55 protein-coding genes (1 of these 55 only partly in view) are annotated in these 55,411 nt (G+C 67.6%); 30 read left to right on the top strand and 25 right to left on the bottom strand.

The genetic code is table 11. From position 1 onward, the window contains the following. Positions 1–1,600, bottom strand: partial view of a PacR family protein gene (gene pacR, locus AC5P6X_RS17460; RefSeq protein WP_495215546.1) — the 5' portion only. 722 nt of this gene lie to the left of the window's left edge; only the first 1,600 of its 2,322 coding nucleotides appear in the window; it begins with the start codon at positions 1,598–1,600; the stop codon falls past the left edge of the window. Between the two features lie 331 nt (positions 1,601–1,931). Between pacR and AC5P6X_RS17455 the strand changes: the two genes are divergently transcribed. Genes AC5P6X_RS17455 through AC5P6X_RS17440 form a run of 4 tightly spaced genes read left to right on the top strand, consistent with a single transcriptional unit; the run spans position 1,932 to position 4,792 of the window. Then, positions 1,932–2,519 (top strand): nitroreductase family protein, encoded by a 588-nt coding sequence (locus tag AC5P6X_RS17455; RefSeq protein WP_495215545.1) that lies wholly within the window; start codon positions 1,932–1,934, stop codon positions 2,517–2,519. Next, complete coding sequence (locus tag AC5P6X_RS17450; protein WP_005408166.1) at positions 2,516–3,451, top strand: 5'-3' exonuclease; 936 nt, start codon at positions 2,516–2,518, stop codon at positions 3,449–3,451. The genes AC5P6X_RS17455 and AC5P6X_RS17450 overlap by 4 nt, the downstream gene beginning before the upstream one ends. Next, the gene (locus tag AC5P6X_RS17445; RefSeq protein WP_005408165.1) at positions 3,448–4,002 is read left to right on the top strand and encodes an NUDIX hydrolase; all 555 of its coding nucleotides are present in this window, start codon (positions 3,448–3,450) and stop codon (positions 4,000–4,002) included. The genes AC5P6X_RS17450 and AC5P6X_RS17445 overlap by 4 nt, the downstream gene beginning before the upstream one ends. Beyond that, positions 3,995–4,792 (top strand): N-formylglutamate amidohydrolase, encoded by a 798-nt coding sequence (locus tag AC5P6X_RS17440; protein ID WP_049450152.1) that lies wholly within the window; start codon positions 3,995–3,997, stop codon positions 4,790–4,792. Before AC5P6X_RS17445 ends, AC5P6X_RS17440 begins: the two co-directional genes overlap by 8 nt. A 138-nt stretch (positions 4,793–4,930) precedes the next feature. Here AC5P6X_RS17440 and AC5P6X_RS17435 read toward each other — a convergent pair whose 3' ends face one another. Continuing rightward, positions 4,931–6,349, bottom strand: coding sequence for an MFS transporter (locus AC5P6X_RS17435; protein WP_049450150.1), 1,419 nt, complete (start codon positions 6,347–6,349; stop codon positions 4,931–4,933). A gap of 90 nt (positions 6,350–6,439) precedes the next feature. On the opposite strand from AC5P6X_RS17435, the gene AC5P6X_RS17430 reads away from it, so the two are divergent. Then, positions 6,440–7,339, top strand: a complete 900-nt coding sequence (locus AC5P6X_RS17430; RefSeq protein WP_234411827.1) for a LysR family transcriptional regulator — start codon at positions 6,440–6,442, stop codon at positions 7,337–7,339. Between the two features lie 173 nt (positions 7,340–7,512). Here AC5P6X_RS17430 and pip read toward each other — a convergent pair whose 3' ends face one another. Then, positions 7,513–8,454: a prolyl aminopeptidase gene (gene pip, locus AC5P6X_RS17425; RefSeq protein ID WP_005408161.1), complete on the bottom strand. Its 942-nt coding sequence runs from the start codon at positions 8,452–8,454 to the stop codon at positions 7,513–7,515. A gap of 48 nt (positions 8,455–8,502) precedes the next feature. Further along, a complete protein-coding gene (prmC, locus tag AC5P6X_RS17420) occupies positions 8,503–9,360 on the bottom strand; it encodes a peptide chain release factor N(5)-glutamine methyltransferase (protein ID WP_088436852.1) in 858 nt (285 codons plus the stop codon). A gap of 297 nt (positions 9,361–9,657) precedes the next feature. Here prmC and ahpC point away from each other — a divergent pair, with 297 nt between their 5' ends. The 5 genes from ahpC to AC5P6X_RS17395 all read left to right on the top strand — a co-directional run bounded on the left by ahpC (position 9,658) and on the right by AC5P6X_RS17395 (position 14,620). Continuing rightward, positions 9,658–10,221 carry an alkyl hydroperoxide reductase subunit C gene (gene ahpC / locus AC5P6X_RS17415; RefSeq protein ID WP_005408159.1) on the top strand — a complete coding sequence of 188 codons (564 nt, stop codon included), beginning with the start codon at positions 9,658–9,660 and terminating at the stop codon, positions 10,219–10,221. Positions 10,222–10,444: 223 nt separating this feature from the next. Further along, a complete protein-coding gene (gene ahpF / locus AC5P6X_RS17410; RefSeq protein ID WP_005412311.1) occupies positions 10,445–12,037 on the top strand; it encodes an alkyl hydroperoxide reductase subunit F in 1,593 nt (530 codons plus the stop codon). Between the two features lie 85 nt (positions 12,038–12,122). Next, positions 12,123–13,085 carry a LysR substrate-binding domain-containing protein gene (locus tag AC5P6X_RS17405; RefSeq protein WP_049450147.1) on the top strand — a complete coding sequence of 321 codons (963 nt, stop codon included), beginning with the start codon at positions 12,123–12,125 and terminating at the stop codon, positions 13,083–13,085. A gap of 123 nt (positions 13,086–13,208) precedes the next feature. Next, a complete protein-coding gene (rnk, locus tag AC5P6X_RS17400) occupies positions 13,209–13,613 on the top strand; it encodes a nucleoside diphosphate kinase regulator (protein ID WP_005408156.1) in 405 nt (134 codons plus the stop codon). Positions 13,614–13,663: 50 nt separating this feature from the next. Further along, positions 13,664–14,620: a transaldolase gene (locus AC5P6X_RS17395; protein ID WP_049450146.1), complete on the top strand. Its 957-nt coding sequence runs from the start codon at positions 13,664–13,666 to the stop codon at positions 14,618–14,620. A 680-nt stretch (positions 14,621–15,300) separates the two neighbouring features. Here AC5P6X_RS17395 and msrA read toward each other — a convergent pair. Both msrA and AC5P6X_RS17385 read right to left on the bottom strand, forming a co-directional pair. After that, positions 15,301–15,966, bottom strand: a complete 666-nt coding sequence (gene msrA / locus AC5P6X_RS17390) for a peptide-methionine (S)-S-oxide reductase MsrA (RefSeq protein WP_032965999.1) — start codon at positions 15,964–15,966, stop codon at positions 15,301–15,303. Positions 15,967–15,996: 30 nt separating this feature from the next. Beyond that, positions 15,997–16,260 (bottom strand): putative signal transducing protein, encoded by a 264-nt coding sequence (locus AC5P6X_RS17385; RefSeq protein WP_049450145.1) that lies wholly within the window; start codon positions 16,258–16,260, stop codon positions 15,997–15,999. Between the two features lie 259 nt (positions 16,261–16,519). Here AC5P6X_RS17385 and AC5P6X_RS17380 point away from each other — a divergent pair, with 259 nt between their 5' ends. The 7 genes from AC5P6X_RS17380 (at position 16,520) to AC5P6X_RS17350 (ending at position 22,447) form a co-directional block, all read left to right on the top strand. Further along, positions 16,520–18,268: a glutamine--tRNA ligase/YqeY domain fusion protein gene (locus AC5P6X_RS17380; RefSeq protein ID WP_049450144.1), complete on the top strand. Its 1,749-nt coding sequence runs from the start codon at positions 16,520–16,522 to the stop codon at positions 18,266–18,268. Between the two features lie 43 nt (positions 18,269–18,311). Further along, complete coding sequence (locus tag AC5P6X_RS17375; RefSeq protein ID WP_329757240.1) at positions 18,312–18,959, top strand: hypothetical protein; 648 nt, start codon at positions 18,312–18,314, stop codon at positions 18,957–18,959. A gap of 62 nt (positions 18,960–19,021) precedes the next feature. Beyond that, entirely contained in the window at positions 19,022–19,486 is a 465-nt protein-coding gene (locus AC5P6X_RS17370; RefSeq protein WP_088436778.1) for a hypothetical protein, read from the top strand. Between the two features lie 82 nt (positions 19,487–19,568). Continuing rightward, on the top strand, positions 19,569–20,291 hold the full coding sequence (locus tag AC5P6X_RS17365) for a DUF6348 family protein (protein WP_049395809.1): 723 nt from the start codon (positions 19,569–19,571) through the stop codon (positions 20,289–20,291). Positions 20,292–20,388: 97 nt separating this feature from the next. Continuing rightward, positions 20,389–20,949, top strand: coding sequence for a nucleoside deaminase (locus AC5P6X_RS17360; protein WP_004154307.1), 561 nt, complete (start codon positions 20,389–20,391; stop codon positions 20,947–20,949). Further along, positions 20,933–22,000 (top strand): 23S rRNA (cytidine(2498)-2'-O)-methyltransferase RlmM, encoded by a 1,068-nt coding sequence (gene rlmM, locus AC5P6X_RS17355; RefSeq protein ID WP_049450140.1) that lies wholly within the window; start codon positions 20,933–20,935, stop codon positions 21,998–22,000. The genes AC5P6X_RS17360 and rlmM overlap by 17 nt, the downstream gene beginning before the upstream one ends. 51 nt (positions 22,001–22,051) lie before the next feature. Next, complete coding sequence (locus tag AC5P6X_RS17350; RefSeq protein WP_005408148.1) at positions 22,052–22,447, top strand: EF-hand domain-containing protein; 396 nt, start codon at positions 22,052–22,054, stop codon at positions 22,445–22,447. A gap of 235 nt (positions 22,448–22,682) precedes the next feature. On the opposite strand, the gene AC5P6X_RS17345 is transcribed toward AC5P6X_RS17350, so the two are convergent. Both AC5P6X_RS17345 and ubiH read right to left on the bottom strand, forming a co-directional pair. Continuing rightward, entirely contained in the window at positions 22,683–23,864 is a 1,182-nt protein-coding gene (locus AC5P6X_RS17345) for a UbiH/UbiF family hydroxylase (RefSeq protein WP_005412304.1), read from the bottom strand. Continuing rightward, on the bottom strand, positions 23,861–25,069 hold the full coding sequence (ubiH, locus tag AC5P6X_RS17340; RefSeq protein WP_049450138.1) for a 2-octaprenyl-6-methoxyphenyl hydroxylase: 1,209 nt from the start codon (positions 25,067–25,069) through the stop codon (positions 23,861–23,863). The genes AC5P6X_RS17345 and ubiH overlap by 4 nt, the downstream gene beginning before the upstream one ends. A gap of 106 nt (positions 25,070–25,175) precedes the next feature. On the opposite strand from ubiH, the gene AC5P6X_RS17335 reads away from it, so the two are divergent. The 10 genes from AC5P6X_RS17335 (at position 25,176) to AC5P6X_RS17290 (ending at position 35,083) form a co-directional block, all read left to right on the top strand. Then, positions 25,176–25,760 carry a hypothetical protein gene (locus tag AC5P6X_RS17335; RefSeq protein ID WP_005408145.1) on the top strand — a complete coding sequence of 195 codons (585 nt, stop codon included), beginning with the start codon at positions 25,176–25,178 and terminating at the stop codon, positions 25,758–25,760. Positions 25,761–25,768: 8 nt separating this feature from the next. After that, positions 25,769–26,323: a cob(I)yrinic acid a,c-diamide adenosyltransferase gene (locus AC5P6X_RS17330; RefSeq protein ID WP_088436773.1), complete on the top strand. Its 555-nt coding sequence runs from the start codon at positions 25,769–25,771 to the stop codon at positions 26,321–26,323. A 9-nt stretch (positions 26,324–26,332) separates the two neighbouring features. Beyond that, entirely contained in the window at positions 26,333–27,271 is a 939-nt protein-coding gene (locus AC5P6X_RS17325; RefSeq protein ID WP_005412302.1) for a histone deacetylase family protein, read from the top strand. An 89-nt stretch (positions 27,272–27,360) separates the two neighbouring features. Then, entirely contained in the window at positions 27,361–29,862 is a 2,502-nt protein-coding gene (gene lptD, locus AC5P6X_RS17320) for an LPS-assembly protein LptD (RefSeq protein ID WP_088436781.1), read from the top strand. Then, positions 29,859–31,202 (top strand): peptidylprolyl isomerase, encoded by a 1,344-nt coding sequence (locus tag AC5P6X_RS17315; RefSeq protein ID WP_005408141.1) that lies wholly within the window; start codon positions 29,859–29,861, stop codon positions 31,200–31,202. Before lptD ends, AC5P6X_RS17315 begins: the two co-directional genes overlap by 4 nt. Positions 31,203–31,205: 3 nt before the next feature. Beyond that, complete coding sequence (pdxA, locus tag AC5P6X_RS17310) at positions 31,206–32,186, top strand: 4-hydroxythreonine-4-phosphate dehydrogenase PdxA (RefSeq protein WP_049450134.1); 981 nt, start codon at positions 31,206–31,208, stop codon at positions 32,184–32,186. Further along, positions 32,183–32,986 carry a 16S rRNA (adenine(1518)-N(6)/adenine(1519)-N(6))-dimethyltransferase RsmA gene (gene rsmA / locus AC5P6X_RS17305; RefSeq protein ID WP_049450132.1) on the top strand — a complete coding sequence of 268 codons (804 nt, stop codon included), beginning with the start codon at positions 32,183–32,185 and terminating at the stop codon, positions 32,984–32,986. The genes pdxA and rsmA overlap by 4 nt, the downstream gene beginning before the upstream one ends. A gap of 13 nt (positions 32,987–32,999) precedes the next feature. Beyond that, positions 33,000–33,383, top strand: a complete 384-nt coding sequence (gene apaG, locus AC5P6X_RS17300) for a Co2+/Mg2+ efflux facilitator ApaG/CorD (protein WP_005412297.1) — start codon at positions 33,000–33,002, stop codon at positions 33,381–33,383. A gap of 15 nt (positions 33,384–33,398) precedes the next feature. After that, on the top strand, positions 33,399–34,424 hold the full coding sequence (locus AC5P6X_RS17295) for a symmetrical bis(5'-nucleosyl)-tetraphosphatase (protein ID WP_329757239.1): 1,026 nt from the start codon (positions 33,399–33,401) through the stop codon (positions 34,422–34,424). Further along, complete coding sequence (locus AC5P6X_RS17290) at positions 34,421–35,083, top strand: DUF1287 domain-containing protein (RefSeq protein ID WP_033834748.1); 663 nt, start codon at positions 34,421–34,423, stop codon at positions 35,081–35,083. The genes AC5P6X_RS17295 and AC5P6X_RS17290 overlap by 4 nt, the downstream gene beginning before the upstream one ends. Positions 35,084–35,208: 125 nt before the next feature. Here AC5P6X_RS17290 and AC5P6X_RS17285 read toward each other — a convergent pair whose 3' ends face one another. The 9 genes from AC5P6X_RS17285 to AC5P6X_RS17245 all read right to left on the bottom strand — a co-directional run bounded on the left by AC5P6X_RS17285 (position 35,209) and on the right by AC5P6X_RS17245 (position 42,552). Further along, positions 35,209–35,700 (bottom strand): dihydrofolate reductase, encoded by a 492-nt coding sequence (locus AC5P6X_RS17285; protein WP_024958640.1) that lies wholly within the window; start codon positions 35,698–35,700, stop codon positions 35,209–35,211. Between the two features lie 5 nt (positions 35,701–35,705). Further along, positions 35,706–36,500: a thymidylate synthase gene (locus AC5P6X_RS17280; RefSeq protein ID WP_495215541.1), complete on the bottom strand. Its 795-nt coding sequence runs from the start codon at positions 36,498–36,500 to the stop codon at positions 35,706–35,708. Then, entirely contained in the window at positions 36,497–37,384 is an 888-nt protein-coding gene (gene lgt / locus AC5P6X_RS17275; protein ID WP_012479192.1) for a prolipoprotein diacylglyceryl transferase, read from the bottom strand. Before lgt ends, AC5P6X_RS17280 begins: the two co-directional genes overlap by 4 nt. A gap of 51 nt (positions 37,385–37,435) precedes the next feature. Further along, positions 37,436–37,930: a TPM domain-containing protein gene (locus AC5P6X_RS17270; RefSeq protein WP_033834745.1), complete on the bottom strand. Its 495-nt coding sequence runs from the start codon at positions 37,928–37,930 to the stop codon at positions 37,436–37,438. Further along, positions 37,930–38,817 (bottom strand): TPM domain-containing protein, encoded by an 888-nt coding sequence (locus AC5P6X_RS17265; RefSeq protein WP_149500727.1) that lies wholly within the window; start codon positions 38,815–38,817, stop codon positions 37,930–37,932. The genes AC5P6X_RS17270 and AC5P6X_RS17265 overlap by 1 nt, the downstream gene beginning before the upstream one ends. 3 nt (positions 38,818–38,820) lie before the next feature. Then, positions 38,821–39,441 (bottom strand): LemA family protein, encoded by a 621-nt coding sequence (locus AC5P6X_RS17260; RefSeq protein ID WP_012479189.1) that lies wholly within the window; start codon positions 39,439–39,441, stop codon positions 38,821–38,823. A 547-nt stretch (positions 39,442–39,988) separates the two neighbouring features. After that, positions 39,989–41,149, bottom strand: coding sequence for an MFS transporter (locus tag AC5P6X_RS17255; protein WP_012479186.1), 1,161 nt, complete (start codon positions 41,147–41,149; stop codon positions 39,989–39,991). 224 nt (positions 41,150–41,373) lie between these two features. Then, positions 41,374–42,123, bottom strand: coding sequence for a TerC family protein (locus AC5P6X_RS17250; RefSeq protein WP_005408127.1), 750 nt, complete (start codon positions 42,121–42,123; stop codon positions 41,374–41,376). 33 nt (positions 42,124–42,156) lie between these two features. Continuing rightward, complete coding sequence (locus AC5P6X_RS17245; RefSeq protein ID WP_005408126.1) at positions 42,157–42,552, bottom strand: diacylglycerol kinase; 396 nt, start codon at positions 42,550–42,552, stop codon at positions 42,157–42,159. A 212-nt stretch (positions 42,553–42,764) separates the two neighbouring features. Between AC5P6X_RS17245 and AC5P6X_RS17240 the strand changes: the two genes are divergently transcribed. Further along, positions 42,765–43,466, top strand: a complete 702-nt coding sequence (locus AC5P6X_RS17240; RefSeq protein WP_049450179.1) for an SGNH/GDSL hydrolase family protein — start codon at positions 42,765–42,767, stop codon at positions 43,464–43,466. 231 nt (positions 43,467–43,697) lie between these two features. On the opposite strand, the gene AC5P6X_RS17235 is transcribed toward AC5P6X_RS17240, so the two are convergent. The 3 genes from AC5P6X_RS17235 to AC5P6X_RS17225 form a co-directional block, all read right to left on the bottom strand. Further along, positions 43,698–44,969: a sensor histidine kinase gene (locus tag AC5P6X_RS17235; protein ID WP_005412286.1), complete on the bottom strand. Its 1,272-nt coding sequence runs from the start codon at positions 44,967–44,969 to the stop codon at positions 43,698–43,700. Between the two features lie 156 nt (positions 44,970–45,125). Beyond that, positions 45,126–45,839, bottom strand: coding sequence for a response regulator transcription factor (locus AC5P6X_RS17230; RefSeq protein ID WP_002811889.1), 714 nt, complete (start codon positions 45,837–45,839; stop codon positions 45,126–45,128). Positions 45,840–45,926: 87 nt separating this feature from the next. Next, positions 45,927–46,571 carry an arylesterase gene (locus AC5P6X_RS17225; protein WP_049451433.1) on the bottom strand — a complete coding sequence of 215 codons (645 nt, stop codon included), beginning with the start codon at positions 46,569–46,571 and terminating at the stop codon, positions 45,927–45,929. 75 nt (positions 46,572–46,646) lie between these two features. Between AC5P6X_RS17225 and AC5P6X_RS17220 the strand changes: the two genes are divergently transcribed. Together AC5P6X_RS17220 and AC5P6X_RS17215 are read left to right on the top strand one after the other, a co-directional pair. Continuing rightward, entirely contained in the window at positions 46,647–47,294 is a 648-nt protein-coding gene (locus AC5P6X_RS17220; protein WP_005408121.1) for an ABC transporter ATP-binding protein, read from the top strand. Further along, the gene (locus AC5P6X_RS17215) at positions 47,291–49,807 is read left to right on the top strand and encodes an ABC transporter permease (RefSeq protein WP_262091255.1); all 2,517 of its coding nucleotides are present in this window, start codon (positions 47,291–47,293) and stop codon (positions 49,805–49,807) included. The genes AC5P6X_RS17220 and AC5P6X_RS17215 overlap by 4 nt, the downstream gene beginning before the upstream one ends. Before the next feature lie 107 nt (positions 49,808–49,914). Here the strand turns inward: AC5P6X_RS17215 and AC5P6X_RS17210 are convergent, their stop codons facing one another. From AC5P6X_RS17210 to AC5P6X_RS17190, 5 genes are all read right to left on the bottom strand, one after another. Then, a complete protein-coding gene (locus tag AC5P6X_RS17210; RefSeq protein WP_049451431.1) occupies positions 49,915–50,841 on the bottom strand; it encodes a DUF6607 family protein in 927 nt (308 codons plus the stop codon). 73 nt (positions 50,842–50,914) lie between these two features. Beyond that, the gene (locus tag AC5P6X_RS17205; RefSeq protein ID WP_005408118.1) at positions 50,915–51,514 is read right to left on the bottom strand and encodes a ChuX/HutX family heme-like substrate-binding protein; all 600 of its coding nucleotides are present in this window, start codon (positions 51,512–51,514) and stop codon (positions 50,915–50,917) included. A 4-nt stretch (positions 51,515–51,518) separates the two neighbouring features. Then, positions 51,519–53,762: a TonB-dependent hemoglobin/transferrin/lactoferrin family receptor gene (locus tag AC5P6X_RS17200; RefSeq protein ID WP_349675283.1), complete on the bottom strand. Its 2,244-nt coding sequence runs from the start codon at positions 53,760–53,762 to the stop codon at positions 51,519–51,521. A gap of 153 nt (positions 53,763–53,915) precedes the next feature. Continuing rightward, positions 53,916–54,110, bottom strand: coding sequence for a hemin uptake protein HemP (gene hemP / locus AC5P6X_RS17195; RefSeq protein ID WP_005412278.1), 195 nt, complete (start codon positions 54,108–54,110; stop codon positions 53,916–53,918). Between the two features lie 328 nt (positions 54,111–54,438). Next, entirely contained in the window at positions 54,439–55,410 is a 972-nt protein-coding gene (locus tag AC5P6X_RS17190) for an aldo/keto reductase (RefSeq protein ID WP_024957304.1), read from the bottom strand. Between the last annotated feature and the right edge of the window lies 1 nt (position 55,411).

Genomic DNA, 55,411 nt, shown 5'->3' with positions numbered 1-55,411 from the left:
CGGCACCGGCACGGGTACGGGCCATTTCCAGCTTTTCCTGGCCACGCTGCGTTTCGGCGGCGCGACGCTCGGCGATTTCCACGCGGCGACGATGCTGCACGAGGAACTCGCGGAATTCTTCTTCCAGGGTCAGGAAGATCGCCAGGTTCTCGTTGAACTCGGCGACCAGGCGCTCGATGATCTCCTCGACCTTGGCCATCAGCATGCGCTCGGCCTGGCTTTCGCCGGTGTTGCCTTCGCAGGCCTCGGCCAGCGAGTTGAGCAGCTTGCGCGCCGGATGGGTCTTCTGCACGAACATGCGACGGTCGAGCATGGCGACCTTGACGAACGGCACCACCAGGCGGCCGATCAACTCGCGCGAGCGGCCTTCCAGTTCGCGCTCGTCCAGCATCACGTCGAACAGCATGCCCACCAGGTCGATTGCATCCTCGTCCTGCGGGTCCAGCCGGGTCTGGCCCGGGTCGACACCGAGACGGGTGGCGCTGGACAGCACTTCGCTCTTCAACCGCTGCGCGAGTGATTCGCCGTCCTCGCCGATCGCTGCACGCAGGGTCGCACTGGGCGTGGCCTGCAGCAGCGACAGCACCGACATCATCTCGCGCTGGCTGAGCGGACGCTGCTGGCCGATCGCCACCTGTGCGGCCGACGTCGCGTCCTCGCGCACGTGGCGGGTCTGCTGCAGCAGTTCGTGCAGCGCCTCCAGCAGCATGCCCTGCTGGCCCGCATGGGTCTCGCCGGTGCCGCTGCCTTCGGCGCCCAGGTGCTGCTGCATGTGGCCACGCCGCTCGGACCAGCGTGCGGCAAAGCGCTGCGCCCAGGCCGGCGCGGCCTGCTCGTCATCACCGAATTCGCCGTCCAGGCCCGAGCCCGGGCGCTGCTCCACCAGGTCATCCAGGCCCGAGGCCATGCGCGGGTCGGGCGCGGCCGACGGCGGACGCCGCGGCGCCCCCATCTGCGACATCACCCCGGCCGCGGCCAGTTGCTCGTCCAGCTTCTCGTAGATGCGACCCACCGGCGCACGCAGGTCACGCTCGCACAGCTTGATCAGCACCAGGTGCACTTCCGGGGCCAGTTCACAGCCGGCAAAGGCTTCGTGGATGGCCACGCCCAGGTGTTCGGGGCTGATGGGATTATGGTCGGCATCCAGTTCGGCGCCGCCGACCAGACGGCCCAGGCGACGGTCGAGCCGCGCCAGCACCGGCTTGAAGTCACGCAGCAGCACCGTGGCGAAATTGCGCACCGCCAGCCGCGACTCCAGCACGTGCTCGGCCAGCAGGCTCAGGCCATCCTCGGCTGGGCCGGACAGCGTCGATTCGGCCGACATGTGCTCACCACTGGCCAGCGCATCCCAGGCCCGCTGCAGGTGGCCAGAGAAGGCACCGGCAATGTCCTCGCGGCGGCGGCGCAGTTCGCGCATCGCATCCAGGAACAGCAGCTGCGACGAACCGGCATTGCCGGCCCGGTCGAACAGGGCATCGTCGAAGCGCGCCAGTGCCGCGCCAAAGGCCTGGCACAGCGCGGGCAGGACCATGTCCCGGGCACGCTGGAGCTGGGCCGGGTCACGACCCGGCGATCCCATCGGTGTGGGCGCGCTCATCATTCGGGAAGGCTCCCCACCTTCTCTGGTACGACAGACAACGTGGACATCGCGACGACCGGCACACCCCATGTACCGGTACGTCGATGGTAGGCCGGCCAGCCCGTCACGGACAGTGAAACAGTCCTCACTTCAAACCTCATGACCGGCGGCCCGGCAAGGTAGATATCGTAAGCCGTGCAAGGCCTGCGAGGCGAGGGGAAGCGGCCGCCCGTTTCCCGCCAGTGGCATGACGTTCATCACAGTTTGGTATTCAAAGGCCAGACGCGACACAGACGGTGTCTTTGACCACCCCGACTATAATCAAACCTTCGTGATGACCGGTTCAGACTCCATGCCCGACCCCGCCGCCCTGCTCGCCCTGGATGCCCGCCGCTCAGTGCCTTCGCGGCAACTGGCCGAGCCCGGCCCGGACCCGGCCACCCTGCAGCGGATGCTGGCTTCGGCAGTGCGCGTGCCCGATCACGGCAAGCGCGTACCGTTCCGCTTCCTGAAGATCGCCGGCGATGCACGTCACACTCTGGGCGACTTCCTGGCCGAGCGCAGCCGCCAACGCGACCCGCATGCGGGCGAGGCCGTGTTCGAGAAGGATCGCCAGCGTTTCAGCCATGCGCCGCTGGTGATCGTGGTGGTGGCCAGCCCGCGCCCGGACCCGAAGGTCCCCGAGCAGGAGCAGCTGATGACCGCCGGCTGCGTCTGCTTCGCCCTGCTGCAGGCCGCACAGGCGCTGGGCTTCGGCGCGCAGTGGCTGACCGCCTGGATGGCCTTCGACCCCGCCGTGCACGCCTACCTGGGCCTGGCCGAGGGCGAAGGCATCGCCGGTTTCATCCATATCGGCACGCCGAAGGCCGCCGTGCCCGAGCGCGAGCGCGAGCGTCCGGACCCTGCCACCCTGCTGCGCGACTGGACGCCTCCGGCATGACCCTGCCGGTACCACCGCCGTCGCTGTACCTGGTCGACGCCAGCATCTATGTGTTCCGCGCGTGGCACTCCCTGCCCGACCAGTTCCAGGACGCGCAGGGCTGGCCGACCAATGCCGTGCACGGCTTCGCCCGCTTCCTGCTGGACCTGCTCGAGCGCGAACGCCCGCGTCACATCGCCATCGCCTTCGACGAAGCGCTGGACAGTGGCTTCCGCCACCGCCTGTACCCCGCCTACAAGGCCAACCGCGACCCGGCGCCGGAGGCGCTCAAGCGCCAGTTCGTGCACTGCAAGGCGCTGTGCGCAGCGTTGGGCCTCGCCGTTCTGGCCCACCATGAATACGAGGCTGACGACCTGATCGGAAGCGCCCTGCATGTGCATCGTGGCAGCCACCGCGGCGTGATCATCTCCGCCGACAAGGACCTGTCGCAGCTGCTGCTGGATCACGACGAGCAGTGGGACTACGCACGCAACCAGCGCTGGAACGTGGCCGGAGTGAAGGCGCGGCACGGCGTGCACGCGCACCAGATCGCCGACTACCTGGCGCTGTGCGGCGATGCGGTGGACAACATTCCCGGCATCAGTGGCGTCGGCAGCAAGTCCGCCGCCGTGCTGCTGGCCCATTTCGGCAGCATGGATGCACTGTACGAACGCCTGGACGAAGTGCCGTTCCTGCGCCTGCGCGGCGCCGCCCAGATGGCGGTGCGCCTGCGCGAGCAGCGCGAGCACGCCCAGCTCTGGCGCCAGCTGACCACCATCGCGCTGGACGCGCCACTGGAAGGCAGCCAGCCCGGCCTGCTGCGCCAGGCGGCCGACCCGGAGCTGCTCGGCGGCCTGTGCCAGACCCTGCGCTTCGGCCCGATGACCCGTCGCCGGCTGTTCGATGCCGCCGGCGTGCCCGATATTCTTCCCACCCACAGCGAGCCCGCATGAGCCAGCGCAACACCGAAGCCCCGCGTGTCGTCTATGAAGGCAAGTACCAGCGCATGCTGGTGCGCGGCACCTGGGAATACAGCGAACGTACCCATGCCGGTGGCCTGGCCGCGATCATCATCGCCGTCACCCCGGAGGACAAGGTGCTGTTCGTGGAACAGTTCCGCGTGCCGCTGCAGGCACCCACCATCGAGATGCCGGCCGGCCTGGTCGGGGACATCCACGCCGGCGAATCGATCGAAGTCTCGGCCGTGCGCGAACTGGAAGAAGAAACCGGCTGGACCGCCGATCACGCCGAAGTGCTGCTGATCGGCCCGACCTCTTCCGGCGCCAGCAGCGAGAAGATCGCCTTCGTGCGCGCTACCGGCCTGCGCCGCGTTGGCGAGGGCGGTGGTGACGACAGCGAAGACATCATCGTGCACGAGATTCCGCGCAGTGAGGCAGCGGCCTGGCTGGTGCAGAAGATGGGCGAAGGCTACGAGCTGGACGCCAAGCTCTGGGCCGGGCTGTGGATGATCGAGCACCATCTGGACGGACGCCCGCGTGGCTGACGCCGACCTGCACGCGCTGCCGGCGCTGCTCGGCGCCGACGACCCGGCGATCCATACGATCCACCGGCCTCAGGGTGCCTCGCCGTACCTGCTGCTGGCCGATCATGCCGGCCAGCAGGTGCCGCGTGCCCTCGCAGGCCTGGGCTTGCCGCAGGCCGAACTGGACCGCCATATCGGCTGGGACATCGGCATTGCCGGCACCACCCGCGCACTGGCCGAACGGCTGGATGCCTGGGCCATCGAACAGACCTATTCGCGGCTGCTGATCGACTGCAACCGCCCGCTGGCCTCGCCGACGCTGATTCCGGAGGTGAGCGACCACACCGTGGTGCCGGGCAATGCCGGGTTGTCGGCGGCACAGCGGCAGCAGCGTATCGATGCGATCCACGCGCCCTACCACGCGCGCATCGACGCGGAACTGGATGCGCGCCGAGATGCCGGCCGCCCCACCCTGCTGGTGATGATGCACAGCTTCACTCCGGCGATGAACGGCGCGCAGCGACCGTGGCATGCCGGCGTGCTGTACCACCAGGACACGCGCTTCGCCCATGCCTTGCTGCAGGCACTGCGCGAGGAAGGCGACCTGGTGGTGGGTGACAATGAACCGTATTCGGTGAGCAGCACCAGCGACTACGCAGTGCCGGTGCATGGCGAAGGCCGCGGGCTGGTGCACGTGGAACTGGAAATCCGCCAGGACCTGATTGCCGATGTGGCTGGGCAGCAGGCGTGGGCGGAGCGGCTGGCGCGGATCTTCAGCGCATTGCAGCCGCAGTTGCTGGCGTTCGGTTGAACGCGCGTGGATCCATTCCGGATCGGTAGTGCCGGCCGCTGGCCGGCAACCTCAGGGTAGTTGGATCATTGCATTGCCGGCCAGCGGCCGGCACTACCGCAGGCGTGGCACATCCACCACCCACGCCAGCGCCTTCAATCATGCATCGCTGACCGGGCAGACGGTGGCGGCCGATTCGACCGGCGCCGGGCGCAGGCCCAGCGCGATCACCACGCCGAGCGCGGCGAACAACGCGGCGCCGTACTGTGCATTGACCATGCCCTGCAGGGCGTCGGCACTGGTTGCGGCCTGCGTGCCGCGCGCGGCGTTGGCCACCATCACCAGCACCGCCAGTCCCAACGCGCCGCCGATCTGCTGGGCGGTGGCCGCCATGCCGGACGCGACGCCTTGCTGCGGACCCGGCACGCCCTGCCCGGCCACGATCCACATCGCTGTCCAGCTCATGCCCTGGCCGATGCTGAGCACCACGATGCCCGGCAGCAGCGGCCAGTAGCTGGCACCGTGCGGCATCGCCAGCGCCACCGCGGCAATGCCGATGGCACCGGCGGCGAAGCCCCAGGCCAGTACCTGCCTTGGCGAACGGCGCCGCAGCATGCGTTCGGCAATACGGATGCCGAAGGTGCACACCAACGTCGGCAGCAGGAAGGCCATGCCGGCCTGCAGCGGGCTCCAGCCATAGCCATCCTGGAAGTAGAGCGCCAGGAAGTAGTACTGCACGCCATAGCTGCTCATGAAGGCGAAGGTCAGGCCGAGTGCCGCGCGCAGGCCCGACAGACGCAACAGCGAAAACTGCATCAGCGGGTCACGGCTGCGTTTTTCGATCTGTACGAACACCGTCAACAGCACGGCTGAAAGCAGCAGGCAGATCAGCGTGGCCGGTGCCGTCCAGCCCCACTCCGGCCCTTGAACCAGGGTAGTGACCAGCAGGCTGCCGCCGGCGGTGACGGTCAGGCAACCGGCCAGATCGAAGGAGCGGCCGCGCACCCTTGGACCATCGGACGGCAACCACGCACCGGCTGCGACCGCGCACGCCGTGGCCAGCGGCACGATCACCGCCAGCACCGCCGGCCAGCCGAACGTCTGGGTCAGCACGCCACCGAGCAGCGTGCCCAGCGCCAGGCCGACCGCACTGGCCATGCTCCAGATCGCCAGCGCGCGGTTGCGCACCGGGCCTTCGGCGTACAGCGTGTTGATCAGTGCCAGCGTGGCGGGGAACAGCAGGGCCGCACCGACGCCCTGCGCGGCGCGCGCGATGATCAACAAGGTGGCATTCGGCGCCAACGCACCGAGTAGCGACGCCAGTGCGAACAGCAGCATGCCCAGCCGGTAGAAACGGCGACGGCCAATCAGGTCGGCGGTGCGGCCACCCAGCAGCAGGCTGCCACCGAACGCCACGGTGTAGGCACTGACCACCCACTGCAGCTGCTGCGCGTTGATCTGCAGCGCGCGGCCCATGTCATGGAGGGCGACGAAGATGATGGTGGCGTCCAGGGCGATGATCAGCTGCGCGGTGGCCAGCAGGGTCAACGCCCAGCGCGGGTATTTGAGGGGAGGCATCGGCGGTCTGGATCGATGGGGGAGCGCAGTCTCATTGATGCGGGCTAATCAATAAACCCCTGCCCGACCATATCTGTCATGATTTTCGGCATGAATGGATCCTCGTTGGACCTCAATGCCGTGCGCATGCTGGTGCAGGTGGCCGAGGCACGCAGCTTCACCGTCGCTGCCGGGCAGCTGGGCCTGAGCCAGTCCGGCCTGTCGCGCGCGATCGGGCGGCTGGAAGCCACGCTGGGGGTAAAGCTGCTGCAGCGGAACACCCGCAACGTGGCGTTGACCCCGGATGGCCGCCAGTTCGTGGAACAGGTGGCACCGCTGCTGGCCGGCCTGGACGATGCCGAGCGGCAACTGGCCGACCGCCCGTGCACGCCCTCGGGTACGTTGAAGATCAGTGCGCCGTCGATGTTCGGGCGCAAGGTGCTGGTGCCGATGCTGGCGCCATTACTGGGACAGCATCCGCAACTGCAGGTGGAAGCCGTGCTCAGCGACCGCCTGGTCGATCTGGTCGAGGAAGGCTTCGATGCCGCGCTGCGCACCGGCGTCATCGCCGACCAGCGCATCGTCGCGCGGCCATTGCGGCCGCTGCGCTGGGTGACGGTGGCCAGCCCCGCGTATCTGGCCCGCTGTGGCGCACCGGACGATGTGGCCGCGCTGCAGGATCACGCCTGCCTGGCGGTGCGCAACCTGCGCAGTGGCCGGCTGGTGGACTGGCAGTTCCTGCAGGACGGGCAACTGCGCGAGTTCACGCCGCCGACGCGGATGGTGTTCGACAGCGGCGATCCGCTGGTGGAAGCGGCCATCGCCGGCATCGGCATCGTGCAGGTGATGGATTTCGCGGTGGCCGATGCGTTGGCCGACGGCCGCCTGCAGCGCGTGCTGCAGCCGTTCGAGGGACGCAGCCGCGCGCTGTCACTGATCTACCCGCCGTCGCGCCAGCATTCGCCGAAGCTGCAGGTGCTGGCCGACGCGTTGCTGGCCGGGGATTGGTAGCGCCGGCCGCTGGCCGGCGCCTGCAGGAATCCACCCGTTTCAGGTTTGCCGGCCAGCGGCCGGCACTACCAGGCTGTGGTAGATCCACGCCATGCGTGGACGAGGGTTGGTAGCGCCACGCATGGCGCGGCGCTACCGGTGCGGCGTTGCCGGCCAGCGGCCGGCACTACCGATCAGGCGAAGCTGTCGGTGGCGCGCACCAGCGCGTCCACGTTCTCGGCCTCGAACGCCGAATGGCCCGAGGCCGGCGTGATTTCCAGCTTCGCCTTCGGCCAGACCTTGGTCAGGTCCCAGGCGTTGGCCAGCGGGCAGACCACGTCGTAGCGGCCGTGCACGATCACGCCGGGAATATCGGCGATGCGGTGCGCGTCGCGCAGCAGCTGGTCTTCCACCTCGAAGAAGCCGCCGTTGACGAAGTAGTGGTTCTCGATGCGGGCAAACGCCAGCGCGAAGTGCGGGTCTTCGTGGCTGTTGATGAAGTCATCATCGACATGCAGGAAGCTGGTCGCGCCTTCCCACACCGCCCACGCCTTGGCCGCTTCCAGGCGGGTGGCTTCGTCGTCGCTGGTCAGGCGGCGGTGGAAGGCCGAGATCAGGTCATGGCGCTCCACCGACGGGATCGGCTTGAGGTAGTGCTCCCACGCATCCGGGAACAGGCGGTTGGCGCCTTCCTGGTAGAACCACTCCAGTTCCCAGCGGCGCAGCATGAAGATGCCGCGCAGGACCAGTTCGGTCACGCGCTGCGGATGGGTTTCGGCATAGGCCAGCGCCAGGGTCGAACCCCAGCTGCCACCGAACACCTGCCAGCGATCGACCTTGAGGTGTTCGCGCAGCTTCTCGATATCGGCAACAAGGTCCCAGGTGGTGTTGTCCACCAGGTCGGCGTGCGGGGTGGAACGGCCGGCACCGCGCTGGTCGAACAGGATGATGCGGTACTTGGACGGGTCGTGGAACTGGCGCATCTTGTCGCTGCAGCCACCGCCCGGGCCACCGTGCAGCATCACCACCGGCTTGCCGTCCGGGTTGCCGCACTGTTCGAAGTACAGCGTGTGGCGGTCGTCGACCTTCAGGGTGCCGACGTCGTAGGGGGTGATGGCGGGGTACAGCGTACGCATGCTTGCAGCTCCAGGGTGATGCCCTGCCGGGGCAGGAGAACCTCCATTCTAGGCCGGACGCCGGCCCAGGGTGATGCGGTCGCGCTGCTCCAGATCCTGCACGGTCTGCACCTCGGCAAAACCCGCCGCGTCGAATAGCGCGCGGATCGCCTCGCCCTGGTCCCAACCGTGCTCGATCAGCAGCCAGCCGCCGGGCAGCAGGTGGGCCTGGCCACCGTCGACGATGCGGCGGATGTCGTCCAGGCCATCCGGACCCGAGGCCAGTGCGGTGGCCGGCTCGAAGCGCAGGTCACCCCGCTCCAGATGCGGATCGTCGCTGGCGATGTACGGCGGGTTGCTGGCAATCAGATCAAAACGCGCGCCCTGCAGCGGTGCATACCAGTCGTGCCCGCCTTCAGCGAAGCGGACGTTGCGCAGATCATGGCGGACGGCATTGCGCGCGGCCACGGCCAGCGCGCCCGGGCTGGCGTCGGTGGCCAGCACCTGCACCTGCGGCCGTTCGCTGGCCAGTGCCAGTGCAATCGCACCACTGCCGGTGCCCAGGTCGGCCAGCTGCAGCGACTGGTCTGGCGGCAGGCGCTCCAGCGCCAGCTCGACCAGCAGCTCGGTTTCCGGACGCGGGATCAGCGTGGCCGGGTCGACCTCCAGGTCCAGCGTCCAGAATCCGCGACGGCCGGTCAGGTAGGCCACCGGCTCACCGGCCACGCGGCGGGCCAGCAACGCCTCGAAGGCGGCCTGGTCATTGGCGGCCAACGGATCGGTGGCGTGCGCGAACAACCAACTGCGCGGGCGGTCCAGTACGTGCAGCAGCAGCAGTTCAGCCTCGTGGCGGGCCTCGATGCCGCCGAGACGGGCACTGGCCTCAGCCACGGTCTGGCGCAGGGAGGGTTCGGTTTGGAAAGACATGCCGCAATTGTAGAGCCGCAGTCGAGCGTGGCTCGACACTGCAAAAAGCTGCAATCCGTTCAGGTTCTGCCGGAGGGAATAAGGAGGGGCTATCGGCCCCTTTCCGCGCCTCCGGGAGATTTCCCTTGTCACACAGCCAGTTGCAGGATGGGAGCGGCAAGGTTCAGTGCCTGCTCATGACCAAATGATAGACTCCATCTATCGAATAGATGCAATCAATGGATTGTTCTTATCGCCAGCGAGTCGGTAACCTAGCTCCTGTCGATTCACCCACTCCCCTTCACCAGAGGAAAAACGATGTCCCTGATCAACACCCAGATCCAGCCGTTCGAAGCCAACGCTTACCACAATGGCGAGTTCATCAAGGTTTCCGACGCCAGCCTGAAGGGCCAGTGGTCCGTCCTGATCTTCATGCCGGCCGCCTTCACCTTCAACTGCCCGACCGAGATCGAAGACGCGGCTGACCATTACGCCGAGTTCAAGAAGGCTGGCGCCGAGGTCTACATCGTCACCACCGATACCCACTTCTCGCACAAGGTGTGGCACGAAACCTCGCCGGCCGTCGGCAAGGCCCAGTTCCCGCTGGTCGGCGACCCGACCCACCAGCTGACCAACGCCTTCGGCGTGCACATTCCGGAAGAAGGCCTGGCCCTGCGTGGCACCTTCATCATCAACCCGGAAGGCGTGATCAAGACCCTGGAGATCCACTCCAACGAGATCGCCCGTGACGTTTCCGAGACCCTGCGCAAGCTGAAGGCTGCCCAGTTCACCGCCGCCAACCCGAACCAGGTCTGCCCGGCCAAGTGGAAGGAAGGCGAGAAGACCCTGACCCCGTCGCTGGACCTGGTCGGCAAGATCTAACGCAGTACCGGCCTTCCGTGGCCCCACGCCACGGCGCGCCCTTCATCCCCATGCCGGTGCCCTACCGGCGTGGGGGTGAACCCAAGACAGCCAACGCTCGCCCGCCTTGGCCAGCCAGCCCCTTCCACGGTCGCTGTCTTGGGTTCACCCCTACCCCCAGCTGGTCCGCTACCTTGTACAGCGGTGCCACGCCCCCTGTTTGCCTGAAGCCAGGAGAAGACCGATGTTGGACGCCAACCTGCAGTCGCAGCTGAAGACCTATCTGGAGCGCGTGACCCGCCCGATCCAGATCACCGCGCACGCCGACGACGGCGCCAAGTCGCAGGAGATGCTGGAACTGCTGCAGACCCTGGAAAGCCTGTCGGACAAGATCTCGCTGCAGGTGCTGCGCGATGGCCAGGGCCGCGTGCCGTCCTTCGACCTGGGCACCCCGGGCCAGGACATCCATCTGACCTTCGCCGGCCTGCCGATGGGCCATGAGTTCACCTCGCTGGTGCTGGCGCTGCTGCAGGTGGGCGGTCATCCGTCCAAGGCCACGGCCGAGCTGATCGAGCAGGTGCAGAACCTGGAAGGCGAGTACAGGTTCGAAACCTACTTCTCGCTGTCCTGCCAGAACTGCCCGGACGTGGTGCAGGCGCTGAACCTGGCGGCGGTGCTCAACCCGCGCATCCAGCACGTGGCCATCGACGGTGCCCTGTTCCAGGACGAAGTCGAGAAGCGCGAGATCATGTCGGTGCCGACCGTGTACCTCAACGGCGAAGTGTTCGACCAGGGCCGCATGACCCTCGAGCAGATCGTGGCCAAGCTGGACACCAACGCCAGCAAGCGCGATGCCGAGAAGATCGCCGCCAAGGACGCCTTCGACGTGCTGGTGGTGGGCGGTGGCCCGGCCGGTGCTGCAGCGGCGATCTACGCCGCACGCAAGGGCATCCGCACCGGCATCGCCGCCGAGCGTTTCGGTGGCCAGGTGCTGGACACCATGGCGATCGAGAACTTCATTTCGGTGAAGGAGACCGAAGGCCCGAAGCTGGCCACGGCACTGGAACAGCACGTGCGCGAGTACGAGGTGGACATCATGAACCTGCAGCGCGCCAGCGCGCTGGTGCCGGCCGGTGAAGACGGCCTGGTGCAGGTGCAGCTGGAGAATGGCGCAGTGCTGAAGTCGCGTTCGGTGATCCTGTCCACCGGCGCACGCTGGCGGCAGATGAACGTGCCGGGCGAAGACCAGTACCGCAACAAGGGCGTGGCCTATTGCCCGCACTGCGATGGCCCGCTGTTCAAGGGCAAGCGCGTGGCGGTGATCGGCGGCGGCAACTCCGGCGTGGAAGCGGCCATCGATCTGGCCGGCATCGTGTCGCATGTAACCCTGCTGGAGTTCGATTCCAGCCTGCGCGCCGATGAAGTGCTGCAGAAGAAGCTGCGCAGCCTGGCCAATGTCACCGTGCTGACCAGCGCACAGACCACCGAAGTGCTGGGCGACGGCAGCCGTGTCACCGGCCTGGTCTACAAGGACCGTATCGGCGGCGACGCCCACCGCGTCGAGCTGGAAGGCATCTTCGTGCAGATCGGCCTGCTGCCCAACACCGAGTGGCTGAAGGATGTGGTGGCGTTGTCGCCGCGTGGCGAGGTCGTCATCGACGACCGCGGCCAGACCAACCTGCCGGGTGTGTTCGCTGCTGGCGATTGCACGACGGTACCCTACAAGCAGATCATCATCGCCATGGGCGCCGGTTCGACCGCCGCACTGAGCGCGTTCGACCACCTGATCCGCTCGTCGGTGAGCAACAGCAGCGGTGCCGTTGCTGAAGCGGCCTGATCCACCGTTCCCAGATCACCGGGAACATTGTCTGCCTGTCGGGTAACCACGCCGTCAGCCGGTCCGTTACCCCTGGGGTGTAAGGATGAACCTACGTGATCTGAAGTACCTGGTAGCCCTGGCCGACCACAAGCATTTCGGCCGGGCTGCCGCCTCCTGCTTCGTCAGCCAGCCCACGCTGTCCACCCAGATCCGCAAGCTGGAAGAGGAACTGGGCCTGCCGCTGGTGGAACGCGCGCCGCGCAAGGTGATGCTGACCCCGGCCGGCCAGGAAGCGGCGGCACGGGCACGGGTGATCGTGTCCGAAGTGGAACAACTGAAGGAAGCGGCGCGACGCAGCCGTGACCCGGAAGCCGGGACGGTGCGCCTGGGCATCTTCCCGACCCTCGGCCCGTACCTGCTGCCGCATGTGATTCCGCGCATCCGTGAGCGCTTCCCGGAGCTGGAACTGCTGCTGGTCGAGGAAAAGAGCGACGTGCTGCTGGACCGCCTGCGCGAAGGCAAGCTGGACGCCGCGCTGCTGGCGCTACCGGTAATCGACGACCAGCTGCATGCCGAGTTCCTGTTCGAGGAACCGTTCCTGCTGGCGGTGTCCGGGCGCCACCCGCTGGCCCGGCGCGAACACCTGGATGTGCAGGAACTGGCCACGCAGAAGCTGCTGCTGCTGGAAGATGGCCACTGCCTGCGCGACCAGGCGCTGGAAGTGTGCCGCCTGTTCGGCGCCAACGAGAAGTCCGAGTTCCGCGCCACCAGCCTGGAGACGCTGCGGCAGATGGTTGCCGCCGATGTCGGCATCACCCTGCTGCCCAGCCTGTCGGTGCAGCCGCCGGTGCCGCGCTCGAACAACATCCGCCTGCTCGACTTCACCGGCGAGGGCCGTCCCAGCCGTCGCATCGCCATGATCTGGCGCCGCAGCTCGGCCATGAACGACTTCCTGATGGAACTGGCCGACCAGTTCAAGCGCCTGCCGCAGGCGCTGTTCACCCTTGATGCGGTGAATGCCACCGGCGACGCGACCGCCCTGCCCGGCCCCGCCCTGAACGGCTGAACCCCCGCAGCACCGGCCTGGAATCGGCAGGAGTCGATTCCGGCCGCATTTGTCCCCACAATACAGACAGGCGGCGCCAGCAGGTGCCGCCTTTTGCATGGCTTTCAACCAAGGAGCTTCACCATGAGTACCGCCAGCGGCCTGCCGCCGTCGATCACCGTTTCCACCTTCGACATGGACCGCCTGGACGCCATGCTCGAATCCCCTGCGCTGAGCCAGACGCCTGCCGCGCTCGCGCTTGCTGAAGAACTCAACCGGGCCACCGTGCTGGCACCGGACCAGATTCCCGAAGGCATCGTCATGATGCATTCGCGCGTGGAGTGCGAAGATGAAGTGTCGGGCGAGAAGCACGTCCTGACCCTGGTCTTCCCCCGCGAAGCCAACGTCGATGAAGGCAAGGTTTCCGTGCTGGCCCCGGTCGGCAGTGCCCTGCTCGGCCTTTCGATCGGCCAGAGCATCGACTGGAATGCGCCCGGCGGCCGCAAGCTGCGCCTGCGCGTGACCGCGGTCCACAACGACCGCCCCTGATTACCGCTGCGCACTGCGCGCGATTCGATCCCCCTGCACCAGGAGCCGTAATGAGTACCCCGTCCAAACTGTCCCAGCTGCGCGAACTGTCCGTGGTCGTTGCCGATACCGGTGACTACGAGGCGATCAAGCGCCTGCAGCCGGTGGACTGCACCACCAATCCGACCCTGGTGAAGAAGGCGCTGGACCTGCCGGTCTACGCCGAGCTGATCGAACGCGAACTGGCTTGGGGCCGCCAGCAGAGTGGCGACCGCGAAGCCGTGGTGCACGCCGTGGCCGACCGCCTGACCATCGGCGTCGGCGCGCTGCTGAGCACGCTGGTGCCGGGCCGCGTGTCCACCGAAGTGGACGCCGACCAGGCCCACGACACCGCCGCCACCGTGGCCAAGGCCCGCCAGTTCATCCAGATGTACGCCGATGCCGGCGTGCCGCGCGAGAAGATCCTGATCAAGATCGCCGCGACCTGGGAAGGCGTGGAAGCCGCGCGCATCCTGCAGGCCGAGGGCATCGACTGCAACCTGACCCTGATCTTCAACCCGACCCAGGCGCTGGCCTGCAGCGAAGCCGGCGCGTTCCTGATCTCGCCGTTCGTCGGTCGTATCCTCGATTGGTACGTGGCCAACGGCCAGACCCCGGCCACCATCGACGAAGACCCGGGCGTGAAGTTCGTGCGTGGCGTGTACGCCGAGTTCAAGCGCCGCGGTTCGCCGACGGTGGTGATGGGTGCCTCGTTCCGTTCGACCGCACAGATCGAAGCGCTGGCCGGCTGCGACCGCCTGACGATTTCGCCGGACCTGCTGGAGAAGCTGGACGCTGACCACGGCGAGTTGCCGCGCAAGCTGGTGGCCGCTGCAGCGGACGGCGCGGCGGTGACCCCGATCGATGCGGCGAAGTTCGCGGCGGACCTGGCGGCCGATCCGATGGCCACCGAGAAGCTGGCGACCGGCATCGAGGCGTTTGCCAAGGATCTGGAAGCACTGCGCGAGCGGATCCGCGCGGCACTGTGAGGATTACTGCCAACGGCTGAGCCCCTCGTGGCGGGTCGGTTGGTCGCGAAGGGCATGAAGCAACAGCCGTGCTGGGTCGGGCGGGTTGGGTTCGCGGGGGACGCCGTGAACCCGTCCATGGGGGCTTGGCCGCGGCATCCATGCCGCGGACACCCCCGCGAACCCAACCCGCCCGCCCTCTGACAATTTCCTGCGGCCGCCCGCCACGGGAGAAAGAAAGAAGAGCAACAGCGGGTCGCGCGCTTCGCTTGCTCGGAGCCGAGCATGGCTATGCCGGTCGTCCTGACCGGCACCCTCCGGGCCGTCGCGCAAGCGACGTTGGCAGCGGCTCCTGCCGCTGCCTTCAGCTCTACAGAAAGCACTGCAGGATCAAACAAAAAGGACGCGGCGAACGCCGCGTCCTTTTTGTTTTTCTTCAGTTCGTCAGTAACCAATGCTCTCGCCCACCGTCACCGGGAAACTGTCGAAGGTGGGACGGGTGCAGATGGCGGGACCGTCCACGGCATGGATGCCGTGGCCGAGCCCCCAAGGACGGGTTTACGGCGTGTCCCGCCATCTGCACCCGTCCCGCCAAACTCACAGCAAACCAGAGCCGCTTGGCTTTGGCTTTGGCTTTGGCTTTGGCCTTGGCTTTGGCTTTCAGCCGTTGACGTTGCCCGCCGCAGGCGGACCACCGCGCGTCAGCGCGGCGCCTCCACATCCAATCCGATCGGGCAGCTCACGCCGGTGCCGCCGATGCCGCAGTAGCCGTTCGGATTCTTCGCCAGGTACTGCTGGTGATAGTCCTCGGCGTAGTAGTACGCCGGTGCCGGGTACACGATTTCGGTGGTGATCGGGCCGTAGCCGGCCGCATCCAGCTGCGCCTGGTAGGCCTCGCGGCTGGCCAGCGCGGCCTTGTACTGGGCTTCGTCAGTGGTGTGGATCGCCGAGCGGTACTGGGTGCCGGTGTCGTTGCCCTGGCGCATGCCCTGGGTCGGGTCGTGGCTCTCCCAGAACAGCTGCAGCAGGCGCTCCAGGCTCACCACCGCCGGGTCGAACACCACCTGCACCACTTCGGTGTGGCCGGTCAGGCCCGAACAGACCTCTTCATAGGTCGGGTTCGGAGTGATGCCCCCGGCATAGCCCACCGAGGTGCTGTACACGCCCGGTTCGGTCCAGAACTTGCGCTCGGCGCCCCAGAAGCAGCCCAGCGCGAAACGGATCTGCTGCAGGCCGGCAAAACGGTCCTTCAGCGGATGGCTGTTCACGAAGTGCTGGTTGCTGTGCAGCGGCAGCGGCTGGTCACGCCCCGGCAGCGCCTCTTCCGGGCGCGGCAGGCGCTGCTTGAAGGCGCCGATGCCGAGGATGCCCTGGCCAATTCCCAACATGATGCGCTCCTACGCCGGACGTCCGGCTATGTCGTCTGCATCTGAAATGGGGGCGTCCGGCGCGTGGCCCAAGTCCAGCGCCGCCACGATGTCCTCGGCCTGCGGGCGTGCCGCTTCGGGGATTCCCACCCGCAGCACACCGAACAGCGGCAGCTCGCCCATGCCGCCCAGCAGCTGCTCGCCAAACACGAAGGCCGGGATGCCGGCATCTTCCAGCGCGTGCTTGACCAGGTGGGCGTCGAACAGGTTGTCGGCCTTGTACACGATGTGCATGCGGCGGCTCCGTGGGACAGGGTTCCAGCATACGCCCGGGGGCTGAATGGTGGTGCTGACGGCGCATGACCGTTCTGCCGGCCAGCGGCCGGCACTACCCATCCACCTTCCGGTAGCGCCGGCAGCGGGCCGGCGGAATGTGGATCGCCGTGCAGTTGGGTAGTGCCGGCCGCGGGCCGGCATCCCCACACCCCACCGGGCAGCCCTGCCCCGTACGCGCTAGACTGTTGGTCTTTCTGCCCTTTTTCGCCCCAGACTCATGTCCGAGCACACCCCCGCCAGCCCCGAGACCCCCGCCGACAGCCACGAGAAGCGCGATTTCATCCGCCAGATCGTGCGCGAGGACCTGGCCAGCGGAAAGCACCAGGCGATCAAGACCCGCTTCCCGCCGGAGCCGAACGGCTACCTGCACATCGGCCATGCCAAGTCGATCTGCCTGAACTTCGGCATCGCCGGCGAATTCAGCGGCGTCTGCAACCTGCGCTTCGACGACACCAACCCGGCCAAGGAAGACCCGGAATACGTGGCCGCGATCCAGGACGACGTGCGCTGGCTGGGCTTCGAGTGGAACGAGCTGCGCCATGCTTCGGACTACTTCCAGGCCTATTACCTGGCCGCCGAGAAGCTGATCGAACAGGGCAAGGCCTATGTCTGCGACCTGTCGGCCGAGGAAGTGCGCGCCTACCGCGGCACCCTCACCGAGCCGGGCCGCCCGTCGCCGTGGCGCGACCGCAGCGTCGAGGAAAACCTCGATCTGTTCCGCCGCATGCGCGCCGGTGAATTCCCGGATGGCGCGCGCACCCTGCGCGCGAAGATCGACATGGCCAGCGGCAACATCAACCTGCGCGATCCGGCGCTGTACCGCATCAAGCACGTCGAGCACCAGAACACCGGCAACGCGTGGCCGATCTACCCGATGTACGACTTCGCCCACGCGCTGGGTGATTCGATCGAGGGCATCACCCACTCGCTGTGCACGCTGGAGTTCGAAGACCACCGCCCGCTGTACGACTGGTGCGTGGACAACGTCGATTTCGCCCATGACGATGCGCTGACCCAGCCGCTGGTCGATGCCGGCCTGCCGCGCGAAGCCGCCAAGCCGCGCCAGATCGAGTTCTCGCGCCTGAACATCAACTACACGGTGATGAGCAAGCGCAAGCTGATGGCGCTGGTCACCGAGCAGCTGGTGGACGGCTGGGAAGACCCGCGCATGCCGACCCTGCAGGGCCTGCGTCGCCGTGGCTACACCCCGGCCGCGATGCGCCTGTTCGCCGAGCGCGTGGGCATCAGCAAGCAGAATTCGCTGATCGACTTCAGCGTGCTGGAAGGCGCGCTGCGCGAAGACCTGGACAGCGCCGCGCCGCGCCGCATGGCGGTGGTCGATCCGGTCAAGCTGGTGCTGACCAACCTGCCGGAAGGCCATGAAGAACAGCTGACCTTCAGCAACCACCCGAAAGACGAGAGCTTCGGCAGCCGCGAAGTGCCGTTCGCACGGGAAGTGTGGATCGACCGCGAGGACTTCGCCGAAGTGCCGCCGAAGGGCTGGAAGCGCCTGGTGCCGGGTGGCGAAGTGCGCCTGCGCGGCGCCGGCATCATCCGCTGCGACGAAGTGATCAAGGATGCCGGCGGCACCATCACCGAGCTGCGCGGCTGGCTGGATCCGGAATCGCGTCCGGGCATGGAAGGCGCCAACCGCAAGGTCAAGGGCACCATCCACTGGGTCAGCGCCGTGCATGGCGTGCCGGCCGAGATCCGCCTGTACGACCGCCTGTTCTCGGTGCCGAACCCGGATGATGAATCGGAAGGCAAGACCTACCGCGATTACCTCAATCCGGAATCGCGCCGCACCGTCACCGGCTATGTCGAGCCGGCCGCGGCCAGCGCCGCGCCGGAGCAGTCGTTCCAGTTCGAACGTACCGGCTACTTCGTCGCCGACCGCCGCGACCACACCGAAGCCAAGCCGGTGTTCAACCGCAGCGTGACCCTGCGCGATACCTGGTCGGCCTGAGGACCTGCGCGGGCGCCAGCACGGCGCCCGCACGCCATCGACAATGATCACCGCCCTCTCCGTCCTGTTCTGGTTCATCTCGCAGCATCCGCTGCTGACGTTCTTTGCAGCGATGGTGCTGGCCGGGCTGGTCTCGTGGTGGCGGCGCTTTCCGGGCTACGCCATCGTGGTGTTCCCGCTGGCGATGCTCAACATGTTCCTCGGCCACTTCCTCAACGCCACCTTCCTCAACGTGGCGGGCGAGCGTGGTGAAGCGGTGATCGTCAAGGCCGAGCGAACCAGCTCCACGCTCAACGAACAGTACATCTGGCGCTACGAAGGGGTGCTGCGTACCGCCGAGGGCCGCGACGTGGACGTGGTGTTCCACACCAACACCGCTTCGCTGTGGCCGCTGGAAAACGCCATCCGTATCCCGGCGCGCGACCAGCCGTTCGTGGTCAAGTACACGCCGGGCTTCCCACGCAACTTCGTCATCCTCACCAATGAATCCCCGCACGGCGTCGCCCAGGCCCGGGCCAGCGCGCGCGAGCGGGTGGAGGTGGCGGCACGCAAGCTGCATTTCAGCCCGGGCAATGCCGATTTCCGCGCGGACTATCGCCGCGAGCTGGAAAGCTGGCTGCGCGACCACGGCAACGATCCGCAGCAGCAATCCGACGCGCAGCGATATCGCGCCGAACTCGACGCGCTGTGAAGCTGGGGTTGCTTCTTACGGTACGAGAATCCGATTGACAGATCGGTTGAGAGGAATCACGCATGAAGATTGATCGCGATTTCATGATTTTCTGCGCCGCGTTCTCAGGGATCGCTGAAGGAAAGAAGTGTGTCGGCATACAAGGAAGCGAGTCGGAGCCCTTCATGCTGAAGGTGTACAGCGAGTATCTCTCGACTTCACATCCAAAACCCGACATCAAGTGGATCGACTCTGTCCCTGGCGCAATCCAAGCATGGATGATCGAAACGATCGACAGGTACTTCCTCTCGATGGACAAAGCACCTCGTTGGGTACGTGAACCCAGCTGGCGCTTCATTGATGACGACCCCATGGTCTTTGTCAGCCAGATAGATCTTGAAGACAACGCGACAATGAGGAACAACGCTTCGGCAGGTGAGGTTCTTTATCTGTTCAGCGGCAGACAAGCGTGCGACGGGGGCTGGGAGCTGAAGGTGAAGCTTGTCAAGCAAGACAAAGCGACTCCCGGAACAAGCTACCTTGGTTAGTTCGGGCTGGACCGGCACCTCATGCATTTTTGAGACACCAGGCCATGCCCATTGACGGCATTCCTCTTACCGACCTGCCTTTATGACCGACAGTGCTTCTCCACTCCTCCCGCTGCTGCAGCAGGTCCTTCAGGACGCGGGCGTCGCCAGCCACGTCGACGGCAACGCGCTGCTGCTGGACAGCGGCCTGCGCCTGACCCCGCATGCAATGGCCGCACACGCGCGCGACAACGGTGGTTGGCAGACCTCCACCGTCATTGAAAGCCAGCATCCGCAGTTGTTCGCCGATGGTCTGTTCGAGTACCAGCACGCAAATGGTGCCGATGAGCAGGCATCGCTGTTTTCCGGCTTCCAGGCCTGGGCCCGGGTGGACCTGGTGACCCTGCAGACCGCGATCGGCGCCCAAGACGCACAGGGCCTGCCGATGATGGGCCTGACCTATCCGGCCGGTGACAATGGCGAGGAACACGAGCGCACTGTAGTGCTGGGGCCGTTGGCGCACTACCGTGCACAGGAAGTGGATGCCTCCACCTGCAGCGAAGACGATCATGGCTCCTGCCCCTGCTGCCTGTTCACCCGCAGCATGGAGGCCTTCGACGAGCTGCTGAAAGCCCGCCAATTCCTCGCCATCCGCCTGTTCGCCTCGCGCGATGCCGACGGCCTGTGCGAGGCCGATTGCCGGGTCAACGGCCACGACTTCGCCGCCGCCCTGCCCCTGCTGCGCGCCTACGCGGCCAGCTGGCCGCAGGCCGGGCTGGAGTTCCGCAAGCAGTACGTGGTGATCCGCACCGGCTCGCCAGGCTGACCCACGCCCACACCCGATACAGGCCCGTGCGGCTACACTGCGCGCCGGTTCCCCAAGCAACCGCACTTTTTCCCATCCCACACGAGGCACCCCCGCGATGCTGTACGCGCAAGTCCACCTGACCCTTCCCGCCTGGATCCACGACCAGATCGACCTGGATCGTCGATATCCGGGCGATGAGGCCAAGGTCGCGCTGGCGATCGAGCTGTCGCGGCTGAACGTCGAGCACGCCAGTGGCGGCCCGTTCGGTGCGGTGGTGTTCGGCCCGGACGACAAGGTCATCGCCGCTGGCGTGAACCGGGTGATGCCGCACGCGACCTCGCTGGCGCACGCCGAGAACATGGCCTACATGCTGGCCCAGCAGCGCCTGCAGACCCCGCGCCTGAACGCGGTGCTGTCGCCGGTCACCCTGGCCACCAGTTCGCAGCCGTGCTGCCAGTGCTATGGCGCTACCGTGTGGGCGGGCATCGACCGCTTGCTGATCGGTGCCAACTCGGCCGACGTCGAGGAACTGACCCCGTTCGATGAAGGCCCGCTGCCGGCCGACTGGGTCGGCGAGCTCAACAAGCGTGGCATCGAAGTGGTGCAGGGCCTGAACCGCGACGCCGCGCGCAGCGTGCTGCGCGCCTATGGGGAAAGCGATGGCGCCCGTTACTGAAACTGGCATCGGCCTGCTGTGCCTGTGCCGGCAGGGCTTCGAGCCCGAGCTGGCCGGCGAGCTGCAGTTCCGCGCCGGCGAAGCCGGTTTCGCAGGTTATGCGCGTACCCAGCGCAATGACGGCTACGTGCTTTTCATGTGCGACGAAGCCGCCGCGCTGGCGCCGCGCCTGCGCTGGCGCGAGCTGATCTTCGCGCGGCAGAAGCTGGTGGTGCTGGCCGAGCTGCCGCAGCTGGACCCGGCCGACCGCATTACCCCGATGCTCGACGTGCTGGCCGATGCGCCGCGCTTCGGCGACCTGTGGGTGGAACACCCGGACTCGGACGCCGGCAAGCCGCTGTCCGGGTTGGCCCGTGCCTTCGGCAATGCGCTGCGCCCGGCGCTGCGCAAGGCCGGCAAGCTCACTGACAAGCCGAACAACCGCCTGCCGCGCCTGCACGTGGTGTTCGTCGACGGCACCCACGCCTTCGTCTGCGTGGCCGACCCGGCCGACAGCGCGCCGTGGGCACTGGGCATCCCGCGCCTGAAGCTGCTGCCCGAAGCACCCTCGCGTTCGGCGCTGAAGCTGGACGAAGCACTGCTGACCCTGCTGACGCCGGAAGAACGCGAAGCACTGGCCAAGCCCGGCATGCGTGCGGCCGACCTGGGTGCCGCCCCCGGCGGCTGGACCTGGGTGCTGACCCGCCAGCACATGCACGTGTTGAGCATCGACAACGGCCCGCTGCGCCAGCACGTGCTGGACACCGGCCTGGTCGAGCACCTGCGCGCCGATGGCTTCCACTGGCATCCGGAACAGCCGCTGGACTGGATGGTCTGCGACATGGTCGAGCAGCCGCGCCGCGTAGCCGAACGCATGGCCACCTGGTTCCGCGAAGGCTGGTGCCGGCACGCGATCTTCAACCTGAAGCTGCCGATGAAGAAGCGCTGGGACGAAACCCGCCTGTGCCTGGACCTGTTCCAGGGCCAGGCCGGCAAGCCGCTGGTGGTGCGTGCCAAGCAGCTCTATCACGACCGTGAGGAGATCACCGTACTGGCGTCGCCACTGCGCTGAGGCCATCACGTCCGCCGGGCATACCCCGGCGCTGCAGAGGGAGGAGCATCCATGCGACATCGAACGATTCCGCTGCTGATCACCCTGCTGGCCGCCGCACCAGCGGTGGCCCAGCAATTGCCGCACACCCCGGCACAAAGCCAGCCGCTGGGCCCCACCGGCGGCGCGATCCGCCAGCAACCGCTGGATGCGGGCCGGGTCAGCGGCAGCGTCGAGATTCCGCAGCCGGCCGGCGAGGCGCAGGTGACCGTGCGTTCACTGGAACCAAGCAGCGTGGTTGGCCAGTACCGCATCCACTTCGCTGCGCTGGATGTGAACGGCGATGGTTTCATCAGCCGCGAGGAAGCGCAGGCGAATCCGGCGCTGGCCGATGAGTTCAATGCGTTGGACGTGAAGCGTCGCGGCAAGCTGGATCGTGCCGACCTGGCCGGCTGGCTGGTGGATTGAATCCACCCGCGATCTTCATCCACGCATGGCGTGGATCTATTGGAGCAACGGCGGTAGCAGCGCCCGCTTTCGGTAGGTGCCAACCTTGGTTGGCACAACATCGGAACGCCGTCGCCCCATCTGGGCCGACGTGACCTGGCAGACGTGCCAACCAAGGTTGGCACGTACCAGAGCGGGATCCCGTGGTTGCTACCGCGCCAGCGGTGCCCGCAGCATCGTGCGGTTCGCGCTCCGGCTACACCCCGGCGGCGCGCTTCCAGAATGCCTGCACCAGCGGCGGCCATTTGCCGACGCAGCCCAGCGCGCGGCCGCGGGCCAGGGTCAGGTGCATTTCGTCGTTGGAAAACAGGCGGTTGATCGCATCGAAGCTGTAGGCGGCGATGTGGTTGTCGCTGCGCCGTTCGCGTGCCCAGCGCTGCAGGCGCTGCGGCGACAGCCGCGGCTGGCCGCGGCGCTCGGCCGACGGCGCCAGCCACTGCTGCAGGGCAGCGACATCGCGCAACCCCAGGTTCACGCCCTGCCCGGCCAGCGGGTGCACCACATGCGCGGCATCGCCCAGCGCCAGCACGCGGCCGGCGACGTAGTGACGGGCCAGCTGGCGGCGCAGCGGGAATGCTGCGCGCGGTGATGCCAGCCGCAGCTCACCCAGCCGCGCCGCGAAGGCGCGGGTCAGTTCGCGGTTGAAGCTGTCTTCGTCCAGCGCCAGCACGCGCGCGGCCTCGTCCTCGGGCAGGGTCCAGACGATCGAGCTGCGGCGCTCGGCCACCGGCAGCAGCGCCAGCGGCCCGCTCGGCAGGAAACGCTGCCAGGCGGTGGCCTGGTTGGGAAGATCGCTGTCCACGTAGGCCACCACGCCACGCTGGTGGTAGTCATGCTTTTCAACCTCGATCCCGGCCAGTTGGCGCAGGGTCGATTCGGCGCCGTCGGCGGCTACCGCCAACGCCGCTTCCAGGCGACGACCGTCATCCAGGCGCAGGCGCACGCCGTCGTCGTCCTGCTCCAGCGCTTCCACCCGCGCCGGGCAGTGCAGCTGCACGCCCGCCGCCGGCAACGCCGCCCACAGGCGATCCTGCAGCAGGCCGTTCTCGACGATGTAGCCCAGTTCACGACGGCCGAAGCGATCGGCATCGAACAGCAGATCTTCGCCACCGGCCGCATCCCACACCTGCATGCGCCGGTAGGGCCAGGCGCGGGCCTGCACGATCGCCGGCCACACGCCCAGGCGGTTCAACAGTTGTACGTTGTCAGCAGCGAAGGCGAACACGCGCAGGTCAGGCTGTGCGGCCTGCCACGGCGCGGGCTCACGACCTTCCACCAGCGCAACCGACAGGCCGGCATCGGCCAGCGCCAGCGCGCACGCGGCACCGACCACGCCACCACCGACGATGGCCACATCAAGGCGCATGCGCCGGCTCATGCGGCTTCTCCGCGGCACAGGCGCGGCACTTCGCCGCGGAAGCCCATCGCGCCACCGACCAGCATCGACTGCACCGATGCGCGTTGCGCGGCCACCAGGCCGAGGCTGCGCAGCGGCCGCATCAGCGGCGCCGGGTTGCTGGTCAGGCGCGCCAGGCCGCCGGAGAACGCCACCGTCTGCCGGCGATCTTCCTCGCGGCGCGCGACATAGGCCTGCAGCAGTGCATCACTGCCGGCATCTTCATGCGCATCCTCCAGCAGCTCGGCCAGGGTCAGCGCATCGCGCAGGCCCAGGTTGAAGCCCTGTGCACCCAGCGGATGAATGGTCTGCGCGGCATTGCCCAGCAGCACCGTGCGCTCACCGGCCAGGGCGCGCGCCAGCACCTGGATGAGCGGGTAGGCGCTGCGCGGGCCGGACTCGAGCAGGCGGCCGGCACGCCAGCCGATCGCGTTCTGCAGGCGTTGCAGCCAGGCGGCATCGTCCAGCGCCATCACCGCATCGGCCTGGTCGCGCGCAACACCATGCACGGTGCCGAAGTGACGATCGCCGCGCGGCAGCAGGGCCGTCGGGCCGGTATCGGTGAAACGCTCCCACGCGGTGCCATCCGGCGCGCGCTGGCTGCGTACACGGGCCACGAACAGGGTCTGCTGGAAATCATGGCGGTCGACCTCGATGCCCAGCGCACCACGCACGCCACTGGTCGTACCGTCGGCACCCACCACCAGCCGTGCCAGCAATACGCGCTCGCCGGCCTCATCGGCGACCCGCACCTGGCGGTAGCCGTCGACCACTTCACCCAGGCCCAGGAACCGCATCGGCCGGTAACGGCGCAGCCGCGGCAGCTCCTGAAGCCGCGCTTCCAGCGCCTGGCCGAAGTCGCGGGCGACCACCACCTGGCCGAACCAAGGCCGGTCGTAATCGGCCGCTTCCAGCTGCACGCGGCCGAAATCGCCGGCACGGCTGACGTGGATGCGCCGGATCGGGCCCGGTGCCATCGCCAGCTTCTGCATCACCCCCAGCGCGGTCAGCGCATTGACGGTGGCAGCGGCGAAACTGAGATTGCGCTGGTCGAACACCGTCGGCAGCTCGCCGGCCGGGCTGGCCTCGAGCAGGCCCACGTCGCGGCCGAGGCGGTCCAGGGCAATGGCCAGGCTGGCGCCGACCAGGCCACCACCGACAATCAGCACGTCATGTCGTTCACTCATGCGTTCATGATACGCGCTCGCCCCGTCTGTACGCCGAACGGCCGGTCCTGCGCCAACCCGCGCGGCGGGCTAGAATGAAACCTGAATCCGCTCCGGGCCCGCCACCATGTCCGACACTGCCAACCGCGCCTTCGTCCTGTCCGTGCTCGTTCTGGTGCTGGCAGCGACCCGTGTCAATCACTTCGCGGCGATCCCCGATGCCTCATGGGCGGTGTTCTTCATCGGTGGCTTCTACCTGGCCCGCTGGACGCGCTGGGCGTTCCCGCTGCTGATGGTGTTCGCGGTGCTGGTGGACTGGATCGTGATCCGCAGCAGCGGCCTGGACTTCTGGCAGCACTACTGCGTGTCGCCGGGCTACTGGCTGCTGCTGCCGGCCTATTTCTCGCTGTGGGCCGGCGGCATGCTGCTGGGCCGCAACTACCAGAGCGCGCGCTGGCCGGTACTGGCCAAGGGCGCGCTGCTGCTGGTCGCCTCGGTGGCGGTCTGCCACCTGCTGGCGCAGGGCGGCTTCTACTGGACCAGCAGCAACGTGGCCGAGCCGACCCTGGCCGGCTGGGCACAGAACTACGCGCAGTGGTTCGGCCCCTACCTGCGCACCACGGCGATCTACGTGGCGCTGGCCGCCGCCCTGCAGCTGGCCGTGGAGCAGGTGTTGAAGCTCCAGCAGGCCCGCCGCGACATCCGCCACTGAGCCGCGACATGGGTCATCGCCTCTCGCGCATCTACACCCGCACCGGCGACGACGGCAGTACCGGCCTCGGTGACGGCCAGCGCGTGCCCAAGGATGACGCCCGGGTGGCGTCCTACGGCACCGTCGACGAGGCCAATGCCGCGCTCGGCCTGCTGCTGGCCGTGCCCCTGCCCGAGGATGTGCGCGCGCTGGTGGTGCATCTGCAGCACCAGTTGTTCGACCTGGGCGCCGAACTGTGCATCCCCGGCCACGCGGCGATCCAAGCCGCCGATGTCTCGGCCCTGGAACAGCAGCTGGACCATTACAACGCCGACCTGCCGATGCTGAAGGAATTCATCCTGCCGGCCGGCGGCGAAGCCGCCGCGCGCTGCCATCTGGCCCGCACCATCGTCCGCCGCGCCGAGCGCGAAACGGTCACCCTGGCCCGCCACGAGGCCGTGCGCAGCGAGGCGTTGCAGTACCTGAACCGGTTGTCGGACCTGTTGTTCGTGCTGGCCCGGGTGCTGGCCCGCGCCGACGGCCAGGGCGAAGCGCTGTGGCAACCACAGCAGCGCCAGCGCTGAGCCTGCACGATGCTGGTCTACACCCATCCGTCCTGCCTGCTGCACGACCCCGGTCCGGGCCATCCCGAGTGCCCGCAACGCCTGCAGCATGTGCTGGACGCGCTGCACACCGCGTTCCCCGGCCAGCTGGAGTGGCGCGAAGCGCCACCGGCCAAGTTCGGTGAACTGACCCGGGTCCACGACAGCGCCCTGCTCGACTTCGTGCTGCAACCGCAGACCGCACCGCTGCGCCAGCTGGACATGGACACCTGGACCTCACCCGGCTCGGCCAGCGCCGCCGTGCACGCCGCCGGTGCCGGCGTGGCCGCGGTCGATGCGGTGATGCTGGGCGACGACCCGCTGGCCTTCTGCGCGGTACGCCCGCCGGGCCACCACGCCACCAGCAGCACGGCGATGGGCTTCTGCCTGCTCAACAACATCGCCATCGCCGCCGCCTATGCCCGCGACCGCCACGGCCTGGAACGGATCGCGGTGGTCGACTTCGACGTCCACCACGGCAATGGCACCCAGGACATCTTCCAGCACGACGCCCGGGTCTCGTACTACAGCACCCACCAGGCCGGGCTGTTCCCCAATTCCGGCCTGCGCCGTGACCGCGGTGCCGGCAACCTGATGAACATCCTGCTGCCGCCGGGCAGCGGTGGCTTCCGCTTCCGCAACGTCTGGGCCGACGAGATGCTGCCGGCCATCGACGACTTCCGCCCGCAGCTGCTGCTGATCTCGGCCGGCTTCGACGCCCACCTGCGTGATCCGCAGGCGGACCTGATGCTGGAGACCGACGATTTCGCCTGGATCACCGGTGAACTGCACGCGCTGGCACGCCGTCACGCGGCCGGCCGGGTGGTCTCGATGCTGGAGGGTGGCTACGACCTGCAGGCCCTGGCCGAGTGCAGCGTGGCCCATGTCCAGGCCCTGCTCACGCCGTCCGTGGGCACCTCCGCCGGATGAACCCGAACCGGCAGGCTCTGGCGTCCTTCATTGCCCCTATGCAAGGGATGGGGCAAGCTACCGTCCGTTTTCGCCCGAATCCGAACCGCGTGCGCCGAGCCCTCCGCCTGCTTCCCCTGCCTCTTAGCATCGCCATCAGCCTGCCGGCGATGGCCGATGAAAAGCCGCTCAACTGGGGCCTGTGCCCGGCCACCGACGTCATTCCCGCGTTCACTGACGCCCCCACCCCGGTCCCGGCCCAGGACAAGGCTGCCGCCGCGGCCGCCCGCGAGCAGCAGCCGACCGACATCGAGGGTGACCAGCTGCTGGGCACCACCACCGTGCCGCAGTACGAGGGCAACGTGGCGCTGCGCCGGGGTGACCAGTTCGTCGGTACTGACAAGCTCAGCTTCGACACCGAGACCGGCAACTACATCGCCGACGGCAATGTCCGCTACCAGGACGGGTCGATCCGGATGGTCGCCAAGCGTGCCGAAGGCAACCAGGAAAGCGATACCCACAAGATCTCCGACATCAAGTACCAGCTGGTGTCGCGCCGGGGCAACGGCGATGCCGAGTCGGTCGACCTGCAGGGTGCGGTCGGCCAGATGCACCGCTCCACCTACACCACGTGCGACCCCTCGCAGCCGGTGTGGAAGCTGTCTGCGCCGCAGATCGAAGTGGACAACGACGAGGGCTTCGGCACCGCGCGCAACGCCGTGCTGCGCATCGGCAAGGTGCCGGTGCTGTGGGCGCCGTACTTCAAGTTCCCGATCGATGATCGCCGCAAGACCGGCCTGCTGTTCCCGCAGCTGGGCATGTCCGGGCGCAACGGCTTCGACTACGCCCAGCCGATCTACTTCAACCTGGCGCCGAACTACGACGACACGCTGACCCCGCGCTACATGAGCCGGCGCGGCCTGCTGCTCGACAACGAGTTCCGCTACCTCTACAACGGCGGCCGCGGCGAGGTGTTGACCTCGTTCATGCCCAACGACCGCCTGCGTGACCGTGACCGCGGCCGGGTGATGTTCACCGGCTACCACAACGTGGACAGCCACTGGCAGGCCCGCGCCAACCTGGCCTGGGTCAGCGACGAGCGCTATGTCGAGGATTTCGCCAACCGCCTGGTGGGGGTGACCGCCTCCAACCTGCAGAGCACGGTGGGCCTGTATGGCACCGGCACGAACTGGACGGCCGGCATCATGGCCGACCGCTGGCAGCTGACCGACTACACGCTCGACGAGCGCGCCCTGCCCTACAACCGCCAGCCACGCCTGTACTTCAACTGGGACAAGCCGGTCCGGCCCTGGCTGGAAGCCGGCATCTACGCCGAAGCGGTGCGCTTCACCCACGACGACATCAACTTCAAGAACGCCGTCGGCACCGGTAAGGATCTGCAGTACACCCGCAACGGAGTGCAGTGGACCGACGGCGTCGGTGTCAGCGGCGGTTCGCGATTGGACGTGAAGCCGTATGTGTCGTTCCCGATCAGCGGCGCGGCCTGGTATGTGACCCCGACCCTGGCCTACCGCTACACCGCCTATCAGCTGGACCGAGGCCTGGTGGATGGTGTGAGAGGCATCCAGGCCCAGATCCTGAGTTCGCAGGGCATCGACCCGAACACGGCCACGCCCGAGCAGCTGCGCGGCAATACCTCGCCCAGCCGCAGCCTGCCGATCGGCAGCATCGACGCCGGCCTGTTCTTCGATCGCGAAACCAGCATCCGCGGCAAGTCGTTCCTGCAGACCCTGGAACCGCGCCTGTTCTACCTGCGCACGCCGTACCGCAACCAGGACGAGCTGCCGATCTTCGACACCCGTGACTTCACCTTCAGCTGGGGCCAGCTGTTCCGCGACTCGCGCTACACCGGCGCCGACCGCCAGAACGACGCCAACCAGCTGACCCTGGCGGTGAGCACCCGGTTCATCGACCAGACCACCGGCAAGGAACGTTTCTCGGCCTCGATCGGCCAGATCCAGTACTTCGATGAGTCGCGGGTGACCGTCACCCCCGGCGGCGCCCCGGTGGAAAAGGGCAAGTCGGCCTGGATCGCCGATGGCAACTACATGATCAACGACCGCTGGACCCTGGGCGCCACCTACCAGTGGGACCCGAAGTACAAGCGCGAGGATCTGGCCAGCGTCCGTGCCCGCTACCTGATGCCCAACGACGGCGTGGTCAACCTGAGCTACCGCTACCGCATCAATGCCGGTGCTCTGCCCGGTGCCAACAAGCATGACCGCACCCTGCTGGAGCAGGCCGACCTGTCGTTCCTGTACCCGCTGAATGCGCGTTGGAGCCTCGTCGGCCGCTATTACTACTCGCTGCAGGACAAGGAGCCGCTGGAAATCATCGGCGGTGTCCAGTGGGACAGCTGCTGCCTGGCCGTGCGTGTGGTCGGCCGCCGCTATGTCCGCAATCGCGAAGGCGAGATGAACAACTCCATCCAGGTGGAGTTCGTCCTGAAGGGCCTGAGCTCCATCGGCCAGGACACGGACCGCACTCTGCGCCGTGCTATCCTCGGCTACAACCGCGACGACCTCTATCTCGTGCCGCCCAGCAACACCGGGGCGACCCGCGATGACTACGATCCGAATCTGATCCCATGACCAAGCGCTTCCCCGTTCTACTCGCCTCGCTGCTGGCGGTGTCCAGCGTGTCCGCCCCCCTGCAGGTGCTTGCCCAGGAGGCGCAGCCGCTCGACCGCATCGCCGCCGTCGTCGATGAGGACGTGATCCTGCAGAGCGAGCTCCAGCGTGCGATCGCCAACATCAAGGCGCAGTACGCCGGGCGGGAGAACCAGCTGCCGCCGGAAGACGTGCTCAGCCGCCAGGTGCTCGAGCGCCTGGTGCTGGTCAAGCTGCAGGTGGCCCGCGCCCAGGGCAGCGGCATCCGTGTCAGCGACCAGGAGCTGAACCAGGCGATGAACTCCATCGCCCAGCAGAACGGTTCGAACCTGGACGCCCTGCGCCAGCGCCTGGCCCACGACGGCATCGATTTCAACGATTTCCGCGCATCGGTGCGTGATGAGATCACCGTGCAGCGCCTGCGCCAGAGCTTCGCGCAGAGCCGCATCAGCGTCAGCGAGGGTGAAGTCGATGCCGCGCTGAAGCAGCAGGCCACGGTAGGCAACCAGTACCACCTGGCGCACATCCTGGTCGCGTTGCCGGACGGCGCCAACGCCGACCAGATCGCCACCGGCCAGAAGAAGGCCGATGGCGTCAAGGCCCTGCTGGACAAGGGCGAGCTGGACTTCAACGCGGCGGCCGTGCGCTATTCCGACAGCCCCAATGCGCTGGAAGGCGGCGACCTGGGCTGGCGCAGCCTGGATGAAATCCCGCAGGCCTTCGCGCAGATGATGGAAAAGATGAAGCCCGGCGAAGTGGTCGGCCCGATCCGTGGCCCCAGCGGCTTCCAGCTGTTGAAGCTGGTGGAAGTGCGTGATGCCAGCGCCACCGCTGGCGCCAGCACCGTCACCGAGTACCACGGTCGCCACATCCTGGTGCGCGTGGACGATCATCAGACCGACGCGGCCGCCAAAGCCAAGATCGATACCCTGCGTGCCCGCATTGCCGGTGGCGCGGACTTCGAGACCGTGGCCAAGGAGTCCTCCGAGGACAACAACAGCAAGGGCCAGGGCGGCGATCTGGGCTGGTTCCCGGCCGATGCGTTCGGTCCGGCCTTTGGCCAGCAGGTGGCCGCCATCCAGGACGGCGGCGTCAGCCAGCCGTTCCGCACCGATGCCGGTTGGCACATCCTGCAGCGCGTGGCCACTCGCCAGACCGACGTGACCAACGACAACCAGCGTGCCCAGGTCCGCGAGACCATTGGCCGCCGCAAGCTGGAAGACGAGTACAACCGCTTCCTGCAGGAACTGCGCGGCGAAGCCTACGTCAGCTTCCGCAGTGGCGACCGCGCGGAAAACACCGCCACGCCGCCGCAGTCCTGATCGATGCGCCCCGAGCTCGCTCTGGTACCGGGCGAGCCGGCCGGGATCGGCCCGGAGCTGTGCGTCCGCCTCGTCCAGCAGCCGCGTGAAGATTGCCGGCTGCTGGCCTTCGCCGACCCGGACACCCTGCGCGCGGCCGCGGCCGCGCTGAACCTGCCGCTGCAACTGCTGCCCGAGGATGCCGAAGCGCGCGTCCCCGGCGACCTGCGCCTGCGCGTGGTGGCCAATGCCACCCCGAGCCGTTTCGGCCAGGCCGATCCGGCCAATGCCGGCGCGGTCATCGGCGCCCTGCTCGGTGCCGGCCAGGCCTGTCTGTCAGGCGAACTGCACGGCGTGGTGACCGGCCCGGTGCACAAGGCCGTCATCAACGAAGGCGGCATCGCCTACAGCGGCACCACCGAACTGCTGGCCGACCAGGCTGGGGTGAAGGTGGTGATGATGCTGGCCAACCACATCGTGCGCGTGGCCCTGGCCACCACCCACCTGCCACTGCGCGAGGTGGCCGACGCGATCACCACGCCCAGCCTGGAACACACCCTTCGCACCGTGCACGCCGCGCTGCGCCGCGAGTTCGGCCTGCCCGCGCCACGCATCGCCGTGCTCGGCCTGAACCCGCACGCCGGCGAAGACGGCCATCTGGGCCGCGAGGAACTGGACCTGGTCATCCCGCTGCTGCAGCGCCTGCGCGCGGAGGGCATGGACCTGATCGGGCCGCTGCCAGCCGATACCGCCTTCCTGCCGGCCAAGCTGGCCGGCTTCGACACCGTGCTGGCGATGTACCACGACCAGGGCCTGCCGGTGCTGAAGTACTCGGGCTTCGAGCAGGCGGTGAACCTGACCCTGGGCCTGCCCTACCCACGCGTTGCAGTGGACCACGGCACCGCGCTGGACCTTGCCGGCCGTGGCGTTGCCGACCCTTCCAGCCTGCAGGCGGCAACGACGTTGTGTGCGCAGCTTGCGCGGCAACGTACACTGAGCGCATGAATTCCCCGCATTCCCCCTCCGGCCCGGTGTTCACCGCCCCGGCCAAGAAGCAGCTTGGCCAGCATTTCCTGGCCGACCGCCACTACATCGACAAGATCGTGATGGCGGTCAACCCGAAAGACGGTGACCGCCTGGTCGAGATCGGTCCCGGCCAGGGCGCGATCACGCTGCCGCTGCTGCGCGTGCATCCGAAACTGACGGTGATCGAGTTCGACCGTGACCTGATCGCGCCGCTGACCGCCGCCGCCGAGCCGCTGGGCGAGCTGACCATCGTCCACCGCGACGTGCTGCGCGTGGACTTCACCGAGCTGGCCGCCGGCCAGCCGATCCGCCTGGTCGGCAACCTGCCCTACAACATCTCCTCGCCGATCCTGTTCCATGCACTGGAACATGCCGCGGTGATCCGCGACATGCATTTCATGCTGCAGAAGGAAGTGGTCGACCGCATGGCCGCCGGCCCCGGCAGCAAGGTGTACGGCCGTCTCAGCGTGATGCTGCAGGCCTACTGCCAGGTGACCTCGCTGTTCGTGGTGCCGCCGGGCGCGTTCCGGCCGCCGCCGAAAGTCGATTCGGCCGTGGTGCGGCTGTTGCCGCGTGACCCGGCCACGATCAACATCAACGACCACAAGCGTTTCGCCGAGGTGGTCAAGGCCGCCTTCGGGCAGCGCCGCAAGACCCTGCGCAACGCCCTGAACAACGTGGTGTCCGCCGAACAGTTCGTTGCCGCCGGCGTGCGTCCCGATGCCCGCGCCGAACAGCTGGACGTGGCCGAATTCATCGCTTTGGCCAATGCCTCCTGATTACACTGCCGGTATGGAAGACGCTGACGTTTACGCCATCTCCGTCGAAGTCGCACCGCGCTTCCTCGACGATCAATCCGCGCCGGAAGACGGACGCTATGCGTTCGCCTACACGATCCGCATCCACAACCAGGGGCGTGTTGCCGCGCGCCTGGTCGCACGCCACTGGCGCATCACCGATGCCAACGGCCGCGTCGAGCATGTCGATGGCGACGGGGTGATCGGCGAGCAGCCACGCCTGCGTCCCGGTGAAGACTTCCATTACACGTCCGGTGTCATGCTGGGGACCGATCACGGGACCATGCAGGGCCACTACGACATGGTCGCCGACGACGGCACCGAATTTGCCGCGCCGGTCGCACCTTTCGTGCTGGCCATCCCGCGTACCCTGCACTGACACGGAGGCCGGACGATGAGTGTGTGGGCGATCGGCGACCTGCAGGGCTGCTATGACGTCACCCAGCGGCTGCTGGAGAAGATCCGCTTCGACCCGGCGCAGGACACCCTGTGGTTCTGCGGCGACCTGGTCAACCGCGGTGGCCAGTCGCTGGAAACGCTGCGGCTGGTGCATTCGCTGCGCGAGCACAGCGTGGTGGTGCTGGGCAACCATGACCTTTCGCTGCTGGCCGTCGGTGCACGCACCGAAGAGGAACAGCGCAAGGTCAACCCGGACCTGCTGCGCATCGTGCAGGCCGAGGACCGCGACGAACTGCTGGACTGGCTGCGCCTGCAGAAGCTGGTGCACGTGGACCGCGAGCTGGGCTGGATGATGGTGCACGCCGGCCTGGCGCCGAAGTGGACCACGCAGATGGGCGAAAAGCATGCCGCCGAGGTCGAGGCGCAACTGCACGGTGCCGGCTACCGCAAGCTGTTCCGCAACATGTACGGCGACAAGCCGAGCTGGGCACCGAACCTGTCCGGCTACGACCGTTCACGCGCGATCATCAATGTGCTCACCCGCATGCGCTACTGCACCCCGCGCGGGCGCATCGGCATCGAGGACAAGGGCACGCCGGGCACGCAGGAACAGGGACTGTACCCCTGGTTCGAAGTGCCGGGCCGGGTCGAGCGCGATCTGAAGATCGTCTGCGGCCACTGGTCGGCGCTGGGCCTGACCATCACCCAGGGCGTGCATGCCATCGACACCGGCGCAGTCTGGGGCGGCAAGCTGACCGCGATCCAGCTCGATACCGATGAACTGCGCGTGGTGCAGGTGCCGGGCCGCGATGTCCCCGCACCCGTGCCCAACGCACGCCCGCCAGCGCGACCGGCGCACGAGCGCCCGGCGGCATCGGCGCAGGGCAAGGAACAGGGCGGCGGCAACACCCCGGCCGCCAACCCGGGCAACCGCGGCCCACGCCGTCGTCGGCGCCGTGGCGGCGGCGCGGGTGGTGGCTCTGCGGGCCCCGGCAGCAACAGTCCCCCGCCGCAGGCATGACGCGGCGCGGTGGGGCACCATGGACGGTGCTGCTGCTGACGGTGGCCCTGGCCAGCGGCTGCCAGCCCCCTTCGGCCCCGGCCCCCGCCGACGGCGGAAACGCCGGCCTCACGCCATCGCAGCCGCAGGCGCCTTCGCCGCCGCTGGTGGCAGCGGCGCGCGCACAGGTCGGCGTCACCACCCGCTACGACCCTGCCTATCAGGTGCTGGCCTATCCCGGCGGCGACGTTCCGGTTGATCGCGGCGTGTGCACCGACGTGGTGGTGCGTGCCCTGCGCAGCCAGGGCCTGGACCTGCAGGCGCGCGTGCATGAAGACATGCGCGGCAATTTCAGTGCCTATCCCGCGATCTGGGGCCTGTCACGGCCGGACCGCAACATCGATCATCGCCGTGTGCCGAACCTGATGCGCTGGTTCGAACGGCAGGGCTGGCAGCAACCGATCACGGCCGCCGCCACCGACTATGCGGCCGGCGACATCGTCGCCTGGAAGCTCAACGGCAACGGCCTGCTGCACGTGGGCATCGTCTCCGACCGGCGGCTGGCCAATGGCACGCCGCTGGTGCTGCACAACATCGCGCGCGGCACGCGCGAAGAGAACCTGTTGTTCCAGCACGCCATCATCGGGCATTACCGGATGCCGCAGCGACAGCCCAGGTAGAGTCGACTGTCAGTCGACTATCGCGCGCAGCGTGGGTTTTTCGGGTGACCGCCGAGAGCAGTCGACCAACAGTCGACTCTACCCCGTCGACATCCCCGTCGGTGTTTTCGTTGGTATTTGCGCGATCAGCGGCGCACGTAGTGCGCGAAGCGGAACGCGTAGGCATGGCGTTCGTCGGCCGGGTGCGGCTCGCTGCTCACTTCCCGCCAGTCCTGCATGTCGACTTCGGGGAAATGGGTATCAGCGGGGATTTCGGCATCCACCCAGGTCAGGTACAGGTCACTGGCCTGGTCCAGCAGCTGGTGGAAGATCTCGCCGCCGCCGATGATGCACAGCTCGCTGGCGCCCTCGCCTTCGGCAATCGCCTTCGCCTCGTCCAGCGACGCCACCGCGCGCATGCCCTCGAACGGCACCTGGCCGCTGCGGGTCAGCACCAGGTTGGTCCGTCCCGGCAGCACGCGGCCGATCGATTCGGCCGTCTTGCGGCCCATCAGGATCGGCTTGCCCAGGGTGAGCGCCTTGAAGTGCTTGAAATCATCCGGCAGGTGCCAGGGCATGGCATTGCCCTGACCGATGCCACGGTTGCGATCCAGCGCCACGATCATCGACAGCTTCATCGCGCTCATACCGCCACCGGCGCCTTGATGGCCGGGTGCGGATCGTAGCCGTCGATGCGGATGTCGTCGAACTGGAAGCCGAACAGATCGGTCACCTCCGGGTTCAACCACAGCTTGGGCAGCGCGCGCGGTTCACGCGACAGCTGCTCGCGCGCCTGCTCGAAGTGGTTCGAATACAGGTGCGCGTCGCCCAGCGTATGCACGAAATCGCCCACGCCCAGGCCGGTGGCCTGCGCCACCATGTGGGTCAGCAGCGCGTAGCTGGCGATGTTGAACGGCACGCCGAGGAAGATGTCGCCGCTGCGCTGGTGCAGCTGGCAGCTGAGCTTGCCGTCCACCACGTAGAACTGGAACAGGTTGTGGCACGGCATCAGCGCCATCTGCGAAAGCTCGCCCACGTTCCAGGCGCTGACCACCAGCCGCCGCGAATCGGGGTTGCGCTTGATCTCGTCGACCAGCCACTGCATCTGATCGATCTCACGGCCATCGGCGGTGGCCCAGCTGCGCCACTGCTTGCCGTACACCGGGCCGAGATCGCCGTTCTCGTCGGCCCACTCGTCCCAGATCCGCACCTGGTTGTCCTTCAGGTAGCCGATGTTGGTGTCGCCCTTCAGGAACCACAGCAGCTCGTGGATGATCGAGCGCAGGTGCAGCTTCTTGGTGGTGACCAGCGGGAAGCCGTCGGCCAGGTTGAAACGCATCTGCCAGCCGAACACGCTGCGGGTACCGGTGCCGGTGCGGTCGCTCTTCTCGGCGCCGTGCTCGAGCACATGCGAGAGCAGGTCCAGGTAAGCCTTCATGCCTTGCCCCCGGCAGTCACCGGCAGCTGCGGCTGCAGTACCGGCGCACGGCGCGACATCACCAGCAGCACCAGGCCGAAGGCAATCAGCGGCAGGCTGAGGATCTGGCCACGGGTCAGCCAGTCGAAGGCCACGTAGACGCCGTTGTCGGGCATGCGGACGAACTCCACCGCGAAGCGGAACAGTCCGTACATCAGCGCGAACAGACCGCCGACCAGGTAACGGTGGCGCGGCTTGGCCGACACGGCCCACAGCACCACGAACATCACCAGGCCTTCCAGGAAGGCTTCATACAGCTGCGACGGATGGCGCGCGAACTGGTTCAGCGCGCCGGTGGCGAACTGCGCCTGCAGGGTCGCGTGGTCCAGCTGGTTCAGCGGCGCCGGCAGGCCGGACGGGAACACCACGCCCCACGTGCCGTCGGTGTACTTGCCCCACAGCTCGGCACCGATGAAGTTGCCGATGCGGCCGAAGCCCAGGCCCAGCGGCACCAGCGGCGCCATGAAATCCATGGTGTCGAAGAAATGCAGCTTGTGCTTGCGCGACCACCACCAGCAGGCGCCCAGCACGCCCAGCAGGCCGCCGTGGAAACTCATGCCGCCATCCCACACCTTGAACAGCAGCAGCGGGTTGTGCAGGAAATCGCCCAGCGCGTAGAACAGCATGTAGCCGATGCGCCCGCCCAGCACCACGCCGAGCATGGCGTAGAACAGCAGGTCGGAGAAACCATTGGCGTCGACGCCCGGCAGGCGGCCGGCGGCGATGCGCTTGCGTCCCAGCAGCCAGGCGGCGGTGAAGCCCAACAGGTACATGATGCCGTACCAATGCACCTTGATCGGCCCCAGCGAGAGGGCGATGGGGTCGATGTCGTGGAAATAGATCATGGAAGGTGCCTTGCGGTTGAACGCCTATTCTCGGGCCAGTGCCGCCCCGGCTCAACCAAGGAGCTGGGGCGAGTTCGGCAACGCGTCATCGTTCGACCGGGTCGAGGCCGGAAAGTGCCCTTCGATCAGGCTGGAGACCTCGTCGATGGCATCCTGCAGCGCTTCCACCGGATTGGAGCCACGCAGGCCCTCGCGCAGGTGGGTGCAGACCCGCTGCCATTGTGCCGGGCTGACCCGGCCCTGCAGGCCACGGTCGGCGACGATCTCGATGGCGTGGTCGGCCAGCAGCAGGTAGATCAGCACACCGTTGTTGTGGGTGGTATCCCAGGTGCGCAGGCGCGCGAAGGCATGTTCGGCGGCCTGGCGCGGGGTGACCTTGTGCCACAGCGCGGCCAGCGGCAGGTCCGCTTCCACCGCGAACATCACCTGGCCACCGTGGCGCTGCTCACCGGCTGCGATGGCCTCGGTGATCGCCTGCAGCGTGGCCGGCGGGAACGCGCGCCGTACCGACGGCGAAAATACATGACGACACAGTCGTTGGATCATCACCAGCCCCCCGAAGCACCACCACCGCCGGAGCGGCCACCGCCGCCGCCCCAACCGCCGCCGCCGCCGAATCCACCGCCCCCGCCGAAGCCGCCTCCGCCGCCCCAGCTGCCACCGCCCCAGCCACCGCCACCGGCAAAGCGGCCCGGGTGACCGGAGAGCATGGCAACAATCAGGCCCACGACGCCAGCCAGGCCACTGGCGAGTAGTGTGGAGGTGAACAGGAATGCCGCCAGCGCCGCACCGGCACCGCCGAGCAGGCCACGCAGCGGACGCGGCACGCGCGAGAAGATCCCGCGCAGGATGCTGCCGGCGAACACACCGATGAACAGCGTCAGGAACCAAGTATCGCCACCGCCGCTGGGCTCACGCCCGCGATGGCCGCTGACCGGCGCCGGCAGCGCTTCACCGTCGATCAGCTTGACCAGCACCGCCGTGGCGTCGGTGATGCCACCGGCGTAGTCGCCGCTGCGGAAGCGCGGCACCAGGTACTCCTGGATGACCCGGTTGGCGATGGCATCGGGAATCGCTCCCTCCAGACCATAACCGGGTTCAATGCGCACGCGCCGGTCGTCCTTGGCCACCACCAGCAGCACCCCGTCGTCCACGCCCTTGCGGCCGATCTGCCACTGGTCGAAGACCCGCGTGGTGTACTGCGCGATGTCTTCCGGCTGGGTGGTGGGCACCACCAGCACCTGCAGCTGGCTGCCCTTGCGCTGCTGCAGCTCAATCGCCTGCTGCACCAGCGCCTGCTTCTGCGTGGCGTCCAGCGTGCCGGTGGTATCGACCACCGGCGAATCCAGCGCCGGAATCGGAGCGAGCTGCTGTGCATGCGAAGCCAGCGGCAGCCACAGCAGCAGGGCCAGGAGCGCAGTGGCCAGGCGCATGGGTCAGTGGCCCGGCTGCGGTGCCGGCTGCTGCTGCGGCGCGCTGCCGAAATCGACCGCCGGCGCGTTGGAGATCTGCGCTTCGTTTTCCACGGTGAAGTTCGGCTTGGTCTTGTAACCGAAGATCTTGGCGGTGATCACCTGCGGGAACGAGCGGATGTAGGTGTTGTAGTCCTGCACCTGCTGGATGTAGCGGCCGCGGGCGACGGTGATGCGGTTTTCAGTGCCTTCCAGCTGGGCCTGCAGGTCGCGGAAGTTCTGGTCCGACTTCAGCACCGGGTAGTTCTCGGTGACCACCAGCAGCCGCGACAGTGCGCTGCCGAGTTCACCCTGGGCCTGCTGGAACTGCTTGAGCGAGGCTTCGTCGTCGGCGTTGACGTTGATCTGGCCAACACGCGAGCGGGCGTTGGTGACTTCGGTCAGCACGCGCTCTTCCTGGCTGGCGAAGCCCTTCACGGTCTGCACCAGGTTGGGCACCAGATCGGCGCGGCGCTTGTACTGGTTGAGCACTTCGGACCAGCTGGCCTTGACCGCTTCATCCTTCTGCTGGATGGCGTTGTAGCCGCAGCCGGACAGCAGGGAGGCCAGCAGCATCAGGGGCAGGACACGGGTGAACAGGCGCATGGCGGAGGTTCCGGGTGGACTGGGCACCGAGCATGCCACGGTTCGGGTGAAAGACCGGCCATCGGGCGCCGCCCCCCCTCCGCGGTGGTTGGCGAGGAAGCGTTATCGGGGTCGGTCGGGAGGGGGGGTTGGCTCGGGGGCGCGGCAAGTACGGCCATGTAAGCTTGATCGCCGCATCCATGCGGCTCACGCCCCCAGCCAACCCACCCTCCCGGCCACGGACAATTTCCTGCGCACCGCGGGAAGATCAAAAGAAAAATCAAAAGCAAAACGCGGTTCTTCAGGCATTCGTGTCGACCAAGGTCGACACCTACCGGAGCGGAACGCCGTTCCGGCAGACCGCGGGAAATTGTCGAAGGCGGGGTGGGTCCGGTGGCGGGGGTGTCCGCGGCATGGATGCCGCGGCCAAGCCCCCAGGGACGGGTTTACGGCGTCCCCCGCCACCGGACCCACCCCGCCAACCCACGGAATGCAGGCTTTTGCCGTTGACGTTGACGTTGATTGCAGCGGGTGCAGGGCTGCAAGCCCTGCCGGAATCCAACACCCCTCAGCAGGCCTCAGCCACCGCAGTGCGGGGACGCCCCAGCCACGCCAGCAGCAGGCCCGATGCCGCCAGCAGGCCACCGGCCACCGGAATCGCCGCGTAACCCAAACCCGAGCTGATCACCGCGCCCCCCAGCGCGGCACCCACCGCATTGCCGAGGTTGAACGCACCCACGTTGATCGACGACGCCAGGCCCGGCGCCTCGCTCGCCGCCTGCATCACCCGGATCTGCAGCGGCGGCACGATGGCGAAGGTCGCCGCGCCGAACAGCAGCACGCCCAGCGCCGCAGTGGCGTGGTGCATGAAGGCCAGCGGCAGCACGAACATCAGCACGGCCAGGACCGCCAGCAGGATGCGGGTCGCGCCATCAAGCGACCAGTCGGCCATGCGCCCACCGATGCCATTGCCAAACGTGAAGCCGATACCGATCAGGGCCAGCGACATCGCGATGAAGGTGTTGGAGGCGCCGGTCAGTTCGGTCAGCACCGGCGCCACGTAGGTGTACAGAGTGAACATCGCACCCGCGCCGAGCACCGTGGTGCCCATCGCCAGCAGTACCTGCGGCTGCAGGATGGCCTTCAGTTCGCGGCGCACGTCCGGGCGCGGCCCCGGTGCAGATGCCGGCAGCGCGAAGCCGAGCGCGGTGATCGCAATCAGGCCCAACACTGCAGTACCGGCGAAGGACAGGCGCCAGCCCAGTTGCTGGCCCACCCAGGTCGCCAGCGGCACGCCGCCGATATTGGCGATGGTCAGGCCCATGAACATGGTGGCCACGGCGGCGGCCTGCTTGTCCTTCGGCACCAGGCTGGCGGCAACCACCGCACCGATGCCGAAGAAGGCACCGTGGTTGAGGCTGGTGACCAGGCGCGACAGCAACAGCAGGCCGTAGTTCGGGGCCAGTGCCGAGAGCAGGTTGCCGACCACGAAGATCGACATCAGCAGCATCAGCGCGGTGCGCTTGCCGAAGCGGCCCATCAGCAGGGTCATCACCGGTGCGCCCAGCATCACGCCCACGGCGTAAGCGGTGATCAGCATGCCGGCAGTGGGAATGCCCACGCCCACGCCGTCGGCGATGACCGGCAACAGGCCCATCGGCGCAAACTCGGTGGTTCCGATGGCGAAGGCGCCGACGGCAAGCGCCAGCAAGGCCGCTCTGGAATTCATGGGGGGGTCCTGGGGGAGGGATTCGGGAGTGCGTAGCCTGCGCGCTTTGCTGTGGCGGATTAAGCCTCGCCCCGGGAAAACACTGTTGATTCTGGTTCACAAGTGAGGCACGGAAACCCGCTGCAAGTGCAAAAACCGCAGCGCCGTAGCAGAGCCGTGCCCCCCACAAACGCAGAACCCCCGGCCGGGCCGGGGGTTCTGAGGGACTTACATGCCAGAGGCGCTTACCAGTTACCAGCGCCCGGCACGTTGTGCTCGCGCGCGCGACGGCGCATCAGCAGGTTCAGCCATTCCACCAGCACCGAGAAGCCCATCGCGGCGTAGATGTAGGGCTTGGGCACGTGCACGTCCAGGCCGTCCAGGATCAGCACCGCACCGATCATCAGGATGAAGGCCAGCGCCAGCATCTTCACGGTCGGGTTGGCGTCGATGAAGCGGCCCAGCGGGTTGGCGGCCAGCAGCATCACCAACACCGACAGCAGGATGGCGGCGACCATGACCGGGATGTGGTCGGCGATGCCAACCGCGGTGATCACCGAGTCCAGCGAGAACACGATGTCGATCACCGCGATCTGCGCGATCACGTAGCCGAACACGGCCGAGGCCTTGGTGGTGCTCGGATCTTCATCCTCGCCGCCGCTGATCAGTTCCTTGATCTCCATGCAGCCCTTGATGATCAGGAACAGGCCACCGACGATCAGCACCAGGTCACGGATGGAGATGCCCATGCCGGCCACCGTGAACAGGTTGGCCGCCATGTGCGCCAGATACGCAAGCGACACCAGCAGACCGATACGGGTGATGCAGGCCACGGCGATACCGAGCTTGCGTGCGAACGGGCGACGTTCTTCCGGCAGCTTGCTGACCGCGATGGAAATGAATACCAGGTTGTCGATGCCGAGCACGATTTCCAGCGCGCTGAGCGTGAACAGGGTTACCCAGGCATTGGGGTCGGCGAGGAACTCAAAGGACATGGAATCTCTTCAAGGCAGTGGGGGAATGGGGTTTCAGCCGTAGCTGCCGGCCAGCGCGTGCGGAACCACGACCAGGGCCCAGCACAACAGCACGTTCATCATCAGCACGAACACCGCCGCCGAGCCCATGTCCTTGGCGCGGCCAGCCAACTCGTGGATTTCGCTGCCGTAACGTTCGATCACCGCCTCGATCGCCGAGTTGGCCAGTTCCATCGCCAGCACCAGCAGCATCGAACCGATCATCAGCGCACGCTCGACCGGCGTCTGCCCCAGCCAGACCGCGACCGGGGCCAGCAGGATCAGCAGGTAGACCTCCAGCCGGAACGACGATTCGTGCAGCCAGGCGGCGCGCAGGCCCTGCCAGGACCAGCGGGCGGCCTGGAAGATGCGGCGCGGGCCGCGGGGCAGATGGCCGAACTGATCAGCCACGGGTGGAACATCCAGCAACAGGGGCGCGGCGCAGCGACCGCTCAGACGCACGGCAGGGAATCATGGGTGCACAGGAATAGGCAGATGGCCGCCATTTTGCCACAAGGCCACCAGCCGCATCCCGGCACCGGCCCGGTGAATGGACCGCCAGGGGCAAGCCCCGGCCCGCCCCAGCTTCTATGATGGCGTTCCCTTCCCTGCTGGAGCGCCTGATGTCCCGTCGCCGTACCTGCCTGCTGATGCTGGGCCTGCTGACCGCCGCACCGCTGGCCCAGGCCCTGGGCCCGACCACGTCGCCCCGGGTACCCGAACAGGTCTCCAACGTGGCCTGGGCCGGCGACATGGCCCGGTTCGCCAGCGCCGACCAGGCCAACCCGCCGCCCCGCGGTGGCATCGAATTCATCGGCAGCTCCTCCATCCGCTTCTGGGAGAGCCTGGCCACCGACTTCCCCGGCCAGCCTGTATTCAACCGCGGTTTCGGCGGCTCGGAAGTGCGCGACAGCACCTGGTATGCCGGCCAGATCGTGGTGCCGTATGCGCCGTGCAAGGTGTTCTTCTACGCCGGTGACAACGACCTCAACAGCGGCCGCACCGCGACCCAGGTGCGCGACGACGTGGTCGCCTTCGTGCAGCGCGTGCATCGCGACCTGCCGAAGACCAAGGTCGAGTACCTGTCGATCAAGCCGAGCCCGTCGCGTGCGCACCTGCTGCCGGCGATCAACGAGGCCAACACGCTGATCAAGGCTGCGCTGGCCAAGCTGCCCAACACCGGCTTCACCGACATCTACACGCCGATGCTGCGCGCGGATGGCCAGCCGGATGCAACGCTGTTCCGCGAGGACATGCTGCACATGACCCCGGCCGGCTATGACATCTGGACCAAGGCGCTGGCGCCGAAGGTCAACTGCAACTGAGCAACCCCATCCACGCATGGCGTGGATGTACTGCGGATCGCGGGAAACTGTCGAAGGCGGGGCGGAGTGGGTTTGCAGGACCGTTGGCGCCATGGATGGCGCCATCGAGCCCCCATGGACGGGTTTACGGCGTGTCCTGCAAACCCACACCGCCCCGCCATTCCACGGAATGCCCGCTTTTGATGTTGATGTTGCCTCGGCGGGTGCCGGGCGCAGCCCGGCAAAATCCCTCTACCGGAAGATCACCGTTGCCTCGGTGCCCTGACCCGGCTCGCTGGCCAGGCTGACCTTCCAGCCGAAGCGATCACACAGCCTGCGTACGATCGACAGGCCCAGGCCGGTACCCTGCGGCCGGCTGGGTTCGGCGCGATAGAACGGTTCGAACGCCCGTGACAGCGCTTCGGGGGACATGCCGATGCCGGTATCGTGCACCACCACCCGATCGTTGTGCACATGCACGTCGATGCGCCCCTCGTCGGTGTAGCTGCATGCATTGCGCACCAAGTTGCTGACCACCACCTGCAGCACCCGCGGCGGCGCATGCAGCTGCACCGGGCCATCGCTGTGCAGGTGCACCGACACCGGGCGAGCCCCCAGCAGTTCGTTGGCGTTGTCCACTTCATAGCGGACGATGTCGTTGACGTCGAACAGCTCGATCTGCGGTTCGACGTCTGCCTCGCGGGCCAGGATCAGGAACGCATCGATCACCGCTTCCATGTCGCGGCCGGCCCGCTGGATGCGCTGCAGGCTGCGGCGCAGGCGCGGCTGCAGGCTTTCATCACCCAGTGCCATGTCGCTGGCAACGCGGATGACGGTCAGCGGCGTGCGCAGTTCATGGCTGGCATCGCGGGTGAAGTTGCGCTCGCGTGCCACGTGCGCGCTGACCCGGTTGGCCAGCGAGTGCAACGCGGCCGCCAGCTGCCGGGTCTCGCCCTGCATGTCCGCCGGCAGCTTGTTGGGCTCCAGGTCGGCCGCTTCCGGATGCCCCGGGTCCCAGCGCGAGACGCGCCGAGCCAGCCAGTTCACCGGCGACACCAGGCGCTTGGACGCGCGGTAGGTCACCCAGCTGGCGCCATACACCGCCAACAGGGTCAGCAGCACCGGCACGATGCCGAACCAGAACGCCAGCATCTCGGCGCGCGAGCGCAGGAACACCAGGTACAGGCGGCCAGCCGGGCGCACATCAACCAGCACCAGCTGGTCGTCCTTGGGCAGTTCGTGGAAGCCGGGCTCCAGATTGCGCAGGTTGGCCGGCAACGACAGTGCCGACTGCCCGCTTTCCAGCAGGTAGCCGCGGATGTTCTGGGTATTGGGCGGTGGCTGCACCGGGGACGCTTCGTGCAGCGTCCAGTAGTACGCCGCCTCCTCGCGCAGGGCAGCGCCCACCAGGCTGTGCTTGATCACCAGCGAGACCAGCCACGCACCCAGCAGGATGCCCAGGCTGGCCAGCACTGCCTGCAGGATGAAGGCGATACGGATCTTGCGCGGCAGGCCGTGCGGCATTGCGGAGTCCCGGTCAGAGCGCTGCGATTATAGGCAGCGCGCCACGCCGTGCGGGTGCATGGGCGATGACCGGCGGCAGTGCCGACCGGTCATGCCCTGCCCTCGTACGTGGCCACAACCCGGCCGGGCCTGCTGCTGCACCGGCGAGTATCCTGCTCAGGCCATCGGCTGGGCGATGTCGGCAATGCGGTAGCCGGCACTCTGCACGGTGTGCAGCAGCGGACGGTCGAACGGCTTGTCGATGATCTTGCGCAGGTTGTACAGGTGGCTGCGCAGGGTGTCCGAATCCGGCAGGCCATTGCCCCAGATCTCGCGCTCGATCTCCTGGCGGGTGACCACGCGCGGCGATTCGCGCATCAGGATGGTCAGCAGGCGCAGGCCGATCGGCGAAAGCTGCAGCTCGGTGCCGGCACGGGTCGCACGCATGCTGACCGGATCGAGCACCAGGTCGGCCACCTTCAGCACTTCCGAACCGACCTGGCGACGTTCGCGACGGATCAGCGCGCGCAGGCGGGCTTCCAGCTCCTGGATCGCGAACGGCTTGGTCAGGTAGTCATCGGCACCGAAACCCAGGCCGGTGAGCTTGTCGTCCAGCGTGTCGCGTGCAGTGAGCATCAGCACCGGGGTGGACTTGCGCGCATCGTTGCGCAGGCGACGGCACACTTCGATGCCATCCAGGCGCGGCAACATCAAGTCGAGCACCACGACGTCATAGCTGTTCTCCGCCGCAAGGCGGTAGCCATCCAGGCCGTCCTGTGCATAGTCGACTTCGAAGCCGCGACCTTCCAGGTATTCCCCGATCATCTCGGAGATGTTGCGGTTGTCTTCGACCACCAGCACCAAGCCGGAGGTCTCCTTCGTCTGACGCATGTGATTCCCTCTAACTTCAGCTTTGTGAAACATGCCGGATCGACGGTGGACGCGATGTGAAGTTCCGTCAAGAGGTACACAAACGGTTCAGAGCAGCGGCCTCAGCAGCGGCCAGACGTTGTCGAGCACCTTTGGCTGCGCCTGTGCGGTCGGGTGCAGGCCGTCGGCCTGCATCATGCCCGGCTGCAGGGCGACGCCCTCCAGCAGGAAGGGCAGCAGCGGCACCTTGTACTGCGTGGCCAGCGCGTTGTAGGCCGCCGCCAGGCGCTGGCGATAGGCCGGCCCGTAGTTGGGCGGCACGTCAATGCCCAGCAGCAGCACCTTCGCGCCGGCCTTCTGGCTGGCCTGCACCATCTTTCCCAGGTTGCCCTGCACCTGCGCCGGGGTCAGCCCGCGCAATGCGTCGTTGCCGCCAAGGGCGATCACTACCACGGTCGGCTTTTCCTTCGCCAGCAGGCCAGGCAGGCGGGTCAGCGCGCCGGCGGTGGTCTCGCCGCTCATGCTGGCGTTGACGATGCGCGCCGGGGTTTTCGACTGCTGCCTGACCCGCTGCTGCAGCAGGCTGACCCAGCCGGCGTCGGCAGGGATATTGTGGGCAGCACTGAGGCTGTCGCCGAGCACCAGCACGGTGCCGGCCGGACCTTTGGCACAGGCCAGCCCCGGCAGCAGCAGGAACCCTAGCAGCAGCACCATCATCGCGCCGGCTCGCCGGCTCCATCCCGTCTTGCGCATTGGAGTCTCCTCATCGACAGCCTGTCCCCCCGCAGCGCGCCCGTCGCCATCGCCGTCGACCAGGTCGGCAAGTCCGTGCAGGGCCCGGAGGGTGAAGTCCACATACTGGACAACATCACCCTGACGGTCCATGAAGGCACCAGCGTGGCCATCGTCGGCGCCTCCGGTTCCGGCAAGACCACCCTGCTTGGCCTGCTGGCCGGGCTGGACCTGCCCAGTCGCGGCCGCATCGCGCTGGCTGGCCAGGACCTGTCGGCGCTGGACGAGGAGGCCCGCGCCCAGCTGCGCGCGCGTGAGGTCGGCTTCGTGTTCCAGAGTTTCCACCTGCTGCCGGCGCTGACCGCCGCCGAGAATGTCGCGCTGCCGCTGGAACTGGCCGGGCGCGAAGACCGGGCGCGGGTCGATGAAGTGCTGGCCCAGGTCGGGCTGGCCCATCGCGCCCGCCACTATCCGCGCCAGTTGTCGGGCGGCGAGCAGCAACGCGTGGCATTGGCACGTGCGTTCGTCACCCGCCCGCGCATCCTGTTCGCCGACGAACCGACCGGCTCGCTGGACCACGCCACCGGCCAGCACATCAGCGACCTGCTGTTCGAACTCAACGCCGGCAGCGGCACCACCCTGGTGCTGGTCACCCACGACCTGCGCCTGGCCCAGCGTTGCCAGTACATCCACCGCATCGACGACGGCCGCCTGCTGCCGGTCGAGCGTGGGGCGCAGGCATGAACCTGCTGCGGCATGCGTGGCGCGCGCTGCGCCGCGAGGCGCTGGCCGGTGACCTGCTGACCGTGTTCGCCGCGCTGGTGCTGGGCGTGGCGGTGATGACCGCGGTCGGCACGCTGGTGAACCGGGTCAACCTGGCACTGACCGGCAGCGCGGCGGAAATGCTCGGCGGCGACCTCGGCATCGCCGGGCGCGATGACCCGCCGCAGGCATTCGCCGACGAGGCGCAGCGGCGTGGACTGGCCTTCACCCGCATCGCCAGCTTCGGCAGCGTGCTGTTCAACGGTGATGCCAGCCAGATGGCCAGCATCAAGGCGGTGCAGGCGGGCTATCCGCTGCGTGGCACGCTGAGGGTGCGCAGCACGCCCGGTGGCGCGCTGATCGCCAACGCCGGCATGCCCCCCAAGGGCCAGGCCTATGCCGACCCGCGCCTGCTGCAGGGGCTGGGACTGAAGGCCGGCGATGATCTCGAATTCGGCGCCGGCACGCTGCGCATCGCCGGCATCATCGAGGCCGAGCCGGATGCCGGCGGCGACCTACTGACGCTCTCCCCCACCCTGCTGGTCAACCGCGCCGATGTGGAGGGCACCGGCCTGCTTGGCCCCGGCAGCCGCATCAACTACCGGCTCATGTTCGCCGGCTCCGCCGACCAGGTTGCCGCGTTGCGCCAGTGGCTGCTGCCACAGGTAAAAGGCCTTCGCCTGCTGAGCGTGGACGACACCCAGCGCGGCGTGCGCCAGGCCTTTGATCTTGCCGGGCGCTTCCTCGGCCTGAGCGCGCTGCTGGCGGTATTGCTGGCCGGCGTGGCGACCGCGCTGGCGGCCAACCGTTTTGCCCTGCGCCGCATCGACCAGGTGGCGATCCTGCGCTGCCTGGGCGCGCGCCAGCGCGACATCCTGCTTGGCCTGGCGCTGCAGCTGCTGATGCTGGCGGTGCCGGCCTGCGCACTCGGCATCGGCCTGGGCATGGCCGCGCAGGAAGGCCTGGTGCAGGTGCTGGGCAGCCTGGTGCCGCAGCGCTTGCCGCTACCCGAGGCAATGCCGGCGCTGACCGGCGCCGGCATCGGCCTGTTGCTGCTGTTCGGCTTCGGCCTGCCGCCGCTGCTGCGCCTGCGCGGGGTGCCGCCGATGCGCGTGCTCAACCGCTCCTTCGCCGCCCTGCCCCCGGCCTCGCTGCTGGCCTACGTAGCAGCGCTGGCGGCCAGCCTGCTGCTGGCGGTGCAGGTGACCGGTGATCTCAAGCTGGCGCTATGGGTGCTGGGCGGCCTGGCCGCGTTGGCGGTGGCGGCCGGCATGGTCGGTTTCGTGCTGCTGCAGCTGCTGCGCGGCCTGCAGCACCGTCTGCACGGCCACTGGCGGCTGGGCCTGGCGGCGCTGACGCGGCGCCGGATGCTGGCGGTGATGCAGCTGGTCGGGCTGTCGCTGTCGCTGTGCGCGCTGTTGCTGCTGGCGGTGACCGGCCCCGGCCTGCTGCAGCAGTGGCGCGAGCGACTGCCTGCGGACACGCCGAACTACTTCCTGATCAACATCCAGCCCGAACAGCGCGACAGCGTGCTGGCCGCGCTGCGTGGACTGGGTGCCAACGACGCCAGCATCGAACCGATGGCCACCGGCCGCCTGATCGCGATCAACGGCAAGCCGCCGCTGCGCGTGGATCGCTCGCCGGACCAGAGCGGACAGCCGGCGTCAGGCGAAGCCCAGCGCGATGACGACGACGAGAACCGGCCGTTGAACTTCAGCTGGCGCAGCAGCTTCCCGCCGGCCAATACGCTGATGAACGGCACCTTCTGGACGCCCGACAGCACGGCGTCGGAGGCGTCGGTTGAGATCGGCTGGGCCAAGCGCTACGGCGTGTATCCCGGCGACCGCATCACCATTGCAGTAGGCGAGCAGCAACGCGAATTCACCGTGACCAGCGTACGCAAGGCCGACTGGAACACCTTCCGGCCGAACTTCTTCGTGCTGCTGAACCCGAACGCGGTGGGCGATACACCGCACAACCTGCTGTCGGCATTCCACCTGCCGGCCGGCAAGGCAGCCGGACTGGGCGAGCTGATACGCGCGCAGCCCAACCTGTCGCTGCTGGACGTGGACGCGGTGATCTCGCAGGTGCGCGATGTGATGGAACGGGTGGCACAGGCGGTGCAGCTGGTGATGGTGTTCAGCCTGCTGGCCGGCGTGCTGGTGCTGCTGGCCGCGCTGCAGGCCACGGCGGGCGAGCGTCGCTACGACAGCGCGGTGCTGCGCACGCTGGGCGCGACCCGGCGCCAGCTGCGCGGTGCGGTGCTGGTGGAGTTCGGCGCGCTGGGCACGCTGGCCGCGTTGCTGGCGGTAGGCGCCGCGGCTGCGATCGGCGTGGCGGTCTCGCAGAAGGTGTTCGAGCTGCCGTTGCTGCCGCCGTGGCCGGGCCTGCTGGTCGGCGGCGTGGTCGGCATCGGGCTGAGCCTGCTGGCGGGCTGGTGGGGTACGCGGGCGATCCTGCATACGCCGCCGGCATTGGCGCTGCGCGAGGCCTGAAGCAGCGCCGGACCGGGGCGCGTGCCGAGCAAGCTCGGCACCTACCAAGTGCACATGACGGCGTTGCCAGTGTTCAAGGAACAAGCACATCCACGCATGGCGTGGATCTACTGGGCCTTTTCCACGTACTTGGCGAACACTTCGTCGATCTGCGTGTCCTTCACCTTCTTGCCGGACTGGATCTCTTCGGCCTGGGTGAACAGCGGGATGATCATCGCCATGCCGTCGATCCTGGTCTTCAGGTGCACGCCCGGGGCCTGGGTCAGGAAACCGTCCCAGCGCTGGCGAACCTTGGCCCAGTAGCCGGCGGTGGCCTTCCAGTAGTTGCGCGCCGGGGTGAAGTCGACCTCGGTGGTCTTCACGTAGTCGTTGAAGCCGAACTCGCGTGCGATCTCCACCTGGCTGCCATCGGCGTTGCGCTGCACCTTGGTGTTGAACTGCTCGTGGGTCCAGCCATTGGGCGTGAGCGTGTGGCGGTTGACCACGGCCAGCGCGTTGTAGTCGCTGCGCTTGGTGTACTCACGGCGCGGCAGCGGGCGCCAGCTCAGATCGCTGGTCCAGCTCGGCACGTTGTTGGTGTAGGTCCAGGTGCCGGTGCCGCAGTAGCGCGGTGCGTCGCTCACTTCGTACACGCACTGGGTCCAGGCGCCCTGGTTCACCGCCGACGGAATATTGCGCACCTTCCAGGTCTGGTCGGCGCTGAATTCGAAACGGTTCGGTGCTTCGTACACCCAGTCCTGGCGCCAGTGCTTGGTGATGTGGCCGCTCTTTTCATCCAGCAGCAGGTGCTGCAGCACGATGCGCTTCGGCGTGTCCTCGACCACGATGACCACTTCGCTGCCGCCGCTGCGCATCGCCGGTGCACGCTCGTAGCCCGGCTTCAGCAGCACGGTCTCGTCGAAGGCGAAGTCCACGGTGTACTCACCCTGCATGGCGAGGATGCTGTCGTGGTCGCGGGCGATATCGGAGGGCTGCGCGCTGGCCACGCCGCTGGCGGCGAGCAGCAGCATGGCGCTGGCTGTCTGGAGCTTCATCGGGGTCTTCCTTCGGGGTTGCAGATTCATTGAGGGGCCATCCGTGGCCAACGGGCGTTCCATCAGGAGAGGGTCACAGGCGGATCAGCGGTAGGTCGCCGGGAATCTGGGGAGCCGGACGCCGGGCGGCGTCGGCACAGCAGCAGTCGTCGATCGCCAGCTCGCCTTCAGCACCTTCCAGGCGTGCGATGCGGCGCGCGGTGGCCGCGCCCAGCGAGGACAGGGTCGACAGACTGGCGGCCAGCGTGCGTCCGTCGTCGGCGGCATGCAGGCGCAGCGCGCACAGGCGCCAGCGCTGGCCGCCAAGATGGCCGGCCAGGCGCCGCCACAGGCGTTCGCCAACGCTCGCCTCGCTGTCGTGTTCCGGTCCCGGCGGCAGCGCCGCGACCAGACGGTCCCAGGCCAGGAAATCGCTGTCGGGCAGCAGGTACAGGCGCCACACGCAGCGGCCACGGCCATCAAGGAAGCACAAACTTTCGCGCAGGCCCTCGCTGTCCACGCCCTGGCAGGCGTGTACGCGTACGGCCTGGCGCCAGCCGCCCAGCTCGTTGCCGTCGGCGTGGTACAGGCACAACACGGTGCCGAGCGTGGCCAGCTGTGCCGGGGTCGGCCAGGCCGCGCTGTTCGGCGCGGCGATGGAGTCATTCCTGCGTGCGGACAGTGCTCGGCTCATGAGGTCACCAGGAAACGGCAAGGCTGGCGGAGAAGGTGCGGCCCGGGCTGCTGAAACGATCGCTCAGTGCGCGATCGGTGATCAGGCTCGGGGTGATCGACGACCATTCGATGTAGCGCTTGTCGGCCAGGTTGAACACGCCGACATTGAAGGTGGCACCCGGCGCGAAGTTCCAGTGCGCCATCAGGTCCAGCACGCCGTAGCCGGCCGGCTGGTAGACGAACGGCGCCGGTGCGTTCGGATTGGTCTGCGCCGCAGGCGGCGGCAGGCGCTTCTTGCGCTGCACGAAGGTACCGGCCAGTTCGACGCCCCAGGTATCGGTGTCGTACATCAGGCCCAGCGTGCCACGCAGCGGATCGACCGAGGCCAGCGGTTCGTCATCGGTCCGGTTGTCACCACGCGACCATGCCAACGCACTGCGCAGCGCCCAGCCCTTCAGTGCCGGGCTCAGTTCGCCGAATTCGATGCCGGCCTTCATTTCCGCGCCATAGATGCGCGCGTCGGCGATGTTCTGCGACTGGAACACGGTCAAACCCTGTGCGTTGCGACCGGTATCGACGTTGGACTGGATGAAATCCTTGTAGTCGTTGTAGTAGCCGCTGACGCTGACGTACGCCGCCGGCGCGATGAAGCGCAGGCCCAGTTCGTAGCCGTCGCTGGTTTCCGGCTTCAGATCCGGGTTGGCGATGGCGGTATAGCGGAAGGCGACGTTGGTCAGGCCGATGTTGACGTCGTTGTACGGCGGCGAACGGAAGCCACGCGCATAACCGGCGAACAGCGACCATTCGTCGGTGAAGCGCCAGACCATGCCCAGCTTCGGCGACACGCTGGTCTTCTTCAGCTGCGCCACGGCCGTGGTCGGGTTGTCTTCGGCGAAGATGCTGTCCACTTCCGGCTTCAGCTCGTAGCGGTCCACGCGCACGCCCGGCACCAGCGACAGCCGGCCATCGGCAAAGCGCATCTCATCCTGTGCATACAGGCCCAGCTCGGTGGTCTTGCTGATCGGGAAGTCACGCACCGGGAAGGTGTCCGGCAGCACCGTGTTGCTGACCACGCCAGCCTTGCTGACCTGATAGCCGTCGCGCTTCTGGCGGATCTCGGTACGGGTGCCTTCGAAACCATAGGTCAGTGCGTGCTCGACGCTGCCGGTGGTGAACGCCTTGTTGAACTGCGCCTGCAGGCCATAGGCATGCTGGTCGAAGGAGAACACGCGGTGGCGGCGGGTGCCGTCGGTGCGGGTCTCGTCGGTCTGCTGCCGGGTTTCGCTGTTCTGCGCGTACACCTGCCAATGCAGGCTGTCGGCGAACGGCTGGTCCAGCGCATCCATCTCGTGGGCGAAGGACACGCGGTTGCGCTTCTGGGTGTCGTGGGACTTCATGCCAGTGGCCGCAGCCATCGCGCCGGGGCGCGGTGCAACGCTGGCAATCGCCGACAACACATTGGTATCGGTGGTGTCTTCGTTGCCTTCCACGGTCAGGCGGAAGCGCTGGTCTTCGCTGGGTGCATAGACCAGTTTGCTGAGCAGGCTGCGGCCGTCGCGATCCTGCGGATTGGACGCGGTGCGGGTGTCGTTGTCGCTGCGCACCGTGCCCTTGTTGTCCGTTTCCTGGCCCTGGTGGTGGTTGACGTTGACCAGGCCGCTCCAGTGGTCGCCACCAAAGGCGGCCGTGGCACCGCCGAGCAGGCCCTTCCACTCGCCGTCGTAGCCGAACTTCAGGCCGAAGTAGCTGTTCTTGCCGTCCTTGAGGTAGTCGGCCGGGTCCTTGGTCACGAACGCGACCACGCCACCGAGTGCATCGGAGCCGTACAGCGAGCTGGCCGGGCCACGCACGATCTCGACGCGCTTGAGCGTATCGAGGTCGGTGAAGTTGCGGTTGGAACTGGCGAACGAACCGATGTCGAACCGGGTCGGCATGACGATGCCGTCGGTCTGGATGCGCACGCGGTTGCCGTCCAGGCCACGGATGCGGAAACCATCCAGGCCGAAGCGGGTCGCGCTGCGGGTGACCGACAGGCCCGGCTCGTAGCGCACCAGATCCTTGATGTCCTGCACCAGGTGCCGGTCCATCTGCTCACGGTCGATGACATCCACCGTGGCCGCCACGTCGCTCACCGCCCGCTCGGTGCGGGTGGCGGTGACCTGCACCCGATCGAATTCGCGCGCATCGGGGGCAGCAGTGGCAGCAGCGTGGGCGGACAGCGGCAGCGCCATCCAGACAGCAAGGCAAAGGGCGGTATGGCGGGTCATCGGGTTCGTTCGGTCAGGCAGGGGAACCCCCGGTTACCGGCACACCCGGAAGGTGCACGCGGTAGACCGAGGGGGAGAGAGCGGGAGCGGACGGGTCGCCCACCCTGTCGGCGCTGCCGGCAGGAGGGAGGGAGGCGGGCGACCAGACCGCGATTACTTGGTCAGGATCAGCTTGTCGTTGCTGGTGTGCCGCAGGCGATAGAAGCGGTCGCCGTGCTGGATCAGGATTTCACGACGGCCCTTGAGCAGGGCTTCGCTGTCGATGACCTCTTCCGGCGGAACGACGCGGACCGGTCGATCGCGGAGGGTCAGCGTTTCGGGGCGCAGCAGTACAGGTTGAGCATTCATGAGCATCTGGACTCGTGCGAGGGACGAGTTAAATGATAATGATTCTCAGTTGACAATCAACAACCATTCTCAATTTCATTGATGGGATTAATGATCGAATTCCGTAATTCGATAGATCGCATCAATTAAATGGCGACGCAGGTGTGTAGAGTCGACTGTTGGTCGACTGCTGTTGCTCGAAGCAGTCGGTTATTCGAAGCAGTCGACTAACAGGCGACTCTACCGTTCCCGTTCCCGTTCCCGTTCCCGTTCCAGTTCCAGTTCCCGTCCTGTTCCCTCGGCCGAACCGGCCCGACCGAGGCCCCCGAGGCCCGGCCGGCCCCGGGGTTCAGGCGAAGACGGCTTCGACCTGCGCCCAGCCGGCCGCGTCGACCTGCTCCAGCACGTCCAGTGCCTGCAGGTTCTGCAGCAGCTGGCTGACCCGGCTGGCGCCGAGGATCACGCTGGAAACGTTCGGGTTGCGCAGGCACCAGGCGATGGCCAGCGTGGCCGGGGCGTGGCCCAGCGCGCGTGCCACCTCGCTGAAGCGCCGCACCTGGCCCAGGCGGGCCCCGGCGTCGGCCCCCAGCACCAGGTCCTGCAACCACTCCATGCCTTCCCGCCCCAGCCGTGCATCGGCCGGAATGCCCTGGTCGTACTTGCCGGTGAGCAGGCCCGACGCCAGCGGCGAGAAGATGGTGGTACCCAGGCCGGCACCGGCATACAGCGGCGCGTACTCGACCTCGACCCGCTCGCGGTGCAGCAGGTTGTACTGCGGCTGCTCCATCGACGGGCCCTGCAGGTTGCGCGCCTCGGCGATGTCCAGCGCCTGCTGGATCTGCACCGCCGACCACTCCGAGGTGCCCCAGTAGAGGATCTTGCCCTGCCGCACCAGGGTGTCCATCGCATGCACGGTCTCGGCGATCGGCGCGTCCGGATCCGGGCGGTGGCAGTAGTAAAGGTCCAGGTAGTCCACCCGCAGGCGCTTGAGTGCAGCGTGGCAGGCGTCGGTCACGTGCTTGCGCGACAGCCCGCGCTGGGTCGGCCGCGGGTCCTTGGCGCTGCCGAAAAACACCTTGCTGGACACGCAGAAACCGTCGCGCGGCAGGCGCAGGTCGGCGATCACGTCACCCATGACCTGTTCGGCACGGCCGTTGGCATAGCCCTCGGCGTTGTCGAAGAAGTTGACACCATGATCCCAGGCGGCGGCCACCAGGTTGCGCGCCTCATCACGCGGGATCTGGTCACCGAAGGTCACCCAGGCGCCGAAGGAAAGGGCGGAAATCGGCAGGCCGGTGGAGCCCAGGCGACGGTATTGCATG

The sequence above is a fragment of the Stenotrophomonas sp. YJH_SMC_40 genome (genome assembly GCF_059368615.1).
This window is presented reverse-complemented; position numbering and strand designations above follow the sequence as displayed.

Excerpts from the sequence above, each read along its gene's own strand:
- AC5P6X_RS17455 (WP_495215545.1), top strand. The coding sequence starts at position 1,932 with ATGCCCGACCCCGCCGCCCTGCTCGCCCTGGATGCCCGCCGCTCAGTG.
- AC5P6X_RS17450 (WP_005408166.1), top strand. The coding sequence starts at position 2,516 with ATGACCCTGCCGGTACCACCGCCGTCGCTGTACCTGGTCGACGCCAGC.
- AC5P6X_RS17445 (WP_005408165.1), top strand. The coding sequence starts at position 3,448 with ATGAGCCAGCGCAACACCGAAGCCCCGCGTGTCGTCTATGAAGGCAAG.
- AC5P6X_RS17435 (WP_049450150.1), bottom strand. The coding sequence starts at position 6,349 with ATGCCTCCCCTCAAATACCCGCGCTGGGCGTTGACCCTGCTGGCCACC.
- AC5P6X_RS17430 (WP_234411827.1), top strand. The coding sequence starts at position 6,440 with ATGAATGGATCCTCGTTGGACCTCAATGCCGTGCGCATGCTGGTGCAG.
- pip (WP_005408161.1), bottom strand. The coding sequence starts at position 8,454 with ATGCGTACGCTGTACCCCGCCATCACCCCCTACGACGTCGGCACCCTG.
- prmC (WP_088436852.1), bottom strand. The coding sequence starts at position 9,360 with ATGTCTTTCCAAACCGAACCCTCCCTGCGCCAGACCGTGGCTGAGGCC.
- ahpC (WP_005408159.1), top strand. The coding sequence starts at position 9,658 with ATGTCCCTGATCAACACCCAGATCCAGCCGTTCGAAGCCAACGCTTAC.
- ahpF (WP_005412311.1), top strand. The coding sequence starts at position 10,445 with ATGTTGGACGCCAACCTGCAGTCGCAGCTGAAGACCTATCTGGAGCGC.
- AC5P6X_RS17405 (WP_049450147.1), top strand. The coding sequence starts at position 12,123 with ATGAACCTACGTGATCTGAAGTACCTGGTAGCCCTGGCCGACCACAAG.
- rnk (WP_005408156.1), top strand. The coding sequence starts at position 13,209 with ATGAGTACCGCCAGCGGCCTGCCGCCGTCGATCACCGTTTCCACCTTC.
- AC5P6X_RS17395 (WP_049450146.1), top strand. The coding sequence starts at position 13,664 with ATGAGTACCCCGTCCAAACTGTCCCAGCTGCGCGAACTGTCCGTGGTC.
- AC5P6X_RS17385 (WP_049450145.1), bottom strand. The coding sequence starts at position 16,260 with ATGCACATCGTGTACAAGGCCGACAACCTGTTCGACGCCCACCTGGTC.
- AC5P6X_RS17380 (WP_049450144.1), top strand. The coding sequence starts at position 16,520 with ATGTCCGAGCACACCCCCGCCAGCCCCGAGACCCCCGCCGACAGCCAC.
- AC5P6X_RS17375 (WP_329757240.1), top strand. The coding sequence starts at position 18,312 with ATGATCACCGCCCTCTCCGTCCTGTTCTGGTTCATCTCGCAGCATCCG.
- AC5P6X_RS17370 (WP_088436778.1), top strand. The coding sequence starts at position 19,022 with ATGAAGATTGATCGCGATTTCATGATTTTCTGCGCCGCGTTCTCAGGG.
- AC5P6X_RS17365 (WP_049395809.1), top strand. The coding sequence starts at position 19,569 with ATGACCGACAGTGCTTCTCCACTCCTCCCGCTGCTGCAGCAGGTCCTT.
- AC5P6X_RS17360 (WP_004154307.1), top strand. The coding sequence starts at position 20,389 with ATGCTGTACGCGCAAGTCCACCTGACCCTTCCCGCCTGGATCCACGAC.
- rlmM (WP_049450140.1), top strand. The coding sequence starts at position 20,933 with ATGGCGCCCGTTACTGAAACTGGCATCGGCCTGCTGTGCCTGTGCCGG.
- AC5P6X_RS17350 (WP_005408148.1), top strand. The coding sequence starts at position 22,052 with ATGCGACATCGAACGATTCCGCTGCTGATCACCCTGCTGGCCGCCGCA.
- AC5P6X_RS17345 (WP_005412304.1), bottom strand. The coding sequence starts at position 23,864 with ATGAGCCGGCGCATGCGCCTTGATGTGGCCATCGTCGGTGGTGGCGTG.
- ubiH (WP_049450138.1), bottom strand. The coding sequence starts at position 25,069 with ATGAGTGAACGACATGACGTGCTGATTGTCGGTGGTGGCCTGGTCGGC.
- AC5P6X_RS17335 (WP_005408145.1), top strand. The coding sequence starts at position 25,176 with ATGTCCGACACTGCCAACCGCGCCTTCGTCCTGTCCGTGCTCGTTCTG.
- AC5P6X_RS17330 (WP_088436773.1), top strand. The coding sequence starts at position 25,769 with ATGGGTCATCGCCTCTCGCGCATCTACACCCGCACCGGCGACGACGGC.
- AC5P6X_RS17325 (WP_005412302.1), top strand. The coding sequence starts at position 26,333 with ATGCTGGTCTACACCCATCCGTCCTGCCTGCTGCACGACCCCGGTCCG.
- AC5P6X_RS17315 (WP_005408141.1), top strand. The coding sequence starts at position 29,859 with ATGACCAAGCGCTTCCCCGTTCTACTCGCCTCGCTGCTGGCGGTGTCC.
- pdxA (WP_049450134.1), top strand. The coding sequence starts at position 31,206 with ATGCGCCCCGAGCTCGCTCTGGTACCGGGCGAGCCGGCCGGGATCGGC.
- rsmA (WP_049450132.1), top strand. The coding sequence starts at position 32,183 with ATGAATTCCCCGCATTCCCCCTCCGGCCCGGTGTTCACCGCCCCGGCC.
- apaG (WP_005412297.1), top strand. The coding sequence starts at position 33,000 with ATGGAAGACGCTGACGTTTACGCCATCTCCGTCGAAGTCGCACCGCGC.
- AC5P6X_RS17295 (WP_329757239.1), top strand. The coding sequence starts at position 33,399 with ATGAGTGTGTGGGCGATCGGCGACCTGCAGGGCTGCTATGACGTCACC.
- AC5P6X_RS17290 (WP_033834748.1), top strand. The coding sequence starts at position 34,421 with ATGACGCGGCGCGGTGGGGCACCATGGACGGTGCTGCTGCTGACGGTG.
- AC5P6X_RS17285 (WP_024958640.1), bottom strand. The coding sequence starts at position 35,700 with ATGAAGCTGTCGATGATCGTGGCGCTGGATCGCAACCGTGGCATCGGT.
- AC5P6X_RS17280 (WP_495215541.1), bottom strand. The coding sequence starts at position 36,500 with ATGAAGGCTTACCTGGACCTGCTCTCGCATGTGCTCGAGCACGGCGCC.
- lgt (WP_012479192.1), bottom strand. The coding sequence starts at position 37,384 with ATGATCTATTTCCACGACATCGACCCCATCGCCCTCTCGCTGGGGCCG.
- AC5P6X_RS17270 (WP_033834745.1), bottom strand. The coding sequence starts at position 37,930 with ATGATCCAACGACTGTGTCGTCATGTATTTTCGCCGTCGGTACGGCGC.
- AC5P6X_RS17265 (WP_149500727.1), bottom strand. The coding sequence starts at position 38,817 with ATGCGCCTGGCCACTGCGCTCCTGGCCCTGCTGCTGTGGCTGCCGCTG.
- AC5P6X_RS17260 (WP_012479189.1), bottom strand. The coding sequence starts at position 39,441 with ATGCGCCTGTTCACCCGTGTCCTGCCCCTGATGCTGCTGGCCTCCCTG.
- AC5P6X_RS17255 (WP_012479186.1), bottom strand. The coding sequence starts at position 41,149 with ATGAATTCCAGAGCGGCCTTGCTGGCGCTTGCCGTCGGCGCCTTCGCC.
- AC5P6X_RS17250 (WP_005408127.1), bottom strand. The coding sequence starts at position 42,123 with ATGTCCTTTGAGTTCCTCGCCGACCCCAATGCCTGGGTAACCCTGTTC.
- AC5P6X_RS17240 (WP_049450179.1), top strand. The coding sequence starts at position 42,765 with ATGTCCCGTCGCCGTACCTGCCTGCTGATGCTGGGCCTGCTGACCGCC.
- AC5P6X_RS17235 (WP_005412286.1), bottom strand. The coding sequence starts at position 44,969 with ATGCCGCACGGCCTGCCGCGCAAGATCCGTATCGCCTTCATCCTGCAG.
- AC5P6X_RS17230 (WP_002811889.1), bottom strand. The coding sequence starts at position 45,839 with ATGCGTCAGACGAAGGAGACCTCCGGCTTGGTGCTGGTGGTCGAAGAC.
- AC5P6X_RS17225 (WP_049451433.1), bottom strand. The coding sequence starts at position 46,571 with ATGCGCAAGACGGGATGGAGCCGGCGAGCCGGCGCGATGATGGTGCTG.
- AC5P6X_RS17215 (WP_262091255.1), top strand. The coding sequence starts at position 47,291 with ATGAACCTGCTGCGGCATGCGTGGCGCGCGCTGCGCCGCGAGGCGCTG.
- AC5P6X_RS17210 (WP_049451431.1), bottom strand. The coding sequence starts at position 50,841 with ATGAAGCTCCAGACAGCCAGCGCCATGCTGCTGCTCGCCGCCAGCGGC.
- AC5P6X_RS17205 (WP_005408118.1), bottom strand. The coding sequence starts at position 51,514 with ATGAGCCGAGCACTGTCCGCACGCAGGAATGACTCCATCGCCGCGCCG.
- AC5P6X_RS17200 (WP_349675283.1), bottom strand. The coding sequence starts at position 53,762 with ATGACCCGCCATACCGCCCTTTGCCTTGCTGTCTGGATGGCGCTGCCG.
- hemP (WP_005412278.1), bottom strand. The coding sequence starts at position 54,110 with ATGAATGCTCAACCTGTACTGCTGCGCCCCGAAACGCTGACCCTCCGC.
- AC5P6X_RS17190 (WP_024957304.1), bottom strand. The coding sequence starts at position 55,410 with ATGCAATACCGTCGCCTGGGCTCCACCGGCCTGCCGATTTCCGCCCTT.